This is a genomic window from Amycolatopsis sp. NPDC003676 (genome assembly GCF_053587275.1).
This window is the reverse complement of record NZ_JBSFNS010000009.1, coordinates 57672-112754: the sequence shown is the minus strand read 5'-3', so window position 1 is coordinate 112754 and position 55083 is coordinate 57672. Positions and strand designations below refer to the sequence as shown.

The 55083-nt window shown below is 68.9% G+C and carries 56 protein-coding genes and 2 pseudogenes (1 of these 58 cut by a window edge); 39 read left to right on the top strand and 19 right to left on the bottom strand.

Annotation, left to right across the window (positions count from 1 at the left end; all coding sequences use genetic code 11):
* Nucleotides 1-446, bottom strand: partial view of a papain-like cysteine protease family protein gene (locus tag ACWDNU_RS08230; RefSeq protein ID WP_449668278.1) — the 5' portion only. It extends 124 nt beyond the left edge of the window; only the first 446 of its 570 coding nucleotides appear in the window; its start codon is at nucleotides 444-446; the stop codon falls past the left edge of the window.
* A 397-nt stretch (nucleotides 447-843) separates the two neighbouring features.
* On the opposite strand from ACWDNU_RS08230, the gene rlmN reads away from it, so the two are divergent.
* The 4 genes from rlmN to ACWDNU_RS08210 all read left to right on the top strand — a co-directional run bounded on the left by rlmN (nucleotide 844) and on the right by ACWDNU_RS08210 (nucleotide 6026).
* Entirely contained in the window at nucleotides 844-1950 is a 1107-nt protein-coding gene (rlmN, locus tag ACWDNU_RS08225) for a 23S rRNA (adenine(2503)-C(2))-methyltransferase RlmN (RefSeq protein WP_370939420.1), read from the top strand.
* 34 nt (nucleotides 1951-1984) lie between these two features.
* On the top strand, nucleotides 1985-2257 hold the full coding sequence (locus ACWDNU_RS08220; protein ID WP_134733184.1) for a hypothetical protein: 273 nt from the start codon (nucleotides 1985-1987) through the stop codon (nucleotides 2255-2257).
* A 784-nt stretch (nucleotides 2258-3041) separates the two neighbouring features.
* Nucleotides 3042-4565, top strand: a complete 1524-nt coding sequence (locus tag ACWDNU_RS08215; protein WP_449668277.1) for a flavin monoamine oxidase family protein — start codon at nucleotides 3042-3044, stop codon at nucleotides 4563-4565.
* 117 nt (nucleotides 4566-4682) lie between these two features.
* Nucleotides 4683-6026, top strand: coding sequence for an MFS transporter (locus ACWDNU_RS08210; RefSeq protein WP_449668276.1), 1344 nt, complete (start codon nucleotides 4683-4685; stop codon nucleotides 6024-6026).
* 59 nt (nucleotides 6027-6085) lie between these two features.
* On the opposite strand, the gene ACWDNU_RS08205 is transcribed toward ACWDNU_RS08210, so the two are convergent.
* Nucleotides 6086-7273, bottom strand: a complete 1188-nt coding sequence (locus ACWDNU_RS08205; RefSeq protein WP_449668275.1) for a saccharopine dehydrogenase NADP-binding domain-containing protein — start codon at nucleotides 7271-7273, stop codon at nucleotides 6086-6088.
* Nucleotides 7274-7315: 42 nt separating this feature from the next.
* Nucleotides 7316-7708 carry an acyl-CoA thioesterase gene (locus ACWDNU_RS08200; protein ID WP_449668274.1) on the bottom strand — a complete coding sequence of 131 codons (393 nt, stop codon included), beginning with the start codon at nucleotides 7706-7708 and terminating at the stop codon, nucleotides 7316-7318.
* Between the two features lie 168 nt (nucleotides 7709-7876).
* Between ACWDNU_RS08200 and ACWDNU_RS08195 the strand changes: the two genes are divergently transcribed.
* The 4 genes from ACWDNU_RS08195 to ACWDNU_RS08180 are packed head-to-tail and all read left to right on the top strand — an operon-like array spanning nucleotide 7877 to nucleotide 12521.
* The gene (locus ACWDNU_RS08195) at nucleotides 7877-9379 is read left to right on the top strand and encodes an AMP-binding protein (protein WP_449668273.1); all 1503 of its coding nucleotides are present in this window, start codon (nucleotides 7877-7879) and stop codon (nucleotides 9377-9379) included.
* Nucleotides 9376-10932: an acyl-CoA carboxylase subunit beta gene (locus ACWDNU_RS08190; protein WP_449668272.1), complete on the top strand. Its 1557-nt coding sequence runs from the start codon at nucleotides 9376-9378 to the stop codon at nucleotides 10930-10932. Before ACWDNU_RS08195 ends, ACWDNU_RS08190 begins: the two co-directional genes overlap by 4 nt.
* A complete protein-coding gene (locus ACWDNU_RS08185; protein ID WP_182895677.1) occupies nucleotides 10929-11144 on the top strand; it encodes a biotin/lipoyl-binding carrier protein in 216 nt (71 codons plus the stop codon). The genes ACWDNU_RS08190 and ACWDNU_RS08185 overlap by 4 nt, the downstream gene beginning before the upstream one ends.
* Before the next feature lie 3 nt (nucleotides 11145-11147).
* Entirely contained in the window at nucleotides 11148-12521 is a 1374-nt protein-coding gene (locus ACWDNU_RS08180; RefSeq protein ID WP_449668271.1) for an acetyl-CoA carboxylase biotin carboxylase subunit, read from the top strand.
* A 186-nt stretch (nucleotides 12522-12707) separates the two neighbouring features.
* On the opposite strand, the gene ACWDNU_RS08175 is transcribed toward ACWDNU_RS08180, so the two are convergent.
* The gene (locus tag ACWDNU_RS08175; RefSeq protein WP_182895679.1) at nucleotides 12708-13337 is read right to left on the bottom strand and encodes a TetR/AcrR family transcriptional regulator; all 630 of its coding nucleotides are present in this window, start codon (nucleotides 13335-13337) and stop codon (nucleotides 12708-12710) included.
* A 56-nt stretch (nucleotides 13338-13393) separates the two neighbouring features.
* Here ACWDNU_RS08175 and ACWDNU_RS08170 point away from each other — a divergent pair, with 56 nt between their 5' ends.
* From ACWDNU_RS08170 to ACWDNU_RS08140, 7 genes are all read left to right on the top strand, one after another.
* Nucleotides 13394-15031, top strand: a complete 1638-nt coding sequence (locus tag ACWDNU_RS08170; protein ID WP_449668270.1) for a GMC family oxidoreductase — start codon at nucleotides 13394-13396, stop codon at nucleotides 15029-15031.
* The gene (locus tag ACWDNU_RS08165; RefSeq protein WP_182895681.1) at nucleotides 15028-15459 is read left to right on the top strand and encodes a hypothetical protein; all 432 of its coding nucleotides are present in this window, start codon (nucleotides 15028-15030) and stop codon (nucleotides 15457-15459) included. Before ACWDNU_RS08170 ends, ACWDNU_RS08165 begins: the two co-directional genes overlap by 4 nt.
* Before the next feature lies 1 nt (nucleotide 15460).
* On the top strand, nucleotides 15461-16951 hold the full coding sequence (locus tag ACWDNU_RS08160) for an aldehyde dehydrogenase family protein (protein ID WP_449668269.1): 1491 nt from the start codon (nucleotides 15461-15463) through the stop codon (nucleotides 16949-16951).
* A gap of 137 nt (nucleotides 16952-17088) precedes the next feature.
* Entirely contained in the window at nucleotides 17089-18627 is a 1539-nt protein-coding gene (locus ACWDNU_RS08155) for a flavin-containing monooxygenase (RefSeq protein ID WP_449668268.1), read from the top strand.
* A complete protein-coding gene (locus tag ACWDNU_RS08150) occupies nucleotides 18624-19664 on the top strand; it encodes an alpha/beta hydrolase (protein WP_449668267.1) in 1041 nt (346 codons plus the stop codon). The genes ACWDNU_RS08155 and ACWDNU_RS08150 overlap by 4 nt, the downstream gene beginning before the upstream one ends.
* Nucleotides 19665-19746: 82 nt before the next feature.
* Nucleotides 19747-21285: a long-chain-fatty-acid--CoA ligase gene (locus ACWDNU_RS08145; RefSeq protein WP_449668266.1), complete on the top strand. Its 1539-nt coding sequence runs from the start codon at nucleotides 19747-19749 to the stop codon at nucleotides 21283-21285.
* Nucleotides 21282-22145, top strand: coding sequence for an NAD(P)-dependent oxidoreductase (locus tag ACWDNU_RS08140; protein ID WP_449668265.1), 864 nt, complete (start codon nucleotides 21282-21284; stop codon nucleotides 22143-22145). The genes ACWDNU_RS08145 and ACWDNU_RS08140 overlap by 4 nt, the downstream gene beginning before the upstream one ends.
* Here ACWDNU_RS08140 and ACWDNU_RS08135 read toward each other — a convergent pair.
* A complete protein-coding gene (locus ACWDNU_RS08135; protein WP_449668264.1) occupies nucleotides 22142-23374 on the bottom strand; it encodes a PucR family transcriptional regulator in 1233 nt (410 codons plus the stop codon). The two genes, ACWDNU_RS08140 and ACWDNU_RS08135, sit on opposite strands and share 4 nt — an antisense overlap.
* 172 nt (nucleotides 23375-23546) lie before the next feature.
* On the opposite strand from ACWDNU_RS08135, the gene ACWDNU_RS08130 reads away from it, so the two are divergent.
* A complete protein-coding gene (locus ACWDNU_RS08130; protein WP_336160106.1) occupies nucleotides 23547-23960 on the top strand; it encodes a nuclear transport factor 2 family protein in 414 nt (137 codons plus the stop codon).
* Nucleotides 23961-24201: 241 nt separating this feature from the next.
* Nucleotides 24202-24351: pseudogene (locus tag ACWDNU_RS08125) on the top strand (hypothetical protein); the annotation flags it as partial.
* Between the two features lie 381 nt (nucleotides 24352-24732).
* On the opposite strand, the gene ACWDNU_RS08120 reads toward ACWDNU_RS08125, so the two are convergent.
* Complete coding sequence (locus ACWDNU_RS08120) at nucleotides 24733-25335, bottom strand: TetR/AcrR family transcriptional regulator (protein WP_449668263.1); 603 nt, start codon at nucleotides 25333-25335, stop codon at nucleotides 24733-24735.
* A gap of 78 nt (nucleotides 25336-25413) precedes the next feature.
* Here ACWDNU_RS08120 and ACWDNU_RS08115 point away from each other — a divergent pair, with 78 nt between their 5' ends.
* From ACWDNU_RS08115 to ACWDNU_RS08105, 3 genes and pseudogenes are all read left to right on the top strand, one after another.
* Nucleotides 25414-26046: an NAD(P)-dependent oxidoreductase gene (locus ACWDNU_RS08115; protein WP_449668262.1), complete on the top strand. Its 633-nt coding sequence runs from the start codon at nucleotides 25414-25416 to the stop codon at nucleotides 26044-26046.
* A 26-nt stretch (nucleotides 26047-26072) separates the two neighbouring features.
* Entirely contained in the window at nucleotides 26073-26912 is an 840-nt protein-coding gene (locus ACWDNU_RS08110) for an SGNH/GDSL hydrolase family protein (RefSeq protein ID WP_449668261.1), read from the top strand.
* 169 nt (nucleotides 26913-27081) lie between these two features.
* Nucleotides 27082-27254: pseudogene (locus ACWDNU_RS08105) on the top strand (TetR/AcrR family transcriptional regulator); the annotation flags it as partial.
* 46 nt (nucleotides 27255-27300) lie between these two features.
* On the opposite strand, the gene murJ reads toward ACWDNU_RS08105, so the two are convergent.
* A complete protein-coding gene (gene murJ, locus ACWDNU_RS08100) occupies nucleotides 27301-29136 on the bottom strand; it encodes a murein biosynthesis integral membrane protein MurJ (RefSeq protein WP_449668311.1) in 1836 nt (611 codons plus the stop codon).
* Between the two features lie 500 nt (nucleotides 29137-29636).
* Between murJ and ACWDNU_RS08095 the strand changes: the two genes are divergently transcribed.
* Entirely contained in the window at nucleotides 29637-29783 is a 147-nt protein-coding gene (locus ACWDNU_RS08095) for a hypothetical protein (RefSeq protein WP_449668260.1), read from the top strand.
* Between the two features lie 8 nt (nucleotides 29784-29791).
* Nucleotides 29792-30163: a ribbon-helix-helix protein, CopG family gene (locus ACWDNU_RS08090; protein WP_449668259.1), complete on the top strand. Its 372-nt coding sequence runs from the start codon at nucleotides 29792-29794 to the stop codon at nucleotides 30161-30163.
* Nucleotides 30164-30251: 88 nt separating this feature from the next.
* On the opposite strand, the gene ACWDNU_RS08085 is transcribed toward ACWDNU_RS08090, so the two are convergent.
* Complete coding sequence (locus ACWDNU_RS08085; RefSeq protein WP_449668258.1) at nucleotides 30252-30857, bottom strand: TIGR03086 family metal-binding protein; 606 nt, start codon at nucleotides 30855-30857, stop codon at nucleotides 30252-30254.
* A gap of 55 nt (nucleotides 30858-30912) precedes the next feature.
* Nucleotides 30913-31794, bottom strand: a complete 882-nt coding sequence (locus ACWDNU_RS08080) for an alpha/beta fold hydrolase (RefSeq protein ID WP_449668257.1) — start codon at nucleotides 31792-31794, stop codon at nucleotides 30913-30915.
* Nucleotides 31795-31899: 105 nt separating this feature from the next.
* On the opposite strand from ACWDNU_RS08080, the gene ACWDNU_RS08075 reads away from it, so the two are divergent.
* On the top strand, nucleotides 31900-32451 hold the full coding sequence (locus ACWDNU_RS08075; RefSeq protein WP_449668256.1) for a TetR/AcrR family transcriptional regulator: 552 nt from the start codon (nucleotides 31900-31902) through the stop codon (nucleotides 32449-32451).
* 14 nt (nucleotides 32452-32465) lie between these two features.
* Here ACWDNU_RS08075 and ACWDNU_RS08070 read toward each other — a convergent pair whose 3' ends face one another.
* Nucleotides 32466-32777 carry an ArsR/SmtB family transcription factor gene (locus ACWDNU_RS08070; protein WP_449668255.1) on the bottom strand — a complete coding sequence of 104 codons (312 nt, stop codon included), beginning with the start codon at nucleotides 32775-32777 and terminating at the stop codon, nucleotides 32466-32468.
* 120 nt (nucleotides 32778-32897) lie between these two features.
* Here ACWDNU_RS08070 and ACWDNU_RS08065 point away from each other — a divergent pair, with 120 nt between their 5' ends.
* Complete coding sequence (locus ACWDNU_RS08065; protein ID WP_449668254.1) at nucleotides 32898-34037, top strand: FAD-dependent monooxygenase; 1140 nt, start codon at nucleotides 32898-32900, stop codon at nucleotides 34035-34037.
* On the opposite strand, the gene ACWDNU_RS08060 is transcribed toward ACWDNU_RS08065, so the two are convergent.
* The gene (locus ACWDNU_RS08060; RefSeq protein ID WP_449668253.1) at nucleotides 34034-36205 is read right to left on the bottom strand and encodes a molybdopterin-containing oxidoreductase family protein; all 2172 of its coding nucleotides are present in this window, start codon (nucleotides 36203-36205) and stop codon (nucleotides 34034-34036) included. The two genes, ACWDNU_RS08065 and ACWDNU_RS08060, sit on opposite strands and share 4 nt — an antisense overlap.
* An 81-nt stretch (nucleotides 36206-36286) precedes the next feature.
* On the opposite strand from ACWDNU_RS08060, the gene ACWDNU_RS08055 reads away from it, so the two are divergent.
* The 3 genes from ACWDNU_RS08055 (at nucleotide 36287) to ACWDNU_RS08045 (ending at nucleotide 38639) form a co-directional block, all read left to right on the top strand.
* Nucleotides 36287-37816: an HD domain-containing phosphohydrolase gene (locus ACWDNU_RS08055; protein WP_449668252.1), complete on the top strand. Its 1530-nt coding sequence runs from the start codon at nucleotides 36287-36289 to the stop codon at nucleotides 37814-37816.
* A gap of 54 nt (nucleotides 37817-37870) precedes the next feature.
* Nucleotides 37871-38275, top strand: coding sequence for a nuclear transport factor 2 family protein (locus tag ACWDNU_RS08050; protein ID WP_449668251.1), 405 nt, complete (start codon nucleotides 37871-37873; stop codon nucleotides 38273-38275).
* 61 nt (nucleotides 38276-38336) lie between these two features.
* Complete coding sequence (locus ACWDNU_RS08045; RefSeq protein ID WP_449668250.1) at nucleotides 38337-38639, top strand: immunity 53 family protein; 303 nt, start codon at nucleotides 38337-38339, stop codon at nucleotides 38637-38639.
* A gap of 45 nt (nucleotides 38640-38684) precedes the next feature.
* Here ACWDNU_RS08045 and ACWDNU_RS08040 read toward each other — a convergent pair whose 3' ends face one another.
* Together ACWDNU_RS08040 and ACWDNU_RS08035 are read right to left on the bottom strand one after the other, a co-directional pair.
* Nucleotides 38685-39299 carry a glyoxalase gene (locus ACWDNU_RS08040; protein WP_449668249.1) on the bottom strand — a complete coding sequence of 205 codons (615 nt, stop codon included), beginning with the start codon at nucleotides 39297-39299 and terminating at the stop codon, nucleotides 38685-38687.
* Nucleotides 39300-39352: 53 nt separating this feature from the next.
* The gene (locus tag ACWDNU_RS08035; protein WP_449668248.1) at nucleotides 39353-39760 is read right to left on the bottom strand and encodes an MmcQ/YjbR family DNA-binding protein; all 408 of its coding nucleotides are present in this window, start codon (nucleotides 39758-39760) and stop codon (nucleotides 39353-39355) included.
* A 49-nt stretch (nucleotides 39761-39809) separates the two neighbouring features.
* Between ACWDNU_RS08035 and ACWDNU_RS08030 the strand changes: the two genes are divergently transcribed.
* From ACWDNU_RS08030 to ACWDNU_RS07990, 9 genes are all read left to right on the top strand, one after another.
* Entirely contained in the window at nucleotides 39810-41348 is a 1539-nt protein-coding gene (locus ACWDNU_RS08030; protein ID WP_449668247.1) for a PucR family transcriptional regulator, read from the top strand.
* A 118-nt stretch (nucleotides 41349-41466) separates the two neighbouring features.
* Complete coding sequence (locus ACWDNU_RS08025; protein ID WP_370939390.1) at nucleotides 41467-42729, top strand: NAD(P)/FAD-dependent oxidoreductase; 1263 nt, start codon at nucleotides 41467-41469, stop codon at nucleotides 42727-42729.
* Between the two features lie 7 nt (nucleotides 42730-42736).
* On the top strand, nucleotides 42737-42916 hold the full coding sequence (locus tag ACWDNU_RS08020; protein ID WP_370939389.1) for a hypothetical protein: 180 nt from the start codon (nucleotides 42737-42739) through the stop codon (nucleotides 42914-42916).
* Nucleotides 42917-43003: 87 nt separating this feature from the next.
* Nucleotides 43004-43462, top strand: coding sequence for a GreA/GreB family elongation factor (locus tag ACWDNU_RS08015; protein WP_449668246.1), 459 nt, complete (start codon nucleotides 43004-43006; stop codon nucleotides 43460-43462).
* A gap of 27 nt (nucleotides 43463-43489) precedes the next feature.
* Nucleotides 43490-43720, top strand: a complete 231-nt coding sequence (locus ACWDNU_RS08010; protein WP_116200055.1) for a hypothetical protein — start codon at nucleotides 43490-43492, stop codon at nucleotides 43718-43720.
* Between the two features lie 149 nt (nucleotides 43721-43869).
* Nucleotides 43870-44244 (top strand): hypothetical protein, encoded by a 375-nt coding sequence (locus tag ACWDNU_RS08005; protein WP_370939386.1) that lies wholly within the window; start codon nucleotides 43870-43872, stop codon nucleotides 44242-44244.
* A gap of 95 nt (nucleotides 44245-44339) precedes the next feature.
* The gene (locus ACWDNU_RS08000) at nucleotides 44340-45308 is read left to right on the top strand and encodes an NBR1-Ig-like domain-containing protein (RefSeq protein WP_449668245.1); all 969 of its coding nucleotides are present in this window, start codon (nucleotides 44340-44342) and stop codon (nucleotides 45306-45308) included.
* A 540-nt stretch (nucleotides 45309-45848) separates the two neighbouring features.
* A complete protein-coding gene (locus ACWDNU_RS07995) occupies nucleotides 45849-46670 on the top strand; it encodes a choice-of-anchor P family protein (RefSeq protein ID WP_449668244.1) in 822 nt (273 codons plus the stop codon).
* A complete protein-coding gene (locus ACWDNU_RS07990) occupies nucleotides 46667-47248 on the top strand; it encodes a class F sortase (protein ID WP_449668243.1) in 582 nt (193 codons plus the stop codon). The genes ACWDNU_RS07995 and ACWDNU_RS07990 overlap by 4 nt, the downstream gene beginning before the upstream one ends.
* Nucleotides 47249-47305: 57 nt before the next feature.
* On the opposite strand, the gene ACWDNU_RS07985 is transcribed toward ACWDNU_RS07990, so the two are convergent.
* Together ACWDNU_RS07985 and ACWDNU_RS07980 are read right to left on the bottom strand one after the other, a co-directional pair.
* Nucleotides 47306-47800 (bottom strand): MarR family transcriptional regulator, encoded by a 495-nt coding sequence (locus ACWDNU_RS07985; protein WP_449668242.1) that lies wholly within the window; start codon nucleotides 47798-47800, stop codon nucleotides 47306-47308.
* Between the two features lie 43 nt (nucleotides 47801-47843).
* Nucleotides 47844-48086 carry a hypothetical protein gene (locus ACWDNU_RS07980; RefSeq protein ID WP_449668241.1) on the bottom strand — a complete coding sequence of 81 codons (243 nt, stop codon included), beginning with the start codon at nucleotides 48084-48086 and terminating at the stop codon, nucleotides 47844-47846.
* Nucleotides 48087-48187: 101 nt separating this feature from the next.
* On the opposite strand from ACWDNU_RS07980, the gene ACWDNU_RS07975 reads away from it, so the two are divergent.
* Nucleotides 48188-49561: an FAD-binding oxidoreductase gene (locus ACWDNU_RS07975; protein ID WP_449668240.1), complete on the top strand. Its 1374-nt coding sequence runs from the start codon at nucleotides 48188-48190 to the stop codon at nucleotides 49559-49561.
* A 146-nt stretch (nucleotides 49562-49707) separates the two neighbouring features.
* On the top strand, nucleotides 49708-51474 hold the full coding sequence (locus ACWDNU_RS07970) for an MFS transporter (protein ID WP_449668239.1): 1767 nt from the start codon (nucleotides 49708-49710) through the stop codon (nucleotides 51472-51474).
* A gap of 3 nt (nucleotides 51475-51477) precedes the next feature.
* On the opposite strand, the gene ACWDNU_RS07965 is transcribed toward ACWDNU_RS07970, so the two are convergent.
* From ACWDNU_RS07965 to ACWDNU_RS07955, 3 genes are read right to left on the bottom strand one after another with little or no spacing between them, the layout of a single operon-like run.
* Nucleotides 51478-51669: a DUF1737 domain-containing protein gene (locus ACWDNU_RS07965; protein ID WP_449668238.1), complete on the bottom strand. Its 192-nt coding sequence runs from the start codon at nucleotides 51667-51669 to the stop codon at nucleotides 51478-51480.
* 13 nt (nucleotides 51670-51682) lie between these two features.
* A complete protein-coding gene (locus ACWDNU_RS07960) occupies nucleotides 51683-53062 on the bottom strand; it encodes a DHA2 family efflux MFS transporter permease subunit (protein WP_449668237.1) in 1380 nt (459 codons plus the stop codon).
* The gene (locus tag ACWDNU_RS07955) at nucleotides 53059-53652 is read right to left on the bottom strand and encodes an NADPH-dependent FMN reductase (protein ID WP_449668236.1); all 594 of its coding nucleotides are present in this window, start codon (nucleotides 53650-53652) and stop codon (nucleotides 53059-53061) included. Before ACWDNU_RS07955 ends, ACWDNU_RS07960 begins: the two co-directional genes overlap by 4 nt.
* Before the next feature lie 65 nt (nucleotides 53653-53717).
* Between ACWDNU_RS07955 and ACWDNU_RS07950 the strand changes: the two genes are divergently transcribed.
* Nucleotides 53718-54323, top strand: coding sequence for a TetR/AcrR family transcriptional regulator (locus ACWDNU_RS07950; RefSeq protein WP_449668235.1), 606 nt, complete (start codon nucleotides 53718-53720; stop codon nucleotides 54321-54323).
* A 306-nt stretch (nucleotides 54324-54629) separates the two neighbouring features.
* Here the strand turns inward: ACWDNU_RS07950 and ACWDNU_RS07945 are convergent, their stop codons facing one another.
* Nucleotides 54630-54971 carry a DUF2510 domain-containing protein gene (locus tag ACWDNU_RS07945; protein WP_370939373.1) on the bottom strand — a complete coding sequence of 114 codons (342 nt, stop codon included), beginning with the start codon at nucleotides 54969-54971 and terminating at the stop codon, nucleotides 54630-54632.
* Nucleotides 54972-55083: the final 112 nt, after the last annotated feature.

Genomic DNA, 55083 nt, shown 5'->3' with positions numbered 1-55083 from the left:
CTGCCGTTCGAGTCGTCATAGCCGTAGAGGACGTGCATGTGGCCGCCGCCCGACGTCCAGCCGATCCGGGTGCCGATCGGCTGCCCGGCGTCGATCTGGTTCTTGATGCCGGAGAAGGAAAGCCGGTAGCCGTTGGAATTGTAGGAGCCGACGCTGCGGAACCCGAGGTAGCGGAAAACTCGCTGCTGGTCGCTGAGGTAGCCCTGGTTGTTGGCGCAGTCGCTGCCGGACTCGTTGTGCGCGATCTGGCAGAACCGGGTCTGGGTCAGGGAATAGCCCCAGAACGAGGCGATCGTGTTGCCGCTGGCGTCCCAGCACCACTGGTCTTTCTGCTGGGCCTGCATCGAGATGTTCGTTTCGCCGGCGTCCGCCGCGGCGGGAACGGCGAGCGCGGCCGAGGCGACGGTCGCGGCCACGGCGATTCCGCGCAGAATCGAAGAGGGCACTTTCACGGGATCCTCCAAAGGGGAAGACCGGCCGGCCCGGGGAATTACCGGGCCGGTGGGGAAGGGTGAGACGCACAGAACGGTACGCGCGCAAGGAACGCGGCAACTACCGACTAACGGCGGTATTCCGCCGCCGAGTGGCCGCGGATATTTCTACGCCGGTCGATTCTGTTCGCGCCCCGCGAAAGGCGACTGCCTTCGATTATAGGGGAATTCATCTCGGAAAGCATTCGGCAATCCGACCTTCGTAGGGTGTTTTTCCGTTGATCCGGCGCCGTCGTTCGTCGGTCGGCATTCCGCTCGTACCGCGCCGGCGCCCGGTCGCTGCCCCGCTTCGCCCGCCGCGCGGCGAGGGGGAGGAGCGCGGGCTTCGCGCGTATGAGACACTTGATCGGTCATGACTGCCCTCCCTCTTGTTTTCGACGCGCCCAAGCGCGGCCTGCCGCCGCGCCATCTCGCCGACCTCACGGTGGCCGAGCGAGCCGAGGCCGTGGTCGAACTGGGGGAGAAGGCGTTCCGCGCCAAGCAGTTGTCGAACCACTACTTCTCGCGGCTCACCGTCGACCCGGCGGAGATGACCGACATCCCGGCCGCCTCGCGCGACAAGCTCGTGGCCGACCTGATGCCGCCGCTGCTCACCGAGGTGCGCGCACTGGCCGCGGACGGCGGCGCGACCCGCAAGACCCTGTGGCGCGCGCACGACGGGACGCTGCTGGAGAGCGTGCTCATGCGCTACCCGGACCGCGCGACGCTGTGCATCTCGAGCCAGGCCGGCTGCGGCATGGCGTGCCCGTTCTGCGCGACCGGCCAGGGCGGCCTGGACCGCAACCTCTCGACGGCGGAGATCGTGGACCAGGTCCGCGACGCCGCCGCGGTCATGCGAGACGGCTCGATGCCCGGCGGCCCGGGTCGGCTGTCGAACATCGTCTTCATGGGCATGGGCGAGCCGCTGGCGAACTACAAGCGCGTGGTGGCCGCGGTGCGTCGGATCACGGATCCTGCTCCGGGCGGGCTGGGTATTGGTCAGCGTTCGGTGACGGTGTCGACGGTGGGTTTGGCTCCGGCGATTCGGAAGTTGGCGGACGAGCGGATGCAGGTTCGGTTGGCGGTGTCGTTGCATACGCCGGACGATGAGCTGCGGGACACGTTGGTGCCGGTGAACAATCGCTGGTCGGTGGACGAGGTTTTGTCGGCTGCGCGGTATTACGCGGATACGTCGGGCCGGCGGGTGTCGATCGAGTATGCGTTGATCCGGGACATCAACGACCAGCCGTGGCGGGCGGAGTTGCTGGCGAAGCGGTTGCGGAAGCATTTGGGTCAGTTGGTGCATGTGAACGTGATTCCGTTGAATCCGACGCCGGGTTCGAAGTGGGATGCGTCGCCGAAGCCGGTGGAGCGTGAGTTCGTGCGGCTGGTGAATGCCGGTGGTGTCGCGTGCACGGTGCGGGATACGCGCGGTCAGGACATCGCTGCGGCGTGTGGCCAGTTGGCTGCTGAAGGCTGAGTTTGTTCGTTTCGATGATGGAGTGTTTGTCGTGATGTATGCGCCCAGCCTGTTGGAGCCGGCTGCGGAGGAGTTGCGGCTCGCTGATGTGGTGGGTCGTGGCGCGACCGAGGTGGCTCGTGAGGCGCGGACGTTGTTGGGTGAGCGGTTCAGTTCGGTGACGTTCATGTATGTGTTGATGCGGGCGTTCGAGGTGGACTACACGGCGGCGCGGGATGCGTCGCGCTGGCACGAGTTTCACGGTGGTCCGCGGGCGTTGTCGGATGCTGATCTGGAGAAGCTGCTGGCCCCCTGGCTCGCCCGCTGACTGTTTCGCGTGCGTGCGGCTGATTGACGAAGGCTGGACGTACGAGACGCGTGACTGCGCCGCTCCGGCTGTCCCGCAGCCCGCGGGTGTCTTCGTCGCGTACGCCCGCAATCTCAGCTACCGGGGTGCCGCAATGTGTTGCTGACTGGCCAGCAGTTGTCGGCACGAGAAGTGCTTTTCACCGCGTCCGGCGAAATGCCGCCGGTGCAGACCTCGCAGACGACCTGAGTATGCGGTTCCACGACACGTTCATCGGAGTCGATTGTTTGGGCTCGAACCCAGAGCCGCGGATTAAAAGTTGAGTTTCGGCAAATTCGGAATTGTTTCTAGCTGTATCAATTGTGCAGGTCGCGCGCGGTTTTGGGGATGCGCGAATGATCATTGATGACGTTCTGTGCCGGGTTCTGCGTAGCTGGGGCAGCCGGAGATGTTGCGGAATGTCGCTGGCAGCCCCTTGTGCCGGGGTTCAACGCTGGTCGGCGGTGTCGGTGCGGTGGCGGACCGCCTGTCCGAGCCGCTGTTTGTTCCGAGGGCTGACCGTGTGGCCGGTGCTCAGGCGACGCCGCGGTTTCGGCCGCTCTGGCTCCTTCTGATCCCGGCCGCAGTGACGATCAGAGCGCGCCGAATCGATCACGCGGACGGTCGGTGCCCGTTCTGCCCGGCGTTGTCTGGTTGCCCGGCGGCCCTGGTGAACAGTGCACCACCGCCGAGCCGCAGCCGGTGGGTGTTGCCGTAGTGCCGGGGTGACCCCGGTCACGACAGTGAACGGCGACAGAAGGTCTGGGTGCAGAGCGAGGAATTCATGGAACGCGAGAACGCTACGGTCGACGTCATCGTGGTCGGGGCCGGTCTGTCCGGGCTCGTTGCGGCGCGTCGTCTCAGCCAGGCGGGCGTCACGTCCCTTCGAGTGCTCGAAGCTCGTGACCGGGTCGGCGGGCGCACCAAGGTCCACCAGCTCGGGAACGGGCGGTTCGCCGAGGAAGGCGGACAGCTGGTCGGGCCTGAGTACACGAGGCTCATCGCGCTGGGAGAAGAACTCGGCGTGCCGACTTGGCCGCACAACGAGCGCGGCAAAGCGGTGTTCGAGCGCCGCGGCCGCGTGCTCAAGTTCGACGGATCGATGCCGTGGATCGCCGACCCGCTTGGATCGGCGGACTTCGCGCAGTCCCTGGTCCGGCTGGGCCGGCTGTGCAAACGCGCTCCCCGCGCCGACGCGCTGGCGACGCCAGAGGCAGCGAAGCTGGACGCGCTCACCTTCGAGTCCTGGGTCCGGCGCAGCACCAAGACGGCGACAGCGCGCACGCTCTGGGCGATCATCGGCGCGTTGACGCTGGGATCGCGTCCGGGCGACCTGTCCTTGCTGTTCGTCGTCCGTCACTTGAACCTGATCGGCGGGGTGGAGACGCTTCTCGCGTCGCTGTCCGGCGGCGCCGAGCGTTCGTTCGCCGGCGGGTCGGCCGAGCTGAGCCACCGGATGGCCGCGGACCTCGGCGACCGGGTCGCCTTGGGTTCCCCGATCCTCGCGATCCGCCAGCACGCCGACGGGGTCGAGGTCGACACGCCGGCCGGCACCCATCACGCACGCCGCGTCGTCCTCGCGATGAGCCCTCCGGACCGGGCCGGCATCCAGATCGATCCGCAGTTGCCGCTTCCCCAGCGGACCATCGGCGAGCGGATGTCGATGGCGCACGCCTACAAGGTCCATGTGACCTATCCGGAACCGTTCTGGCGTCGTCAGGGACTGAGCGGCGCGAGCATGAGCGACGCCGGACCGTTGATGCTGACCTGGGACGACACTCCGCCGGAGGAACGGCAGGGCGCACTCGTCGGCTTCGCGCGCGCCGATGGCGCGATCAGCGCGGATCTGCCCGATCCTATGCCCGGCGACCCCGAGCAGCGTCGCGAGGCAGTCCTCGCCGGCCTGGCCCGTGCTTTCGGCGACCAGGCGCTGCGCCCCGACGAGTACCACGAGACGAACTGGACCGAGGAGCGCTGGACGTCCGGCTGCATCCCGATCTGGTCGCCTGGGCTGCTCACCACCTGCGGGCCGGGCTACGCCGCACCGGCCGGGCGGTTGCACTTCGCCGGTTCGGAGGCGTCTCCGGCGTGGCCCGGCTCGATGGAGGGCGCGGTCGTCGCCGGGGAAAGGGCGGCGGCTGACATCGCTGCCCTGATCGACGCGGAGGGAGCCGATCGGCAGGCCTCCGGGAAGCAGCCAAGCGGTGCGCAGCCTCGCCAACCACGCGAGAACGCGGCCCGCTCGCACCGCCGAGCGCAGGAAGTGCGTGCGGCTCGGTCCGACAACTGACTACGGGAGAAACGGATGACAGACCTCAACGATGCGGTCGGAACGCCGGCGAGAATCGGCACCGGAAGGGAGCCGGCCCGCTGGTTGCTCATTGCCGTGGCGGGATTCCTCGGGACCGTGACGAATGCGATCGCGTTCATGCTGCCGCCCTTGCTGCCGGACATGCAGGCGCAGTATCACCTCAGCGTCGCGTCCGGGGCCTGGGTTTTCACCGCGATGACGCTGGCCTCCGGCGCGGGTTTCGTGCTGATCCCGCGCCTGTCGGATTTGCGCGGGGACCGCACGACGGCGCTGGCTTCGGGTGTCGTGATGACTGTCGGCGCGCTGGTCGCCGCGATCGGCCATGCCTACCCGGCGTTGGTCGCCGGGGCAGCGCTGATGGGCTTGGGCAGCGGTTCGATGCTGCTCCCGCTTGTTTTCCTGCGGCGGCTGCTGCCGGGGAGCGCGATCGGCGTCGCGGTGCGCGTGTCCATCATCGCGAGCGGAATCGGCGTGGTCCTGGGTTTGACCGGCGGCGGAGTGCTGGTCAAGTACTTCTCCGTCGACACGTTCTTCTACGCGATGGCGGCGGTGCTGGCGCTGACGACTGGTGCGCTCGTGGCTGTCCTCCCGGCGGAACGGGCGACGTCCCGCGGCCGCATGGGGGTGCTCGGAACTGCGTGGATGATCGGGTGGCTCGGCCTGGTTCTCCTCGCCCTTTCGCAGGGCACGGTCTGGACCGGGAGCCTGCCCTACATTCTGCTGGCGGCGGGCGTCGTCGCCGGTGTGGTCTGGGCAGTGGCGGAACGCCGGTCCGCGACGTCGGTCTTCGACGTCAGCCTGCTGAAGAAGCCTTACGTTTCCGCCTCGTGCCTGGCGGTCGGGCTTTTCGGCGCGACGGACGGCGCGTTGCTGCTGCTGGTGACCTACTACACGCAAACCCCGGCCGCGGCGGGATACGGGCTCGGATACGACGCGTTGAAATCGAGCCTGTTGATGTTGCCGTTCGCGTTGTCGATGTTCGCCAGCGGGGCCGCTGCCGAGAAGTTCGTCGCGAAGGGACGGCCCGGAGTGGTTCTCGTGTTCGGCGGTCTCGTGTCGGCGGCGGGTTTCCTGTGGCTCGCTGTGGCGCACGGCCAGCCGTGGCACTACCTCGTCGGTTCCGCGATCATCGGGCTCGGCAGCCGGGCCGGATACAGCGGCGGTTTCGCGGTCCCGCAGTACGCCGTCCCGGAGGACAAGGCGGGAATGGCCTCGGGCATGGGCGGCACCGCGATGGCCATCGGGTTCGCATTCGGCTCGGCGGTGATCTCCGCCGTGCTCGGTTCCGGCACCGACGCCGCGACCGGTTTGCCGAAGGAATCCCTCTACACCACCGGCTATGTGGCAGCCGTCGGGATGTCGCTGGTGGTTCTTCTTGCCACGGGCGTGTCGCGGCTGCGCCATCCGCGCGGGATCGAGATGCGCCCCGCGGCGGCCTGAACGCCGTGACAGTGTTCGAAGGAGGTGCACCTCGGCCCGGCCGAGGTGCACCTCCTTGCTTACCTGGCGGCGATTTCCTCGACGACGACCTCGACGACGTCGGCAGGGCGTTCGTCTCCGGGTGCCTGGCGCGCGTGCTGAGCCAGGTCTGCGAAGAACGTGCGGGCGTCGAGGACCTCCGGCCCGTGGACGCCCGGTCGGCCGCACTGGCCTCGCGCCGTCATGAGCGTCGCCACGGCCAGCGGGATGCCGGTCATCGTGCCCATGCTGTCGTCGGGGACGACGAGGGGGCGGGCGCCGACGCGGATTCGCTTGCCGTCCTTCGTTCCCTCCGCGACGGCGAAGAGCACCGGCAGCGACGGCGCGGGACCCGCGGCGGAGCCCATCGTGCCCGGTTCGAGAACCAGGGCTCGGCTCGCTGCCGCCACGTCGAGTTCGCCGGAGCGGACCCGGTTCGCCGTGCGGATCACCGCCTCCATCAACCGCGGCCTGGACGTCATGAGATTCAGGGATTCCCTTACACCGCTTCGGGAGCGGGGGAGGGTCAGTGGTTCGGGATGGCCGCACACCCAGACCGTCGCTTCGCCCCGTCCCGGATAGCTGAGCGTGCGCTCCTCGAGCGGCTGGGTGTCGGCGAGACCGCCGTCGCGCCACGCTTTGATCGTCGCGGTGCAGTTGTGCAACCAGTGTTCGACCGCCGCGGACGACCGCACGCTGTCGTCGACCTCGGCGCGCTGGAAACCCGATGCACGCCAAGAGGTGTAGACGGTTTCCACCGCGTCGCACTCGTTCATCGCCAGCACGCCGAGCAGGTTGCTGATGCCGGGACTCGCGCCGACCCCGATCACCGCGGTGATGCCGGCTTTCCGCGCGGCGGCATCGAGACCGAGCATCTCGAGCGTCGGCTCGAAGTCGTCGCAGATGTCGAGGTAGTGCGTTCCGGCGGCGATCGCGGCGCGCAGGACGAGCGGGCCGAACCGGTAGAACGGCCCCGTCGTGTTGAGCACGATGTCGATGCCGGACAGCGCGCCGGCGAGCGCGGCCGCGTCGGAGATGTCCAGCGCGAGCGGCTTCGCCCGCGGGCCGAGCACATCCGCGAGTGCGGTGGCAGCCGCCTCGTTCCGGTCGGCGACAAGTACTTCGGCGATCTCCTCGGCACCGGCCAGGACACGACAGGCGTGCGCGCCCATCTCGCCCGCGCCGCCCGTGACGAGGACACGTTTTCCAGTGCGGCGTTCAGCAGTCATAGTGATGTTCAACCTCCTGTTTGGACAGCGGGAATCCGGTGCTCACGCGGTGATGTCCGCGCTGAGGGCGTCGCGTTCGCCCGCGGTGAGCGGCCTCGGGCGGCGCGTCTCGAGGTCCCAGGCCACGAGCGTCGCATCGGAGCGGTTGCACACGGCGCCTTCGGCATCGCACAGCAGTTCCGCGAGATCGAAGCTCGAGCGGCCCACCCGTACCGGCCGGAGCGCGACCTTGAGCGGGCCGTCCGCCTCGAGGACCTCCTTGAGGTACTGCATCCGTTGCGCGGCAACCACATAGGCCGGTGCGCGGGTCCGCCACCGGTCGCGCAGGTAGTCCACCCGCGCCTGCTCGAACGCCTTCGGGTAGACGGCCGCGGTCAGGTGTCCGAGGTAGTCGAAGTCGGACGACCACGGGTGCACTGTCGTCGTCCAGGTCATGGCGGGCTCCCAGTCATCGCGACCTCCACGGGGGTTGACAGCGGATGGACGAGAACTGTTCTATATCAAACGTCTGAAATAAGAAACCCCGAGGACCGAAGGGATCTCTTCGTGAACGACGTCAGCAGGTCCAGGTCCCGCCCGCGGTCGGCCGGTCGCGTGAGCCCCGTGGACGACCTGCTGCGCGCGGTCGCCCGGGACGCGGGCCGCCCGCTGCTCCGCACGCGCGGCCAGGTTCTCTCCACCGGGGAGCTGGCGGAGCGGGCGCGTCGCGTGGCGGCGGCGCTGCGCGGCCGCGGGGTGTCCGCAGGGGACCGCGTCGCGCTGGTGAGCGGAAATTCGATCGACCGGGTCGTGTGGATGTTCGGCATCTGGTGGCTCGGCGCGGTCGAGGTGTCGGTCAACGTCGAACTCCGCGGCCCGATGCTGGCGCACGTCCTGGCCGACTCGGATCCGTGCCTGATCGCCTGCCAGGACGAATGCCTGGGGCCGGTGCGCGAGGCGGCGTCCGGCGATGTCCTGCCGATGAGCGAGCTGACCGCGGATCCGGTCGACGACACGGCGCGGGACGGACTCGATGCGGCGCAGCGGGGATTCGGTCCCGGCGACCTCGCGACCATCCTCTACACGTCAGGAACGACGGGGCCGGCCAAAGGCGTGATGCTCCCGCGTGCGTACTTCTCGAATCTCGCCGAGATCTGGGCCGACCGGCTCCGTCTCGACGCCGACGACGTCGGGTACTTCCCGTTGCCGTTCTTCCACGTCGACGGGCACGTCAAGCTCGCCGCGTGTGTGCAGTCGGGCGGCTCGATGGCCTTCCGCGAACGGTTTTCCGCCAGTGAGTACTTCGCCGATGTCCGCGAGTTCGGGGCGACGTGGGCCGCGGGGGTGGGGGCGATGCTGTCGATTCTGGCGCAGGGCGAGCTGCCCGAACCGGGGTCGCACCGGCTGAGCAGGATGATCGGGGCGCCGATTCCGCGGATCGCTTACGAGACGTTCGAGGACCGGCTCGGCATCCCCGTCCTGACCCTGTTCGGCCAGACCGAATGCGACGGCATCGCGATGGACAGCGTCGAGCAGCGCAGCCGCGGCGCGGCGGGACATCCGCACGACGCGATCGAGGTGCGGGTGGTGGACGAGAACGACCGCCCGCTGCCCGCGGGCGAAACAGGCGAGATCGTCTACCGCCCGCGTCGTCCGCACCTCACGGCCCTCGGCTACTGGCGCCGACCCGAGGCGACCGTCGAGGCATGGCGCAATTTGTGGTTCCACACCGGTGATTCCGGCCATCTCGACGCCGACGGCTTCCTTCACTTCGACGGCCGGCGGACGGACAGCTTCCGCCGGCGCGGCGAGAACATCTCGGTCTGGGAGCTGGAGCACAGCCTGAACACGGCTGACGGAGTCCGGGAGTGCGTCGCCATCGCGGTGCGCGACGAGCACGGCGGCGAGGACGAGATCAAAGTCTTCGTGGTCCCGGACGGCGACGACCTGGTGCCCGACGAGTTCGTGGCGCACTGCCGCAAGGTGCTTCCCCGGTTCGCGATGCCGAGATACCTGACGGTCACCGACGGCTCCGAGTTCGTGCGCAGCGCCGGGACCGGCGTGGTCCAGAAACATCTGCTCTCCCGCGACATCACGTCGCCCGACGTCATGGAGGTGCCGCGATGAGCACACCCGGCGGATTCAGCTGGGCGGACGCCCTGGACGCATTCGAGGTCCGCCGCGCGCAGGCTCGCAAGCTCGGCGGCGAACGGCGGGTCGCCCGGCAGAAGGACCAGGGCCGGTACACGATCCGCGAACGCATCGCCGCGATTTCCGACAGCTTCAGCGAGATCGGCGAATTCGCGGTCTTCGAGGAGCGCGACGCACTCGGCAACCGGCTCGGCACGCTGCCGTCGAGCTACGTGTGCGGACTGGCCAAAGTGGACGGTCGCCCGGTCGCGCTCGGCGGGGAGGACTTCACCGTGCGCGCGGGCGCCCCGCAGAGTTACCTCGACCGGATGAAGGGCGGGATGGGCGGCTTCGTCGAGGATCTCGCCCACGAGTACAAGATCCCGCTCCTGATGTTCGTGGAGGGCATCGGCGGGGACGTCGCGGCCCAGGAGGACAAAGGGCACACCTATCTCACCAGTTCCGTGAGCTGGACGCGTTCCTTCGAGCTTCTCGACGAGGTCCCGGTCCTCACGATGGTGAGCGGCGCCGCGGTCGGCGGCAGCGCGGCGCGGGCGGTGGCCAGCCACTTTTCGGTGATGACCAAGGATTCCGTGCTCTTCGCCGGCGGCCCGCCGCTCGTGCGGCGCGCGCTGGGCATCGACATCGGCAAGCACGAGCTGGGCGGCGGTCCCGTCGCGACCGCGAGCGGCGCGGTCGACAACCTGGCGCGGGACGAGGACGACGCGATCGCCCAGCTGCGGGCGGTGCTGAGCTATCTGCCGCAGAATGTCTGGCAGCTCCCGGAACGCACGTCCTGCGACGATCCGGTCGACCGCCGCGCACCGGAACTGCTCGAGATCATCCCGGAGAACCGGCGGCAGGCTTATCGCGCGGCCAAGGTGATCAAGGCCGTCGCCGACCGGGAGTCGTTCTTCGAGATCGGTTCCCGGTGGGGCAAGAGCCTGGTCACCGGTCTCGCCCGGATCGACGGGATGCCGATCGGCGTCCTCGCGAGCAATCCGCAGCATCTCGGCGGAGCGATGGACGCCGCCGCGGCGGAGAAACAGGTGCGGCTGATGAATCTCTGCACCACTTTTCACCTCCCGGTCCTCTACTTCGTCGACGTCCCCGGATTCATGGTCGGCCCGCAGGCGGAGCGGGCGAACGTCATGCGCTGGGGAGTGCGCGCGATCCAGTCGGTGGTCGAGGCGACGGTCCCCATCGTCACCGTGCAAGTGCGCAAGGCCTACGGCCTCGCCGTCTCCGCGACCTCGAACCCGGACCGGCTCGGGCTGCGCCTGGCGTGGCCGAGCGGCGAATGGGGCGACCTTCCGATCGAAGGCGGAGTGGAAGCCGCGTACCGGCGCGAAATCGAGGCGTCGGACGACCCCGTCGCGATGCGGGCACAGATCGAGGACCGCATGCGCTCGCTCGTCGATCCGTGGCGGACCGTCGAAGCGTTCGGCGTGGAGCACATGATCGATCCGCGCGAGACCCGCGAGGTCGTGGCCTCGTTCCTCGAAGCCAGCCAAGGTGCGCTCGCCGTGCAGACAAGGAAGAAACCATGAACGAAATCGTCGCCGACTGTGCGGCTGCAGTGTGGAAAATCGTTGTGACGACCGGAGACCAGGTCAGCGAGGGGGACGTGCTGCTCGTCCTCGAGTCGATGAAGATGGAGATCCCGGTCGAGGCCGAGGACGACGGCGTGGTGGCCAAGATCCACGTCGCCGAGGGAGCCGTCGTCTCCGACGGCGACGTGCTCGTGACCCTGGAGGACTGACTCGTGTTCGGCAAAGTCCTCGTCGCGAACAGGGGCGAGATCGCGGTACGCGTCATGAAAACGTTGCGGCGAATGGGAATCGCCAGCGTCGCCGTCCATTCCGACGTCGACGCGGGCAGCCTGCACGTCCGGACGGCCGACGAAAGCGTGCCGATCGGCGCGGCCCCGGTGGCCGAAAGCTATCTGAGGATCGATCGCATCGTCGAGGCCGCGCTGTCCACCGGGGCCCAGGCGATCCATCCGGGCTACGGCCTGCTGTCGGAGAATCCGGAGTTCGCCCGTGCGTGCGCGGCGGCCGGGCTGGTCTTCATCGGCCCGAGCCCGGATTCGATGGAGATGATGTCGTCGAAAATCCGGGCGCGGGAGACAGTTTCGGCAGCCGGCGTCCCGGTCGTTCCCGGGTGCACCGAACCGGTTCACCCCGGGCCGAAAGCGTTCGCGACGGCGGCGGCGATCGGTTACCCCGTCGCTGCCAAGGCGGCGAGTGGTGGTGGCGGGAAGGGGTTTCGGGTGGCCGGCGGTCCCGACGAACTCGCCGCCGCGGTCGAAGGCGCAGCGGGGGAGGGCGAGCGCTTCTTCGGCGACGCCACGGTCTACCTGGAGCGCTATCTCGAAGACCCGCGCCATGTCGAGGTGCAGATCATCGGCGACACGCACGGCAACATGGTCCACCTGTTCGAACGGGACTGTTCGGTCCAGCGGCGGCACCAGAAACTCGTCGAGGAAGCACCCTGCCCGCTGCTGACCGACGCTCAGCGCACCCGGCTGGGCGAGATCGCGGTGCGAGCGGCGCGAGCCGCGGACTACTTCTCGCTCGGCACCGTCGAAGGACTGCTCGCCGGCGACGACTTCTACTTCCTCGAAATGAACACCCGCGTCCAGGTCGAGCACCCGGTCACCGAACTCGTCACAGGCCTCGATCTGGTCGAGGAGCAGATCCGCGTCGCCGCGGGCGAACCGCTCGGCTTCGCCCAGTCCGGCGTGCGGATCACCGGCCACGCGATCGAATGCCGGATCAACGCCGAATCGGCCGCCAAAGGGTTCCGGCCGGGCCCCGGCCGGATCGAGCGGTTCGCCGCACCGTCGGGAGACCGGGTGCGGGTCGACACCGGCGTGGCCGAGGGGGACGCCGTGCCGCCCTACTACGACCCGCTGATCGCCAAGGTGATCACCTGGGGCGAGGACCGCGCCACCGCCGCCGCGGCGATGCGCAAGGCCCTCGACGAGACCGTCGTCGAGGGCATTCCGACGCTGCTCCCGTTCCATCGCGCGTTGCTGGCGAGCGAGGAGTGGGAGCGGGCGGGCACGTGCCGCGATCTGGTCGCGGACCGGGCATGGCTGAAGTCCACCGACGGCTGGGCGGACCGGTGCGAATGAAGGGTGCAATGTGCACCCCCGTGCGTTCGCGGACACCCCAGATGTGTGTGGCGCGAGCCGACGGCCATGTCGAACCATGGGCACCGCGCCGGGTGAGCGGTCCGGCGGACGGAGTTCGGGAGTGCACCCATGACAGGCAACGGAGCCTTCGGCGCCGCCGGACCGCGGCGGCCGGGCGGTCCGGGTTCAGCGCCGCGCCGAGCCCGCGGCGCTCATCGCGAGCGCCGACTCGACCCAGTCCCGGACCGGGGGAGCGACGGTGCGATCGCCGCCGTTCCACAGGTTCGAGCCGAGCACCTCGTAACTGGCGTAGCCGTCGATGACCGCCACGAGGTGGTCGCCGATCTCCCGCGCCCGGGACGTCGGCAGACCACGCGAATCCAGCGCCGCGCGCACGTGGTCCTCGACCGTCGAACGCCACGAGGTGAGGTAGTTGAGCATGTCTTCGCCGAGCTTGTCCGGGGAGCTGGCCGCTTCGGCGTAGAAGAACAGCGTGATCCGGGCGAAAGCCACCGACGGCCCGTCGAGCGGCAGGTGCGCGGTGAGGATGCGGACCAGCCGCTCGGCCGGCTCCAGTCCGGTCTCCTCGGCGATGGCCGCCAGCCGCTGTCCGGAGAGCCAGAACGTGTGCCGGAAGGCCAGCCGCAGAAGGTCGTCCCGGCCGCCGACGTAGTGGTTCAGCACGCCGGTTGACCAGCCGCTGCGGTCCGCGACATCGCGCAGGGTGACGGCGCCGACGCCGTCCTCGGCGACGATCGCCAGCACGGCGTCGGCGATCTCGGCACGCCGCTGGCGGTGGTCGACGATCTTCGGCATGCCCGTATTTAAACACAACCGTCTGACTTAAATACCGAGCAAGAGGGAGCGCGCCCATGACCGTGCCTGGCCCGTCTTCGAGAGACGGCGACGTCGACGCGCTGATCATCGGCGCGGGGCCGTCCGGAGCCACCGCCGCGCGGCTGCTGGCCGAGAGCGGGTTCCGCGTGACTGTCCTGGAACAGGGCGACTGGCCTGCCGCCGCCGACTATCCCAGCGACAAGCCCGAACGCGATCTGCTGGTCGCCGGTCCGTGGAATCCGAACCCCAACCACCGCGGCCGGCCGAGCGACTATCCGGTCAACGACTCCGATTCGGACGTGCATCCGCTCATGTTCAACGGGGTCGGCGGCAGCAGCATCCTGTTCTGGGCGGAGTGGCCGCGGATGATCCCGTCCGACTTCCGGGTGCGCACCCTCGACGGCGTCGCCGACGACTGGCCGCTCACGTACGAGGAACTGGAGCCGTATTACGACGCTGTCGACGAGATGATCGGCGTCTCCGGGCTGGGCGGCAACATCGCCTATCCGCCCGGCTACGTGCCTCCCCAGCCGCCGCTGCCCATCGGCCGCATCGGCCGGATCGCGGCCGAGGGCATGAACAAGCTGGGCATCGGCTGGTGGCCGGGAACGTCGGCGATCCTGTCGAAGGGCGTCGGTTCCCGCGGGCCGTGCGCCCGCTGGGGGACCTGCGGCAGCGGCTGTCCCGAGGGGGCGAAGGCGTCCTTCGACGTCGCGATGTGGCCCGGCGCGCTGGCGGCAGGAGTCAACCTGGTGACCGGGGCGCGGGTCCGCGAGATCACCGTCTCCGGTCAGGGCCTCGCGACCGGTGCGACGTGGATCGACCGCGCGGGAATCGAACAGCACACGGCCGCGCCGGTGGTGATCTTGTGCGCCAACGGGATCGGCACTCCTCGGCTGCTGCAGTTGTCCGCGTCGTCGCGGTTCCCGGACGGGCTCGCGAATTCCTCCGGCTACGTCGGGCGCAACCTGATGATGCACCCGGTGGCGACCGTGCTGGGCGAGTACGAGAAGGACGTCGAGCCCTGGCTCGGTCCGGAGAGCCATCCGATCTGGTCGATGCACTTCGCGGAGACCGATGCCAGCCGGGGCTTCCGCCGCGGGGCCAAGTGGACGGCTGTCGTGCTCCAAGGCCCGGTGGGGCTGCTCCAGCGGTTCGCGGAGCTGCCGCTCGCCGAGCGCAGCGGCACGGCCGGGCATGAACTCGTCGAGCGGCTCTACGGCCGGGCGTTCGAGATTTCGGCGTCCATTGAGGATCTGCCCGCCTTCGACAACCGGGTCGTCCTCGACGCGGATCTCGTCGACAGCGACGGCATTCCGGCGCCGAAGATCCGCTACACGATGTCAGACGAGAGCAAACGCGCGCTCGACTGGCATCTGGACCGGATCACCGAGGTCCACGAAGCGGCCGGGGCCGTCTCCGCCAAACGCGTGGACTTCGGGGGCGAGACCGGCTGGCACCTGCTCGGCACCGCCCGGTGCGGCACCGATCCGGCGACCTCGGTGGTCGACGGATACGGGCGGTCGCACGACGTCCCCAACCTTTACGTCTTCGACGGCAGCGTTTTCGTCACGTCGTCCTCGGTCAATCCGACGCCGACGATCACCGCCTTCGCGCTGCGCGCTGCCGAGCACCTCGTCGAAACCGCCGCCGGCCAAAGGATTCCGCTGTGATCGATTTCCCCGACGACCAAGCCCGCGCCGGCGCTGCGCGCCTCGCCGACCTGTGGTTTCCCGGCACCGGACGGTCGCCCCGGCTGACCGCCCTGCCCGGCTACGCCGCTCTCGTACACCGCGCGCTCCAGGCCAATCCCGACCTCGCAGCAGCCTTCATCCAAGCCGCCGAGCTGGCCGCCGCGGCCGGCGAACTCTCGGCCGAGGCAGTCGCGGACTGGCCGGCCGAACTCGCCGAAGCGGCCTTCTACTTCCTGGCCAGCACCTACTACATGGCACCCGAGGCACGCCGCGCGGTCGGCTATCCCGGCCAGGTCCGCAGGCCCTCGGCCGAGGCCACGCCCGACCAGTTGCTCGACGACGACCTGCTCGCCCCCGTGCTGGCGCTCGGCCCGACCTACCTCCCCACCCCGACCGAAGGATCCTGAGATGACCCCCGAGAAGATCCTGGCTGACGCGCAGCGGCGCATCGACGATCTGGCTCCGGCCCTGTACATCGGCGGCGGCTTCGTCCCGAGCGCGAGCGCCGAGACGATCGAGGTGACCAATCCCGGCACCGGCGCGCGGCTGGGGGTCGCCGCGAACGGCACCGCGGCCGACGTCGACGCCGCGGTGTCGGCAGCGCGCACCGCACTGCCTGCGTGGGCGCGGACGACGCCCGGAGCCCGCGCCGAGGCGCTGTTCCGCTTCGCGGACGTCGTCGACGAACACGCCGAACTGCTTGCCGCGCTCGAAGCGCTCAACGTCGGCAAGTCCTATGCGTACGCCACCTACGAGATTCCCCTGATCTCCGACTGTTTCCGCTTCATGGCCGGAGCCGCGCGAACCGCTCAGGCCCCGGCACCCGGCCAGTACGTCGCGGGCCAACTGTCCTATATCCGGCGCGAACCCGTCGGCGTGATCGGCGCGATCACGCCGTGGAACTTCCCCTTGCTCATGGCGGCCTGGAAGATAGCGCCGGCGCTGGCAGCGGGGAACACGATGGTGCTCAAGCCGTCCGTGCTCACCCCGCTCAGCACCCTCGTCCTGGCCGGCCTCGCCACCGGGGTCCTGCCGGACGGCGTGCTCAATGTCGTGACCGGCACCGGCGCGACAGTCGGCCGTGCGATGAGCCACCACGACGGCATCGACATGATGGCGCTGACCGGCGGCGTCGGTTCGGGCCGGCAGGTCGCGGCGGGCGCCGCGACCACGGTCAAGCGGGTCCATCTCGAACTCGGCGGCAAAGCGCCCGTGGTGGTGTTCCCGGACGCCGACCTCGACCTCCTCGTGCAGACGCTGATCGCCGTCGGCTACGGCAACGCCGGCCAGGACTGCGGCGCCGCGACGAGGGTGATCTGCCACGAGGACGTTCGGGACCGGCTCCTGGAAGCGCTCACCGCGGCCGCCCGGCAGCTGCGCAGCGGGAACGCCGCGGCAGGCGAGGAGTTCGAACTCGGACCGTTGATCAGCGGGGCCCATCGCTCCCGCGTCGCGGCGATGGTGGACCAGGCGCGTCAGGACGGCGCCAGGGTCGTCCTCGGCGGCGAAATGCCCGCAGGCCCCGGCTTCTTCTACCCGGCGACGATCCTCGCCGACGTCGCTCCCGGAACGGAGATGGCGCGCGAGGAGGTGTTCGGCCCGGTGATCTCGGTGGAGACGTTCGCCGCCGAGGCGGAGGCGCTGAGCAAGGCGAACGACGTCGAATACGGTCTCGCGGCATCGGTGTGGACTCGCGACCAGGCCCGCGCGCTCCGGTTCACCGAGGAACTGGCGTTCGGCTCGGTCTGGGTCAACTCGCACCTCAGCTTCGCCAGCGAAATGCCGTGGAACGGCTTCGGGAAATCGGGCTACGGCCGCGACAACTCCGCCTACGCCCTCGACGACTACACGCGCACCAAGCACGTGATGCTCCCGATCGGAACGCCGGACGGCTCCTGAACACCGGGCCCGGTGCACTCTGCACCAGACCCGTCCCCACGACGCCACTGATGTGCGTGGCATCGGCCATATCCCTTGGCGCAGCATGACTTCCTGGCCGGACGACCGGCCTGAGCAGATCGAGACGAGGAGTCACCATGGCCGGCAACGACGCCCGCCCCGAGGCCGCCGACATCGTCATCATCGGAGCAGGAGTCTCCGGCGTGGGATCGGCGTGCTACCTCAGGGACGCCTTTCCCGGCAAGAAAATCGTCGTGCTCGAAGGGCGCGGCCGGATCGGCGGCACGTGGGACCTTTTCCGGTATCCCGGCGTCCGCTCCGACTCCGAACTCCACACCTACGGCTACCAGTTCAAACCGTGGAGCCACGAGCACGCGATCGCGGACGGGCACCTGATCCGCGAGTACCTCGAAGAAACCGCCGCCGAGCACGGTGTCGACGACCTGATCCGCTACCACCACCAGGTCGTGTCGGCCGACTGGTCCAGCGCCGAGGGCGCCTGGACGTTGCAGGTCCGGGTCGCGGTCCCCGGCCAGAAGCCGAAAACTGTGCCCCTGAAGACCAAATGGGTCTACGGCGCCACCGGCTACTACCGGTACGACGAGGGTTTCACGCCCAGCTTCGAAGGTCGCGAAGACTTCGAAGGCGACATCCTGCACCCGCAGTTCTGGCCCGAAGACTACGACTACGCGGGCAAGAAGGTCGTCGTGATCGGCAGCGGCGCGACCGCCGTCACCATGGTTCCCGCGATGACGACCGGCCCCCGCGCGGCCGAACACGTCACGATGCTGCAGCGCACCCCCACTTACATCATGACGCTGCCGCGCATCGACAAGATCTCCCAGGCTCTGTACCGAATTCTCGGGCTGCGGCGCGGATACGCGGCCACCCGGTTCAAGAATGTGTGGCGGGACTTCTTCTTCGTCGGGTACCTGCTCAAATTCCCGAACTCCGGGCGGAAACTGATGCGGAACCTGACCAAGAAGGCATTGCCTAAGGGCTACGCCGTCGACACGCACTTCAACCCGCCGTACAAACCCTGGGAACAGCGCCTGTGCATGACTCCCGACGGAGACTTCTTCAAGGCGATCTCCGCGGGCAAAGCGTCTGTCGTGACGGACACGATCGAACGCTTCACCAAATCCGGCGTCCTGCTCGCCTCGGGAGAGGAGATCCCCGCGGACGTGATCGTCACTGCCACCGGGCTCAACATGTGCATGTTCGGCGGGATCCCGCAGACGGTCGACGGGCGGAAACTGGACGTCGGTTCCTGCGTGACCTATCGCGGGATGCTGTTGTCCGGCCTGCCGAACTGGTCTTTCGCCTTCGGGTACACGAAATACTCGTCGTGGACGCTCAAGGTCGGCCTGACCGTGCAGTACGTCATCCGGCTGATCCGGCACCTGGACGCGCACGGCTACACCAAAGCCATGCCGGTGGCCGAACCCGGAATGGCCACCGAACCGCTGCTCGACCTGAACGCGGGCTACGTGACCCGCAACGCGGACAGCATGCCCAAGCAGGGCACCAGGCTGCCGTGGCGGATGCTCACGTCGTACCAGGCCGACAAACGACTGCTCAACGGCCCGCTCTACGACGAGCACCTGCAGTTCAGCGCCGCCGGCGATCAGCAGGCGGCCCGTGCCGCCTCCTCGAGCAAGGAGCAGGTGCGATGAACACCGCGACCACCACCCGGATCTCGGCCGGGGACTGGGTACAGCGACAGCTCGGGATCGGTATGGGCAAACTCCCCCCGTCGCTGGTGAAGCGACTGGTCAAGGTGCCCGTGAACGCGGACGGCGAGCAGATGGCCCCCGAGATCGCGATGCTCATGTCCGTCGTGGCGAAAGCCCCCGATTTCAGCGACCTCAGCCCCGTCGAGGCGCGCGCCGCCGAACTGAAGGACGCGGCGATCTACGGCGAGCGCCCGCTCCCGATGAACGTCGTGGAGGAACTGCGGCTGCGCGGCGGGCTCGCAGCGACCCGGTACCGTGCACGCGCCGCCTCCGCCGGGCTCATCGTGTTCTTCCACGGCGGCGGGTTCGTGCTGGGCAGCCGGGCGGTTTACGACGGCCCGGTGCGCTTGATCGCCCATTACACGGGTATGGACATCCTGTCCGTCGAATACCGCCTCGCGCCGGAAAACCCTTATCCCGCACCGCACAACGACGCGATGGCAGCCTGGGAGTTCGCCGTCGCGCACGCCGCCGAGTGGGGCGTCCCGGACGGTCGCATCGTCGTCGCGGGCGACAGCGCGGGAGGGAACCTCGCGGCGGTTCTTGCTCAGAAGCTGCGCGATTCCCGGGTGAAGCCGGCACTGCAGGTGCTGATGTATCCCGTTACCGACCTGGCCGGCTCCCGGCCCTCGAACCGCGAGTTCGCCGACTCGCCCGCGCTGACCGCCAAGCAGATCGCGTGGTTCACCGATCACTACCTGCCGCCGTCGGTCGAACGCGCCGACCCTCGTGTGTCGCCGCTGTTCGCCGAAGACTTGACCGGACTGCCGCCCGCTCTGGTGACTGTCGCCGGTTTCGATCCGCTGCGCGACGACGGCCTCGCGTTCGCCGCCAAGCTGACCGAAAGCGGCGTCCCGACGCAGCTGGTCAGGGAACCGGGCCTGGTGCACGGCTACCTCTCCTACACCGCGCTCAGCGCGACCAGCCGGGACGCGGTCAGGCGCGTCGCGTCCGCCATCACGTCGGCCCTGGCCTGAACGCACCCGATGAACCCCGGGCCGGGCGCCGGGACCGCACCCGCCGCCCGGCCCGGACACCACGCCGCCGACTGGAGCCGCCATGCTGAACCTTTCCGTCCTCCTGGAGGACTCCGCCCGCAACCATCCCGACAGAACCGCGCTGGTGCTGGACGAGAAGCGCATGACCTACCGCGAGGTCGACGCCGCGGCGAGCCAAGTGGCGAACCTCTTGGCCGAGCGCGGCATCGCATCGGGGGACAAAGTCGCTCTCAGCTGCCCGAACCGGCCGGAGTTCGCGATCGTCTACTACGGAATCCTCAAGGCGGGCGCGATCGTCGTGCCGCTGAACGTCCTGCTCAAGCGGCGCGAGATCGCCTACCACCTCGCGGACGCCGGCGCCGTCGCGTACTTCTGCTTCGAGGGCAGCGCGGAACTCCCCATCGGTCAAGAGGGGCGTCAAGCATTCGACGACGTCGCCGCCGTCGAGCATTTCTTCCTGATCGCCGCCGCCCCGGAGACGAGCACGGCCGCGGAAACGTTGCACGAGGCTCTCGCCGGACAACCGGAAACGTTCGAATCCGCCGGCACCGAAGCGACCGACACCGCCGTCATCCTCTACACCTCCGGCACGACGGGCCAGCCGAAAGGCGCCGAGCTGTCGCACGGAAACACGATGCTCAACGTGCTCACCCTGAACCGGATCCTCCGGAACCGGCCGGCCGGCGACAGCCATGTGGTGTGCTTGCCGCTTTTCCACACCTTCGGCGCCACCGCCCAACTGCACGCCGGCTTCTCGACCGCGGCGACGCTCCACCTGGTGCCCCGTTTCGACGCAGGCCGCGTCGTCCGCCTGATGTCCGAAGAGGACATCACCTTCTTCGCCGGCGTCCCCACGATGTGGTGGGGGCTGCTGCGGGAGCTGGGCCCTGACGTCGACGTCGCCCGCATCGTCAAGAACCTGCGCATCGGAATGTGCGGCGGCGCACCCCTGCCGGTCGAGCTGATCAAGGAGATCGACACCCGGCTCGGCGTGCGGGTCATCGAGGCCTACGGGCTGTCCGAGACCTCGCCGCTCGCGACGATCGGCGATCCCGGCGCCCCGCCCCGCCCCGGCTCCATCGGCAAGCCGGTCTGGGGCGTTCAGCTGAAACTGATCAAGTCCGACTGGACCGAGGTGACCGGTCCGGGCGAGGTCGGCGAGATCGCGGTCCGCGGGCACAACGTGATGAAGGGCTATCACGGCAGGCCCGAAGCGACCGCCGACGCCATCCGTGACGGCTGGTTCCGCACCGGCGATCTGGCCCGCCGCGACGACGACGGCTGGTACTACATCGTCGACCGAGCCAAAGACATGATCATCCGGGGCGGGTACAACGTGTACCCGCGGGAGATCGAGGAAGTGCTGCTGACCCATCCGGCGGTGTCCCTCGTGGCTGTCGTGGGCGTCCCGCACGACAGCCACGGCGAAGAGGTCAAGGCGTTCGTGATCCCGCGCGACGGCGCCGAGGTGACGCCGCGCGAGCTAGTGGAATGGAGCAAAGAACAGATGGCCGGCTACAAATACCCGCGGCTCGTCGAGATCGTCGACTCCCTGCCGACGACCGCCACGGGCAAGATCCTCAAACGGCGGCTGCGATGACTCGCCCGCCCCGGCACGATGTGGCCGTGCTCGGCTGCGGATTGATGGGATCGGCACTGGCGCGGAGGTTCGCGTCCGGCGGCCTCGCGGTGACGGCCTGGAACCGCACGGCGCGCCGGGCCGAGGCGCTCGCCGCCGACGGCGTCCGGCCGGCCGCGTCCGTCGAAGACGCGGTGGGGAGCACCGGACTGGCTGTCGTCTGCATGTCGGATGTCGACGCGTCCCGGGCCGTGCTCGCATCGGCTTCCAGCCTCGCCGGGCGCACAGTGGTCAATCTCAGCGACGGAACCAACGACGACGTCGAAGCGCTGGCGAGCTGGGCAGGAGAGCAAGGGGCTTCATTCCTGGACGGGTCGACCTTGTGTTATCCCGACCAGATCGGCGAACCGGGCGCGATGGTGGCATTCTCCGGCCCCTCCCCGGTGTGGGCGCGGCACGAGCCTGTCCTGATGCTGCTCGGCGGGCGTTCGCGGCACGTGTCGGACGAGATCGCCGGCGCGAAGGAACTGTACCTGGGTTGCGGCGCCTTCTTCGTGACCGCGATGAGCGGGTTCGTCGAATCGGCGGCGTGCCTGCTGCGGCGGGGTCGAACGCTCGAGGAAGTCCGGTACGCCACGCTGCACGGCATCGAGGTGCTGCGCCATGCCGCCGAGGAGGCGGCCGCCGCGATCGAGTCCGGGCGGCACGACACGGACCAGGCGACGATCCATGTCTTCGCCGAGGGCGCCCGGAGGGCACTGGGAGAGCTGGAGAGCGCGGGCGTCGACTTGTCGGTGACGACCGCGGTGTCGAAGAAGCTCGACGCCGCGGAGCGCGCCGGGATGGGGCACCTCGGGTTCTCCGCGCAGGCGTTGCTTTAAGCCCGCTGCTCGCCGCTCTGCAGCTCCACCAGGGCCAGTGCGGTGTCGACAGCGGCCGGGTTCCGCGCGAGCGGGCGCGGGAGCAGTTCGTCCACCCGGACCAGACGGCGGTCGATCGTGTTGCGGTGCGCGAACAACCGGTCGGCCGCCTTCGAGATGTTGAACTGTTCGGCGATGAAGACCCTGACCGTGTCGCGCAGCACCCGGTCGGCGGTTGCCAGTTCGCCGAGAGTGTCCGCGACGAACTGACGCGCCTCGGCGAGATCGTTGGTCAGCAAGGAGACGAGCTGCACGTCCTCGAAATGGACGGCACGGCATCCGGACCGAAGGCGCGTCAGCAGCGACTGCGCCGCGTCGGCGTCGAGGTGGCTGCGCCGGAAGCCGTGCACGTCCGGCGCCGGCCGTCCCAGGGCGATCCGCACGTGGGGGACATCCGCCACGATCTGGTCGAGGTCTGTTCGGGAGGGCGCGGAACTCCCCGGAATCCACATCCACAGCGTCGTCGTCCCCGCGACGAGCGTCAGGCGGCGCGCGGCGCCCGCGGCGCGCATGACCCGCTCCGCCGCGTCCTCGAGGAAGGCGAGCTGATCGGGGGAGTCGCCCCAGAGGATCGCCGCCACATGATGTCCGGTGAGCGCGTAGCCGAGCTGGGCTTCCGCCCGGGGCCGGGCGATCGGGGCGCCGCGGAGCAGCAGTTGCACAGTCGCCAATCGCTCGCTTTCCGGCCCCTCGGCAAGCTCCGCCCGCGCCTCGTCGATGTACGCCGCGACCGCGGCCATCGAGTCGTCCACGTACGTCACCAGGGAATCGCCGGATATCTCGACCAGCTCGCGAAGCTCGTCCTTGTCGTCGGTCGTGTCGAAGCAGAACCGCAGCCATGCGGACCAGTTGACTCGCTGCGACGCCCGCCATGCCTCGACGTCGTTCGTGTCCATTCCGCGGAGCGCGAGGTCGCGTGCGTAGTGCCGGGTGTCGGGGATCATCGCCGTCTCGACCCGGCAGCCGGGATCGTCAATGTTCGCGATCAGCCAATGGGCCAAAGTGGACGCACAGTAAACACGGTCCATTTCGGACAGAATCGGGTCTTGTGCGAGGGCGCGCTCGCGCAGGCTCCGCTGGCCCGCGGCCCACATCTCGTGCGCGATCTCGGCCTGGTGCACCTGCATCTTGGCCGCGGCGGCGCGAAAAAGCTCGCGCGTCCGCTGGCTCCGTTCGTCCTCCGCGTCCACGGTTGCCTCCAAACCCGAGCCGGACGAACAGCCTAGGCGCAGAGGCGGCGGCCGTCACGAGTGCAGAGTGCACCGAACCGTCGGCCAGCGCGGTGTTCCTTGGTGTAGGTCGCTGCCCTTGGCGCGAGCAAGGTGGTGTGGCCAGCCAGTCGCTTCCCGAGGAGGAGAACCCGTGTCCAGTGCCAAGCTCGCCCGCTACGTCCAGAGGATGAACGAGATCTGCGCCGCTGTCGCTGCCCACGACCTCGACAAGGTGCTCGAGTACTTCGACGACGAGTGCGTCGTCGTCAACGGCGCGGGCGGGACAGTCGGCGACAAATCGGCCTTGGCCCCGGGATTCGAGGAAATGTTCGCGACCTTCCCTGACTGGACCCCGCGAGTGGCGGCGTCTTTCCTGGAGGGCGACACGATCGGCGTTCTTTTCGAAGTGACGGGAACGGCCGGTGGCACCGGCCCGAAGGTGACCTGGATCGGCACCGGCTACTCAACCTTCGACCCGGAAACCCTGAAGATCGTCCGCGACGTCTACTTCATGGACGAGGCGGCACTGGAGCAGAAGATCAACGACGCCGCGCTGACCGGCTGACCGCGGGCAGGCCCAGCAACCCCGCCAGCTCTATCGCACACCGCGACGACCACTGCGGACAAGCGGCTGAGATACCTGACGAGCCGCCGCGGCACGGCAGTTCGCTGGCCCTGCGCAGCCGCAACGAGTGATCGTCGACCGCGAACGCGATTTCGAAGCTGAGGCCCCATGGATTCCTGACCCGCAGCCTCACCGCCGGGCGGGAGGGTCGGAGGGGCACGGGCAGCCAGTTCGCCTGTGCGTGACGTTCATGTACGTGCTGATGCGCGCGTTCGAGGTGGACTACACGGCGGCGCGGGATGCTTCGCGGTGGCACGAGTTCCATGGCGGTCCGCGGGCGTTGTCGGACGCTGATCTGGAGAAGCTGCTCGCTCCGTGGCTCGCCCGCTGAATACTTCGCGTGCGTGCGGCTGATTGACGAAGTCTGGACGTACGAGACGCGTGACCGCGCCGCACCGGCTGTCCCACAGCACGAGAACGGCTTTCACCGCGCCTGGCGAAATGCCGCCGGTGCAATCGCCGGCGGGCGACCTGAGTATGCGGTTCCACGGCACGTTCATCGGAGTCGATCGCTTAAGGCCCGAACCCAGAACCTGCGGATCAAAAAGATGTCGCTTGGTGCTTGAATGTGCAGGTGGCAGCCGTTCCCCGCGGGTGTGCGAATGTCAGCTGATTCATGCGGTGTCGGGCACTGCGTCGGCACGCGAGCCCATTCTGGGCACATCGGCAGCGCAAGGATCCGCGCCAATGGGCCGGCGGATGTGTCGGCCGTTCATGGCTGTCGCGGGGTGAGACCGGTGAGCAGCGTGCCGATCAGGGAGTCGGCGAACTCTCGGGTGCTCGGCCTTTTCTCGGCCGGGTCCGTGAAATGGCCGAGGAACGCGCGTTCGAGGCACGCCCCCAGCAGCAGCCCGGCCGCGGTCCCGGGATTGATGTCGTTGTTGATGCGGCCGAGTTCCTGCTCGGTTCCGAGGTAGGCGGCGACCGCGCGGCCGACGGCCTGTGGCCCCGCTCCGCGGCTGCGCAGTGCGGCGCGGTGGGCGTCGAGCAGTGCCGGTTCGGAGAACAGCGAGGCGGCCATCGGGAAGCCTTGTTCGTAGAAGTCGGCGGCGGCCAGCACTACCTCGCGCAGCACGTCTTCGACCGGTTCCTTGCCTGCCCGGTCCGGCAGTCCGGCGAGCACCGGGGCGAGGTTGGTGGGGCCGCGTTCGCCGAGGACCGCGACGAAGAGGTCCGTCTTGTCGCGAAAGTGCTTGTACAGCGCCGCTTCCGAGAAGCCGGCGGCCTTGGCGATCTCCTTGGTCGTCGCGCGGGCCAGCCCTCGGGTCCGGATGACCTCGGCGGCGGCGACGACGATCCGGTCTCGCGTGTCCACGACCACTCCTCTTGACGTTGGTGAGTGCTTACTAACTATAGTGGTTAGTGAGCACTCACCAACCAGAGGGAGCCGACCATGAAGCTTGTGATCTTCGGCGCGACCGGGGGCACCGGAACCCGCGTCGTCCAGCAGGCCTGCGCCGCTGGGCACGACGTCACCGCCGTCGTGCGGAACCCGGCCGCGCTGGAAGCCCGGCCGAACTTGACCGTGCTGCGGGCGGACCTGATGGACGCGGCCGCGATCGGCCCGGCTGTCGCGGGGCGCGATGCCGTCATCTCGGCGGTCGGGTCGCGCGAGGGCCGGACGCCGACGACGGTGTGCGCGGACAGCGCCTCGGCGATCATCGCCGCGATGCGCGAGCACGGCACGCGGCGCCTGGTCGTGGTCAGCAACAGCGGCATGCACGTCGACGAGGCGGACGGGCCGGTGACCCGGCTCGTGGTCAAGCCGATCCTCGGCAGGATGCTCCGGCACTCCTTCGCCGACATGCGCCGGATGGAAGACCTGGTGCGCGACAGCGGGCTCGACTGGACGATCCTCCGGCCGCCGATGCTCACCGACGGACCGCGCACCGACCGCTACCGCACTGCGACCAACCGGAACGTGCGAGGCGGAAACCGGGTGTCGCGCGCCGATCTCGCGGATCTGATGCTGCGCTGCCTTGCCGACGAGCTCGCCGTCCGGGCGAGCATCGCCATCGCCAACTGACCGACCGCAGACAGGATCACACCCACATGCGCACGAAGATCTTCACCAAGAAGCGCGTCACCGTCGCGGCGTGCCTGCTGCTGGCCGCCGCACTGGGCGCGGTCGGCACCGCGGGATACCTCGCGTTCCTGCGCTCACCGGCCAACACGCCAGCAGAGGCCTGCGCCGACCGGACCGCGTCCCGCACCCGGCCCGTCGTGGTCAGCGCCGGTGCCAGCATGACCCAGGGCACCCTCGGCGCCGACTGGGTCGGCGCGTTGCGCGGCAGACCGGACCTGGCGGGATACGAGTTCGTCAACGCCGGGGTCAACGGCGACACCAGCTCCGGCCTGCGCGCCCGCGTCGACACCGACATCGTGGCGTGCCGGCCCGCGGCGGTGACGATCCTGGTCGGAGCCAACGACGTTCGCAGCGGCACCCCGCTGGACCAGTACCGCGACGACCTCACCGCGATCGTCCACCGGCTCCAGGCCCAGACGACCGCCCGGATCTCCCTGATGTCGTTGCCGCCGCTCGGAGAGGACCTGACCACCGAGATCAACCGCACGCTGGCCCGGTACAACGCCGCGATCAAACAGATCGCCATGCAGACCGGAGCGGACTACGTGCCGGCGTACGAACGAATGGCCGACATCCTCGCCCGATACGGCGACCGCCAACCTTACGGCTTCACCTTTCCCCTGGCACTCTCCGCGGCGACTCGGCACTACGTGTTCGGGCAGAGCTGGGACGACATCGCCAGCAACGGCGGCCGGGAACTGCTCATCGACCACATCCACCTCAGCGATCGCGGAGCCGCGCAGATCACCGAACTTGTGGCGAACTGGCTGACCCCAACCCCGACCGCCTCGCCCGCAGCCCGGTGACTGCGGCAGCCGACCCCCTCGCACGAACGTCGCCTGAGAACACCGAACTGACCCATAACGCCAACCGGAAAGGACGCAAACCCGCCGCAGCGAAGCACTCGCTCAACCGTCCTCTTTCTCCAGCGCCACAATGGTTTTCCTGCTCGGTGCGCAGGGAGAGCCCACCGCGAGCCAGGAACGGATGTGGCTGGCTCGCGGTCGCGCTGGAGGGAATCGGGCGTGACCCCCGCGGTCGAGCGGATCATCGAGGAGACCGACCTCGAATCGGCCGACCGGGTGCAAGAGGCCATCGGGCTGTCCCGGGAAAGCGAGCACAGCGAGGAACCGAACCAGATCATCCGGATCGACAGGCCCCGGTAAGCGACCGTCCCAGGCTCGGGTTTATCGGTCACTCGGCATGTCGCTGACTGCCTTTCACCAAGCGAGTAAACCTCTTCGTCGCGGGCGCGAGTTCCTCGACCTTCAGCGCCGCGAGCACGCCGAACGACACCGCGAGCCCGACGAGGCCCTGCAGGATCAGCTTGACCCACACGGTCGCCCGGCCCCCGGTGTCCGGCACGAGCCAGCCGGCGGCGACGGCCGCGGCGACGCCGAGTCCGCTCGCGACGACCGTGAACAGGATGACCCCGAGCACCCGCTTGCTGCGCAGGTTGCCGAGGCTCGCCCACAACCAGACCTGGCCCATGATCGCGCCGACCACGAACGTCAGGGAGTTCACCAGCATGGAGCCCAGCACGATGTCGCGCGCGTCCAGCAGCACCGGGCACAGATACAGCAGCGGGATCTTCACCACGGTCATCACGACCATGATCAGCGTCGGGGTGCGCGCGTCCTTCATCGCGTAGAAGACCCGCAGCTGCAACATGACCAGCGCGTACGGCAGCAGCCCGAACGACGAGATCGCCAGTGCCTCGCCGAGCCGGCCCGCCTCGGCCGCGGAGTTCGCGCCGCCGCTGAACAAGGCGACCCCGATCGACCCGCCCACCACCGTCAGCACCGCGGCGATCGGCACCAGCATCACGGTGGAGATGCGCGACCCGTAGGAAAGATCGGCCACGACCTTGCGCACATCGCCGTCCGCGGCGTTGCGGGACAGCCGCGGCATGATCGCGGTCAGCAGGGACACCCCGATCACGCCGTAGGGCAGCTGGAACAGCAGCCAGGCGTTGGAATAGATGGTCACCCCGCCCGCGTCGCCGCTGGTCAGCACCCGGGTGTTGACGGTGAGGCCGACCTGGCTGACCGCGACGTAGCCGAGGATCCACAGAGCGAGGCCGCCGAACTCCTTCATGCGCTTGTCGATGCCCCAGCGCCACTTGAAGCGGAACCCCGTCCGCAGCAACGGCGGGACCAGCAGCGCCGCCTGCACGGCGATGCCCAGCGTGACGCCGATGCCGAGCACGAGCAGCTTCGGGTCGCTCATGCGCACGGGATCGGTCGAGATCTTGCCCGGCATCAGCATGAACAAACCCAGGGTCGCGATGACGACGACGTTGTTCATCACCGGAGCCCACGCCGTCGGGCCGAAGATGTGCTTGGCGTTGAGGATCGCCGACAGCAGCGCGAACACGCCGTAGAAGAAGATCTCGGGCAGCAGCAACCGGGCGAACGCGTTGGTCAGCGCGGAGTTGGCGTGTCCGCCCTGCTCCGTGTACAGCGAGGTCAGCGCTGGTGCCGCGGTCACCGCGAGGACGGTGCCCGCGGCCAGGACCGTCAGGCCGACCGTGAGCATTCGCTGCGTATAGGCCGCGCCGCCGTCGGGATCGTCCTGCGACCGCACCATCAACGGCACCACGACGCTGCTGAGCACGCCGCCGAGCAGCAGTTCGAAAACGACGTTCGGCAGCGTGTTGGCGATGTTGAACGAGTCGTTCTCGACGCCGGTGCCGACCGCCCACACGAGCATGAGCTTCCACAGGAAACCGGTGATTCGGCTGACCAGCGAGGCGACGGCCATCTTCCCGCTGGACTTCGCGATCGACGGCGGTGCCGCCTTCGGCTCGACGCGCGGCACGCGCACGGTGGCCTCGCCGGCCGGTGCACTGCTGGCCGGCGCGCCGCTGGGCAGCCGCGGCAGCATCCGGGGGACGAGCGAGTCGTACGGGCGCAGCACGTCCGGGTCGGCGACCGGCCATCTCGAACTCGCCGGGACCCCGCCGACGCGCGGAATGAAGATCGTCGCGTCGGGATCGTTCGGAGCCAGCGGCGGCGCGCCGAAGGGCATGCTGTCCTGCTGGCGCTCCTGCTGCCACGGCCGGACCAGCGGCCGCCGCTGCCAGGGAGGCGGCTGGGGCTGGGGCTGCTGGCCGCGCGGTGGCAGCCGCCTGCGATAACCGTTCGCCCCCGGCGGGATGCGGAGGGTCTGGTGGTCAGGGCTCTGCTCAGGCGGCGGGCGCCGCTTGACGCGTTCGGCGGGACGCTCTGGCGGCCACTCCGGGTCGCTGTCCAACGTGTGCCCCATCGTCAACGGTCGATTCGAACCCCAAGGGTAGTCAGTCCGCGCGCCGCGGTGGCTGATCCGGGGAGAGATTTACTTCTCGGTAAGCACCATGAGAGCGGCCCCTGCTGGCGAGGGGCTCGAGACGGACCGGTAGCACGAATGCCATGGCGAAGCTGATCGAAGAGCGCGTGGAGGACGAAGGATCTCCAGGCGGAGCGGGAACCGAACTCCGTGCTTGACCAGTGGGCACGGAGACCGCGTTGGTGCAGGTATGTTGCATCTGCGTGATCGGCTACTCGCCCGCGGCGGGATTCGTGATCACGGTGATCATCGACCGCGTGGATCATTCGGGCATCAATGCCTGGAAGACCAACGGTGCCGACCTGCGTGCGTACCGAGCGGCACTGGGAGGAGAGGACGATGCGTCATGACTGAGCCCATGAGCCGCGAGCAGGTGCTGGCCGGGATTCGGGGAGAGATCGCCGAGCAGGAAGCCTCGGCGCGGCGGGAAGCCGATCCGGTCAGGCGCGAGCGCATGCTGCGGCACGCACGCTCCCGCCAGAACCACGCAGAGGAAGAAGCGGACGCGGTCGCTGCTGATATCGCCGAGAACGAGCAGTCCGCGCTGTCCCTGCGGGTACCGTCATCGCTCGCGGCCGCGTTGAAGGCGCGCGCCGCGGCGGAGCAGATTCCCACCTCCGCCCTGGTGCGGCGGATCCTCGCCCAAGCGGTGCAGCGCTCGGATGCGCCGGTGCTCACCGTCGAACAAGTCGAGCAGATCGCCCGACGGGTCTACCGCGAATCCGTCTGAGTTCGGCGAACAGCCCGAACTCCGCTGGCTGAGGGGTTGGGCGCGGCGAGCGAGCCTTGGCCGATCGCCCGCTGATCTCGGCTGCGGATTAATGCGGCTGCCAGCCGGTGTTGCGGCCCATCAGGTGCAGCAACCAGTCCTGCCGCGACGCCGATTCGCCGAGCGTCTCCGGAGCGGCGAAGAACCGGTGCGTCGTGTCGGCGGCGACGGGGGATTCCGCCAGTCCGGCGTAGATCGTTTCGAGGTTGTCGCTGATCCATGTGACCAGGCCCGGGTCGAGGCGGTCGTCGACCTCAAGGGCGCGCGCGAGATCCCACGCATGAATGGCGGAATCCGTGGCGCGCACGGCCAGCGCTTGGCGGCCGGTCACTTGGCCCAGCGGATAGTCGAGCACCCGGTCCAACGCGCCGGGACGGCTGAAGGCGTCGGCGACCAGCCGCATCGACGCGGTGTACGCGCCGAGTGGGTCGTCGCCTAGGGCGTCGGCGTCGCGCATGTGCAGGAAATTCTCGCGGGTCCCGCCAGCGAGCAGGTCGACGTAGTTGAGATTTCCTCGGACCATGTGGTTGACGAGCTGACGGATGTTCCATTCCGAGCAGGGCGTCGGGGCCGTCCACTGTTCGGGCCGGACGGACCGCAGGCGCTGGTCGAATTCGGTGCTGGCAGCCAGAAATCGGCCGAGGACATTGGTCATGCCTGCCAGTCTTTCGCCACGAGGACGCGTCAGCTGGCGAAAATCCGACGTCGCGCTACTGCCCGATGAACGCGGTCAGCGCCGCCACGACCGCGGCGGGTTGTTCGTCCGGAATGAAGTGTCCGGAATCCGGGATGACGACACCCGTCACGTTGTCTGCCCAGGGGCTGATGGAAGCGGCCATGTCGGGGATCGAGCCGTGGGAGCTGGAGATTCCCAGGACCGGGACGGTCAGGTGCTGCCGTTCGAGAGCGGCGTGGTTCTTGCGCGCCGATTCCGCGGCATCGCGGTAGTAGGCGAGCGACGCCCGGAGTCCTCCTTCGGCGGCGAGAGCGGCGGCGTAGTGGTCGATTTCGGTGCTGTCGAAGGGGCTCAGCGCTTTGGCCTTCAAGAACCAGTCGACGTATTCGCGCTCGCGACCGGTGAGGAGGGTTTCGGGGAGATCGGGCACCAGGTGGAACGCGAAGTGCCAGGTTTTCCAGGCGCGGTCGGGGTCGGTGGGGATGGAGTCCGGGAGGGTGATTCCGGGGATGCCGGCGTCCAGCAGCGCGAGGCCGTGCAGGCGGTCTTCGTGCTTCAGGGCCAGCGAGAAAGCCACCCAAGCCCCGACGTCGTGCGCGGCCAGCCAGTATTTCGGCACCTCGAGCGCGGTCAGCGCGGCTTGGATCCGCGAGGCGACGGTGTGCGTGTCGTAGCTGTCGTGGGGGCGGTCGGAGTGGCCTTGCCCTGGCAGATCGATCGCGATGACGCGGAAGCGTTCGGCGAGGCCCGGCATCGCTTTGCGCCAAGCCCACCAGGTCTGCGGGAATCCGGCGAGCAGGACGAGAGGGGGGCCAGCCTGCGGACCGCCTTCCACGGCGTGGAGGCCCTCGACCCAGCGGTGGGTGAAGCCCGGCAGGTCATACAGCGGCAATTCGGGGAGCGCGGCGGCAGTCATGGCCCCAGCGTAGCTCATCTTGAACCGGACAGTTCAAGATGAGCTACGCTGGGTGCGACGGCGAGAGAACGGGGTGCGTGGATGGCCGGGAAGAAGCAGTTCGACGTGGACGTCGCGCTCGACGCGGCGATGGTCCAGTTCTGGCGGGCCGGGTACGCGGACACTTCTCTCGACGACCTCTCCCAGGCGACCGGTCTGAACCGCAGTTCCATCTACTCCTCGCTCGGGGACAAGGACTCGCTCTACCTGCGCTGCTTGGATCGCTACGCCGCGCGTTACGGAGACCGGTACGACCAGGCCTTGTCGAAGGCGGCCGAGGATCCGCTGCTGGCGGTTCGGGAGTTCTTTGACGTCACTCTGCAACGCATTGCCGACCCCGAGGTGCCGGATGGATGTCTGGTTGCCCAGACCGCGATGGCGATACCGGTGCTGAGCCCGGAAATCGTCGCGCGCGCGACCAAAGCTCTGGGCTTTCAGCAGGCGCGGCTGCGAAAAGCCTTGCGTGCCGCGAAGTTGGCCGACGCCGATGACTTCGCCGTTCACTTCGCGGCGGTCAACCAGTCGTTGGCCGTGATGAGCCGGGCCGGGGCGAGCCAGAAGCAGCTCCGCGCGATAGTCGACATCAGTTTGGGCGCGCTCGCGCGGGCGCGGAACTAGGGCAGGCGCTGGAGTCAGGTGGCGCGGCGCTCCGCGGTCAGCAGGTCGAGCAGGCCGGGGAGCCGCCGGTTGATTTCCGCCCGGCGCAACCGGATTCCCTTCCGGTTCCCGTAATTGATCTCGTGGATGAGCCCGGCCTCGCGCAAAACCCGGAAGTGGTGCGTCTGCGTCTGCTTGGACACCGGGAGGTCGAACGAGTTGCAGGTGCGCTCGCTGTCGCTCCCGTCCGCCGCCAGTTCCGCGATCACGGTGCGGCGGTGCTCGTCGGCGAGCGCGCGGAACACCGTGCCCAGATCGGCGGCATCGTCTTCGGACGGAACTGACATCGTCTCACCTCTTTCAGGTACGTCTTGCATCGTACCTTACGGCCGTGCTTGACTGCAGGTACGACGAGAGACGTACCTGAAACCGCGCTCGTCGCTTCCCTCCAACGAAAAGGTTGTGGCATGACGCCTTCCCGCGTCCTGATCCACGGTGCCGGTATCGCCGGTCCCGCACTCGCCTACTGGCTGGCCCGGCACGGGTATCGGCCGACGGTCGTCGAGCAGGCCAAAGAACTGCGATCCGGCGGCAGCGCCGTCGTCGTCAAGGAACCGGCGCTCGCGGTCGCCAAGAGCATGGGCATCTTCCCGCAGTTGCGCGAGATCGCCACCCGCGCGAGCGTCCTGTCGCTCCTCGATCCGGACGGGCGACAGCTCCTGCGGGTCCCGACGACGTCCCCGCAGTCGGTCGAAGTGACCCGCTCCGACCTGTCCGCGGTGCTCCACCGGGCAGCGCGCGACGACGCGGAGTTCCTCTTCGACGAAACGGTCACCTGCCTCCGGCAGGACCCATCAGGAGTCGACGCCACCTTCCGCCGGTCACCACCGCGTAGGTTCGACCTGGTCGTCGGTGCGGACGGCATCCATTCTCCGGTGCGCCGCATGGTCTTCGGGCCGGCGGAGCAGTTCACGACCAGCATGGGCATGTACAGCGCGACGGTGCCGCTGGAGCCCGATGCGCTTGATGACCCGGAGGCGGCGGTGATGCTGACCGCGCCCGGCCGAATGCTCACCATCCACCCGTCCCGGGGGAATCCGCTCGCGATGTTCACTTTCCGCAGCGGGCGCGTGCGTGGCTACGACCGCCACGACACCGCGCTCCACAAGCGCCTGGTTGCCGAGGCGTACGCGGGAATCGGCTGGCGAAGCCCCGAGTTGGTTGAGGCGTACCAGAATCACCCTGCGCCCTTCTTCGATCCGCTCGCCAACGTGCGGATGGACAAGTGGTCGCGCGGCCGCGTGGCATTGCTCGGCGACGCGGCATCCGCGGTCGCCCTGCACGGCGATGGGTCGAGCATGGCGATGGCTGGCGCGCACACGCTGGCCGAAGCGCTCGCGGCGCATCCCGGTGATCATGCGCGAGCCTTTCAGGCCTACGAGGCGAAGCACCGGCGGCACGTCGAGCCGAGGCACCGGCGCGTCGGCCTTGTCGCCACGCTGCTCGTTCCGCGAACTCGGTACGGACTGGCGCTGCGCAATACCGTCGGCCGTGCCGTCGGCATCGCTGCCCGAAATCCCTTGCCCGCCAAGCAGAACAGTCGCTAACCGCCTTTGGCGATCTCGCAGAGGGAAGCACGCAACGGCGAGCTGCCGCTGATCGGGTCGCTCGGGCCTTGGCTCAGCACGAGATTGAGGTTCGCGCTGCCGTCGCCGAAGGGCGGATAGCCGGACTGGCCGAGTGAATCGGCGGGCTGCCACCAGCCGTGCTGTCCGCATACGACGTCCGGGCGCAGGTTGACGTTGAATTTCGCCTTCGCGCGGATGCTCCCCAACGGCGTCTCCAACCGCACCCAATCCCCGGCGTCGATCCCGCGTGCCGCAGCGGTTTCCGGGTGCAGTTCGACCGTGGGTTCGGGGGCGGATGTGCGCAGGCTGGCGATTTCCCGATGCTGGGTTTCGCAGAAGAACAGCGATTTCGCGCAGGTGAGGATCAACGGGTAGCGCGCCGCCAGATCCGGTCGGGAGAGCGGGCTGATCGACGGTTCGGTGAAGGTGGGAAGCGGCGGATATCCATGGTGCAGCAACGGTTCCGAGTGCAGTTCGACCAGGCCGGACGGTGTGCGGAAGCCGCGTTGTTCGTACTTGCGATGGACTGTTTCCAGCGGCAGCCGGATTCCTTCCGGGGCGGCGCGCAGCTGGTCGAGTGTGATGCCGCTGGGCGCGAGCTGATGTTGCCAGGCCGCTTCGATGTCTCCGTTGAAGAACTGCGGACCGAGCCCGAGGGCGATGGCGAGGTCGAAGATGATCCGCAAGTCCGACCGGGCTTCGCCGCGGGCGGTGACCAACGGCTGTCGCAATTGGACAGTCGACTGCGCGGCCTGGCTTGTCTCGAAACCGATCCGCAGCGCCTCGGCTTCCCACGCGCTCGCCGCGGGCAGCACGAGGTCGGCCTGCTCGGCGGTCGGGTTCAGGAACAAATCCGTGTGGACAAAGAAGTCCAGCGCACGGAGAGCGTCTCGGCCTCGTGCGCTGTCGCCGTGTGCCATGACCAGGTTGCCGCCGAAATTGACCAATGCCCGGGCTCGGTACGGGACGCCGTCCAGCGCGGCTCGGTAGAAATCCTCACCGGTGACGAACTCGAACCGTGCCGGGCCTAGCGGACGGTCCTGCACCCCGATGGTCTTGGCGCGCTGCTCGGGCGGCAGCAGTTCCCGGCCGTCGACCGGGTTGGTCGGGACGGGGGTGAACAGCACGTTCCCGCCGGGCGCGTCGATGCATCCGGTGAGCGCGTAGAGCTGGCCGATGGCGCGGACGGTCTGGGTCGCGTTGCTGTGCTGCTCCAGCCCGCTCCAGGTGTAGAACGCGACCGGGCGTTGTTCCCAGAGCAGCCGGGCCGTGGCGATGATCTGGTCGGCGGGAACACCGGTGATCTCCTCGGCGATCCCGGGCGGGTACTTCGCGCACTCCTCGACGATCAGATCCCAGACCCGGCGGCCCGAGTCGACCGGCTTCGAAGCGTTGGTCCACCGTTCGACGAATTCCTTGTCGTACCAACCGTTGTCGATCATCACGTGCGTGAGCGACAACGCCAGCGCGGCGTCCGTGCCGGGGCGCACGCGCAGCCACTGGTCGGCCTTGCTGGCCAGCCCGGCGCGCCGGGGATCGACCACGACGAGCTTGGCCCCGCGCCGGAGCGCGGCGGTGGTCGCGGTGGCGTGCGCGAGCCGCGAGACCGACGGGTTGTAGCCCCAGTAGAGGACGCACTGCGCGTTCTCGAGATCGGGCAGGTACGCGCCGGGGACCGGCTCGCCCCAGGTGTAAAGCGTGCCGAGGTGGCGGCCCCAGCCGCAGAGTTCCATGTAGACGGCGAAGTTGGGGCTGCCGAAGCCGCGCCGGAGCCGGGTCAGCCACTCGATGGTGTCCGACATCGCCGACGTCGAGGGCGAGGCGCTGCCGAACACCACCGCTTCCGGACCCGACTCCTCGGCGATCGCGGTCAGCCGGGACGCGATCGTCGCCAGCGCCTCGTCCCAGCTCACGCGCTCCCAGCCCGGGTCGGCCGCGCCCTTCGGAGCGGTCCGGCGAAGGGGGTGCAGCAGCCGGTCCGGATGCGCGACGAGCTCCGGCGCGGCCTTGCCTTTGACGCAGATCGCGGCGCCGGTCGGATGGCCGGGCAGCGGGCGGAGCGCGAGCAGCCGCCCGTCCTCGACCGTCGCGGTGGCTCCGCACCTCGACACGCACAGCGGGCAGAACGTCGGTACTTCGGTCGCCATCGCGTACCTCCGGGCTCTGCCTGGAAGTCGGGACTGCTCCGTCCGGCGTAACAGCCGAGGTTTCAGCGGCGACTTTCCGGGGTGAACGCGCCGGTGCGGTTGTCCGAATTGGTCGCCACCTTGTCGCTGGTGGCCGATCTCGGCATGGGCCGCCCGATGGAGCGCGTGCTGCGGCAGACCGTCATCGCCCTGCGACTGGCCGACGCGGCGGGCGCCGACGACAGCGTGCGCGCGGCGGCTTACTACACGTCGTTGCTGACCTGGGTGGGGTGCGCCGCCGACACCAGCGAGCTGGCCGCGTTGTTCGGCGACGAGACGGAGCTGTACGCCGACAGCCACGACGGCGACCTCGCCGGGGTCGCGATGGCGATGTTCGTCCTGCGCCATCTCGGCCGCGGCGGTCCGCGACTCCGCCGCGCCGCGCTCGTCGGCCGGTTTCTCGCCACCGCGGGCCGGTCGGTGCAGGAGGTCATGCAGGCGCATTGCCAAAGCGCGAGCGAGCTGGCCGGACGGCTCGACCTCGGCGAGGACGTGTGCCGTCCGCTGCTGCAGTCCTTCGAACGCTGGGACGGGCGCGGCGTCCCCGGCGACGCTGGCGGCGCGGACCTCGACCCGGCGATCCGGCTGGTCCAGCTCGCCGACAACGTCGAAGCTTTCCACGACACCGCGGGCGTCGACGGCGCGGTCACCGTCGCCCGGGAACGCCGGGGCACGCAGTTCGACCCGGCTCTGGTCGACTGCTTCCTGAACCACCGCGCGGACATCTTGGCCGGGCTGGACCGGATCCAGGCGTGGGACGAGGTGATCGCCCTCGACCCCCGGCTCGGCGTCCAGCTGTCCGACGACGAACTCGACCGAGCCCTGCAAGCGTTCGCCGACTTCGCCGATCTCAAATCCCCGCCGCGACTAGGACATTCCCGCGGAGTCGCCGCGCTCGCCGCCGACGCCGCGACCCGGCTCGGCCTGCCCGCCGCGGAGGTCCGATTGGTCCGCCGCGCAGGCTGGGTGCACGACATCGGGATGATCGGCGTCCCGAGCGCGATCTGGAACGCGACCCGGCCGTGGTCGCTCGCGCAGGCCGAACGGGCGCGCACGCATCCGTACCTGACCGAACGGATGCTCGCCGGAATGCCCGGCCTCGCCGCGGTCGCCCGCTGCGCGTCCCAGCACCACGAACGACTCGACGGTTCCGGTTACCCGCACGGACTTTCCGGCGACGCCCTGCCGATGACGTCGCGAGTCCTCTCCGCGGCCGACGTCTACCACGCACTCGGCGAACCGCGCCCGCACCGCCCTCCGCTGGCTCCCTCCGTGGCCGCGCGAACGCTCACTGCCGAAGCCCACGCCGGGCGCCTCGACCCCGACGCGGTGAGCGCGGTCCTGACCGCTGCGGGGCAACATGTCCGCCGCACTTCTGCTGGCTTGACCGCCCGGGAGACCGAGGTCTTGCTCCACCTGGCCCGCGGACTGTCGAACCCGGAGATCGCCGCCGCGCTAACGCTGTCCCGCAAGACGGTCTCGACGCATCTGGAGCACATTTACGCGAAACTCGGTGTGACGACTCGGACGCAGGCCGCGCTGGTCGCGATGCGCCGCGGTCTGACGGGGTGAAAGATCGGGCAGTTACCCGATCCGGGTCGGTGCTTTCGGACGTAAACCTGAGGCATGACAACACAACTCCAGGCCTCCCGCATCTCCCGGGCGGGCGCCTTCATCGAAGCATTGAGCAGACAGGACTTCGCGCGGATGTCGTCCGCAATGGATAGTGAGGTGCGGTTGACGGCCTTGCTGCCGCCGGGATTGCGCGAGTTCCACGGTCCGGCCGAGGTCACCGCCGCGTTCACCCATTGGTTCGGCGAGGTCTCCGATTTCGAGCTCGCCGAGGGAGAGGTGGACCGGGTCGGCCCGCGGCTGCACCTGCGCTGGCGAGCGCGCGTGCGTGCGGAGCGGCTGGGGGAGGGGTGGTTCGCGGTGGAACAGCAGGCGTATGTGGACGATGACGCGGACGGGCGGTTTTCGCGGATGGTGTTGCTGTGTTCGGGTTATTGCCCGGAGGACGGCGCTCGATAACTCGGTAGACTCGGCATTGTCGTCAGGTCGGCGAAGAAGTGAGTGACCCGAGGGGTTTCCGGTGGCTTTGGGAAAGAGCTTCCAGTTTCTGCTGGACTGGTATGCCGAGCAGTGCGACGAGGAATGGGAGCACGAGTTCGGCGTCGAGCTGTCCACCTTGGACAACCCGGGCTGGTCCATCGAAATCGATCTGGTGGACACCGATCTCGCCGGGCGGCTCATGGACCGATTCGATTTCGAGGGCGACGCGGGCCGCTGGGCACAATGCCGGTCGGACGGCAGAAAATTCCACGGAGCTTGCGACCCGTCCTCTCTCGAGCTGGTCCTCATCCAGTTCGAAAACTTCGCCGACCAGCCAGGCTGACGGGCCGGATCCGTCGAGCGGGTCTCGACGGATCCACCCGGCCCGTCAGCCGGCCAGAACCGAAGTCTCCCAAGCAAACCCGTCCGGGTCCGTGATCTTCCCGGCGCTCCCGCCGATCGTCAGCAGATGCGAACCCGAACCCTCCTCCGGCACCCCGGCGTCCTTCGCCAAAGCCTTCCGGCCGTAAAGCGCCAGCTTGATCGGGCTGGTCTCGAATTCCACATACTTGCGCCCATAACTCTTGCCCACCGCGAGCCCGTGCGAGACGTAGAACTGCTTGGTAGCCGCCACATCCGACGCGCCCAGCAGCAGCACCATCTGGTCGTATTCCCGAACCGCCGCGCCGGAATCCTTCTTCGTGGAAGTCGCGACCTTCCAAATCGCACCGTCCGGAGCCTGCACAACTCCGCCGAAACCCCACAGCGACTTAGCAGCGGGCTTCAGCGAAGTGGCACCCGCGGCGAGTGCGGCGTCCAGGTAAGCAACGGCGTTGGCGGGCTGGGAAACGGTGAGCGACAAGGTAAATCCGCGGAAACCAGTGCTCGGCGCGGCGGCGTGGCGGAAGCGGAGACGGTCGCCCAGATCGAACGCGGCGGTGTAGAAGCGCTCGGCGGCGGCGACATCGGGAACGTCCAGGGTGACAAAGTCGAATGAGGTCATGCCGTAAACGCTAAGTCCGGCACCAGCCCCGACGCTTCTTGATTCCTGATCGCTTACCGAGCCGCACGTCCGGCCAGCCACGCTTCGCGGCGGCGCGGTGACGCTCGGGACAACCAAGCGTCCTCGACGACCTCGGCCAGCTCCTGCCGCGTCAACGAGCCGAGGTGAGCGGCGCGGACGAGCACCGACAGGTGGCCGTCGAAGTGCGGAGTGGTGAAAAACGGGCTGTCCGGGTCCTGGACCAGCGCTTGCTTGTCCGATTCGGACGGTACCCAGAACACGATCACATCCGGATACCGCTGCCCGGTGTCCGGGTCGAAGGCGTCCGGCCGCGGCGTCCGGAAGAACACGAACGACTTGCCGCCGACCTGGTAGACGGGGTTCTCCCGCGAGCCGCGCACCACCGTGACGTGGGGCATCCCCAGCGCCAGCTCGTGCACGTCCTCGACCCGCGCCCGCATGACCTGCACGATACGACTCCCAGCGCACCGGGTCAGGTATGAACAGGGGATGGTCACGCTGGATCGGCTCGTCAACGTCCTCGGTGGGTACGGCGCGCGGTTGTGCTGCTGCCCCGTCGCGCGCGCGACGGCGTTGCGGGACGTGGTGATGGACGACCCCGCCGATCCGCGCGGGTTGCGCGGCGACGTTTACCTCGCGGTGGGCGTCGAATCGGTGCTCGAAGCCGTTGAACGGGCTGCTCAAGCACGGGCGTCGGTCGTGTTGGTGCGCGGAGCCACGCCGCCGGGGCCGGACGAGGTCTCGAAAGCCGAGGCTGGCCAGGTCGCGGTGCTGCTCGTGGACCCGGAAGTGTCGTGGGGACAGCTCGCGGGCGTCGTCTACGGCCTGGTCCTGGAAGGCCGCGAGACGGAATCCGGCCGCGGCCCGACCGACCTGTTCGCGCTGGCCGACAGCCTCGCGGACGCACTTGGCAGCGCGGTCACCATCGAGGACCAGTTGTCGCGCGTGCTCGCGTACTCCAGCCGCCAGCAGGGGGCGGACCGAGTGCGGCTGGAGACGATCCTCGGGCGGCGAGTGCCGGACCAGGTGCGCGAGTTGTTCGAACGCCGTGGCGTGTTCGCGCATCTCGCCCAGTCGGACGAGCCGTTGTTCGTCGAGGCCGATCCGGAGCACGGGCTGACCGGGCGGATGGTCGTCGCGGTCCGGGCTGGGCGCGAGACGCTCGGGTCGATCTGGGTGGAGTGCGAGGAGCCGCTGTCCGACGTCCGGCGCACTGTCCTGCACGACAGTTCCCGCACGGTCGGGCTGCATCTGCTGCGGTCGCGGGCGAGTGCTGACCTCGAACGGCAGGTCGAGTCGGACCTGGTGATCCGGCTGCTGGAAGGCACCCCGGACGCGGCGGCTGTGCTGAGCAGGCTCGGTTTGCCGCCCGGCCGGTTCCGCGTGGTCGCGCTCCAGGCGCACATCGCCGACGAACGCCACGCCGCGCTGCTGCTCGCCTTCGAGCGCGCGACCACCGGTTTCGGCTGGTCGCGGCCAGGTCGGAGCACGTTGTTCAGCAACACCGTCTACACCGTTCTACCTGGCGAAGACGTCGAGACCGCCCGCGCGTGGATCGACGGGATCCGCGATGCGCTACCCGCGCAGGTCACGGTCGCGGCGGGGATCGGCGCGCCCGCGTCCACGGCGGATCTTCCGGCCAGCAGGCGGGAATCCGACGAATGTCTCGCCCTGCACGACGTCCGCCCGGAACCCGGCGCGGCCGTCTCGTACGACGAGTCCTGGGACGACATCCTGATCCTCCGCCTGCGCGCCGCCGCGGCAGCGGGCCGAGCCCCGGCGCGCGGTCCCATCGCGGATCTGGCCAGGCACGACGCGGCCAACTCGACCAGTTACGTCGCGACCCTGCGCGCCTGGCTCGAGACCCAAGGCGACCTCACCGAGGCCGCCGAACGGCTCGGCGTGCATCCCAACACCATCCGCTACCGGCTGCGGAAGATGGCCGACGTGACGCCGCTGCGGCTCGACCTGCCCGCGAAACGCCTGGCGATGATCATCGAACTCGCCGTCGCCGATCCGCAGGATTGACCGATCCGGACAAACGGGCTTGCTCCGTTTGGCCGAACTCGACAAAGACCGTCCGCCGAATCCGGGTCATCCTGGCCGCACCAGCACAAACAGCGGCACGGCTTGGCGGAGGCACACCATGGGCGATCTCGACCGGAAGGACGGCGGACCGCGTTCGGCGATCGTGGTCGGCGCGGGCATCGTCGGACTGTCGACCGCCTGGTTCCTGCAGGAACGCGGCGTGCGGGTGACCGTCGTCGACCGCGAGGGCATCGCGGCGGGCTCGTCGTGGGGCAACGCGGGCTGGCTCTCGCCGGGGTTGTCGATCCCGCTCAACGAACCCGCCGTCCTCCGCTACGGCCTGCGCACCCTGCTCGACCGGCAGGCGCCGCTGCACGTCCCGGCCACTCCGGACCCGCGCCTGTGGCAGTTCCTCGCCCGCTTCGCGGCGAACTGCACCCACCGGTCCTGGAACCGGGCAGTGCGCGCGAACCTGCCGTTCAACGAGGAATGCCTTGAAGCGTTTGACATCCTGACCGCCAGCGGCATCGACGCACCGACCGTCGACGCGCCCATCACCGCCCTGTTCGAGAACTCGGCGAAGGCCCAAACGCTGGTCAAGGAACTGGACCGGCTCGGCGACGCCGGGCAGAAGGTGTCCTGGACCCAGCTCGCCGGACCGGAGCTGCGCGAGCACTTCCCGCAGGTCACCGACCGGATCGGGGCCGGCATCCGGATCGACGGCCAACGGTATGTCGACCCCGGCCGGTTCGTCGAATCGCTCGCCCGCGCGGTGGTCAGCCGCGGCGGCACGATCCGACACCGGTTCGAGGTCGCCGCGATCCGCAGGCACGAGTACGCCTACACGCTGCTGTCGGCGAACGGCCAGACGGTCAACGCCAACGCCGTCGTGCTCGCCACCGGCGCGTGGCTGGGCGAACTGGCGCACAAATGGGGCGTGCGCGTCCCGGTGCGAGCCGGGCGCGGGTACTCCTTCACCGTGCCGACCGACGATCCGGTGCCGAGCCCGATGTACCTGCCGGACATCCGGGTCGCGTGCACGCCGTACCAGGGCGGGCTGCGGGTGGCCGGGACGATGGAGTTCCGCAAGCCGGACGACCCGCTGTACCCGGCGCGCGTCGACGCGATCATCGCCTCGGCCCGGCCGCTGCTCAAGGGCCTGCGCTGGGACCAGCGCACCGACGTCTGGGTCGGCTCGCGCCCGGTCAGCGCCGACGGGCGGCCGGTGATCGGCCAGACCGGCGCGCCGGGCATGTACGTCGCGGGCGGGCACGGCATGTGGGGCCTCTCGCACGGCGCGATCACCGGGAAGCTGCTCGCCGAGCAGATCGCCACCGGCAGGTGCCCGGATGCGCTGCGGCCGTTCGACCCGCTGCGGTGAGATCCCAGTGTCCGCCGAACCCGCCGGTCCGCCGCCGCTGACCGGCGACGAGCACGCCGAGCTGCTGTTCCTCCGCGCGGAGAATGCCTTGCTGCGCACCGAAAGAGACATCCTGGTGAAAGCCGCCGGCTGGTTCGCCGCCGACGCCGGCGTGCTCGACCGCCGCACCGAGCCCGAGCCCCGCTGACCGCCGCGGGACTCCTCGAAAGTCCGTGGGGGCTGGGCGCCTCCTGCTAGCCCGGCCCTCACGGACGCCATCCGAAAGGCACCTCTCATGTCGACGACCTCTTCGCGTCCCTGGCTGACCGCCGACGCGCACGCCCGCCTCGGCGCGGAACTCGCTGACCTGCAACGCGAACCCGAACTCGGCGAAGCGGCGGGCGAACACGACCGGCTCGACCGCAGGCAGCACCGGCAAGCGCGGATCCGGCAGCTGCAAGACCTGCTGCAGAACGCTGTCGTCGGCGAAGACCCGCCGGACGACGGAATCGCCGAGCCCGGCATGGTCCTGACCGTCCGCTACGACGACGGCGGCGTCGAGACGTTCCTGCTGGCCGCCCGCGACGAGGTCGGCACCGACCTCGAGGTCTACTCGCCGGACTCGCCGCTCGGGCGCGCGCTGGACGGCGCCAAGCCGGGGGAGCAGCGGGAGTACGAGGTGCCCAGCGGCGCGGTCGTGCGGGTCACCCTGGTCGAGGCTTATCCGTACGGGCGCTATCAGAGCCATGGCTGAAGCCCGTTTCGTGGCTACCCTGAAAGGGTGACCGACGAAGAGCTCATCATCGAGTTCGCCCTCGCCCGGCTCGACAACCCGAGCCTCGACCTCGAGGAGGTCGCCGCGCTCCTCGTCCGCCGGGTCGGACCGGACCGGATGCTCGACCTCGCCGCGCGCAACCTCGAGACGCGCGGCGAACTGCGCGGCGCGATGTTCGAGTCGGCCGTCGAACACGTCTTACGCGTTGTCCTGACACTGCGCGGCCCGGCTGACTGAGCCGTGGACAATTCGCTGACCTGCGTGGACAACACCCCGCATTGACCGTGGACAGCGGCGAGTTGAGGACAAAACGGGCGGCGCGCTGGGATGAGTGCACCGGGATTTCCCGGCTGCAACTCCATTCCGTTTCGTCCGAGGGGACACCCATGAAGATCGGCAAGACGCTGATGGCCGCCTCCGCGCTGGGGATCGCATTCGCCGGGATCGCCGCGCCCGCCGCGTCGGCGGACACCGCGGCGGCTCCGGTGAGCGCGCAGAGCAAGCACACCGCGAGCATCAAGTGCACGAAGCCGTCCGGGAAGAAGGCCAACTACTCGTGGGGCGACGGCGCCACGAACGTCACCGTGTACTTCAACAACCACTGTTCGCACAAGGTGTCCGCGGGCATCGTGCTGAAGGACACGAACGGCGCGATGAGCGTCCAGTGCATGACCACCAACGGCGGCACCAAGGGCAAGAAGAAGTTCCACATCGGCATCGACCACTCGGTCGTGCGCATCCAGAAGGGCTGCAAGCTCTGAGCCCCGCTCGCTGATCCGCCGGGCGGGCCTGGGGCTGCGCCGCCCCGGGCCGCCTGGCAACCTCCAATGGGTCGATGTCGATCATTGGAGGTGTCATGAGCGAGCCCGCGGCCGGGCAGCCCCAGGCCCGCCGAGGTCGCAAGCACATCGTGCCCGACGCGGAGGCGGGTCCGGTCTCCCGTTTCGCCTGCGAGCTGCTGGACTTGAAGCGGGAAGCAGGCGACCCGTCCTACGACCGGATGCGCACGGAACTCGGCGCGGCGGCGTCGAAATCGGCCCTGTCGGCCGCCACGCGCGGACGCAGCGCGCCGTCCTGGCCGACGACCTGGGAGTTCGTCCGGAGCCTCGCGGTGACCGGACTCGGCCGCGACGAGGAGACGGTACGGCGCGAGTGGCTGGCGCGATGGGAAGAGGCGGTCGAGGGACAGCCGTCGGACTCGGCAGGCGAGACCGGTTCCCCGGACCAGGCATTCGAGACGCACTCCGAGCCGTCCAGCGCAGAGGACTGGAGCGCAGCCGACGCCCCTTCTCCCGCCGAGCCCTTCGCCACTCCGTCCCGGGAACCTGCCAAGACCCGCCGCTGGGGCTCGATCGTCGTCGCGGCAACCGTCCTGGTCGTCCTCGGACTCGTGGCCGCGGTCGTAGTCCTGGCCACGCCGTCCTCCCGCGACAAGGAAGCCGCCGCCCCGCACTACCCGCTGCCCGGCGACTCGTCCGGCTTCGGCGGCGACGGCCTCTCCGGCGACGTCACCTTCCCCGACGGCGCGAAAACCCGCTACGGCCAGACGTTCACGAAAATCTGGCGGCTGAAGAACACCGGCTCGGTGCCGTGGCGCAGCCGCTTCCTGCAGGTCGCGGGCGGCACCACGGTGCTGTGCCCGTCCCCGCCGCGCGTGCCGGTCCCGGACGCCGAGCCGGGACAGCTGGTCGAGGTGAGCGTCCCGGTGACGCCGACCGGCACCGGCGTCTGCCACGTCCTGTGGAAGATGGTCGACGAACGCGGCGCGCTGGTGTTTCCGGACCGGACCGGGATTTTCTATCAGGTCACCGTCACCGTCGAGTAATCGGAGAACGCGCCGCGAGTCCTTTTCGGACTGTCCACAATCGCGCATTGCCGCTGGTCACCGCCCTGGACAAGAAAATCGTACCCTTTTCCCCGTTCGCTCGTTCCGTTCCGGCTGATTCCATTGTGGACATTTTCCGCCGATGCCCGCGCAGGGTGCGGGACGAATTGGCGAACCGGGAATGGCCGCCGGGGAACGGTAGCGGTCACATGACGATGAGTATCCGAATCGAACCCTTCGCAGGATCACTCCTCCGGGTCGGGTGAGGGGCAATCCGCCAGGCGGGCCTCGGTTCCGGTAGCTCAGCGTGAGAAAACGGTGTCGACGAGGTCGCGTTACATCACTCTTTAGTGGTGAAATTGCGATAATTGTGGTCACTGGAACCGGCGGGCGGGGGCGCTGCGCGACGGATCTTGCTTTGCGTTTCCAGGGCGTCTTGATAATGTCGCGCTCTGCCAGGGACCGACAGTTGTGCTCGGTCACGCGTGGATTCGGGGATCCGTGCGGCGGCTTCATTCTTGATGTTCGGAAGGACAATTCATGCGTTCTGCCCTGCTGCGCGGACGGACCGTCGCGGTCGCCGTTCCCGCGCTGGCTCTGCTCGCCGCCGCCGTCGCCCCGCCGGCGCTCGCCGCCGGGTCGCCCGCCGGCTCGGCTTACGGCGCGTCCGCCTCGGTCTCGCTGCTGCCCGGCGTGCTCGGCGACAAGGGGATCACGGTCGACACCGGCAAGATCGCCCCGTCCTCGACCGAGGGCCCGGAGTCCGCGCAGGTGGTGAACGTGCCGCTGAAGGGCCTGGTCACGGCCAAGGTCATCAGCAGCTCGGCGAAGCAGGACAGCAGCAACGGTCCGGTCGACTCGAAGGCCTCCATCGTCGACGCCGCGCTCCCGGTGCTCGCCCCTCTCGCCGGTTCCACGCCCACGGCCCGCGTGATCAGCTCCGAGTGCAAGTCCGCTCCGGACGGCATCACCGCCTCGTCCGAGCTGGCCGGCCTCGACCTCGGCAAGATCGGCAAGATCCCGGTGTCGACCAAGCCGAACCAGAAGCTCGGCATCGACGGCGTGCTGCAGGTGATCGTCAACGAGCAGATCAAGCACTCCGACGGCAGCCTCACCGTCAACGCGCTGCGCATCAAGCTCCTCGGCGGCGACGTCACCGGCGCGCTCGGCAAGGGCGACATCGTCCTCGCGTCGGCCACCTGCGCCAAGGTCGCGGGCAACCCGACCACCCCGCCGTCGTCCACCAAGCCCTCCGAGCCGAGCAAGCCGGCCACCCCGCCCGCCGAAGGCCCCGGCCAGGTGACCGTCGTGCCGGTCGGCGCGCCGGAGACCGGCGACGGCTCGCTGGCGACCGCCCGGTGACCCGTTCCCGGTTCGGGCTTTTCGCGCTCCTGCTGGCTTTCGTCGCGAACTTCGCCCTGCTGGGCTGCGGTTCGGCGGATACTCCGCCCGCCGCGGCCCCGGCGAGTTCCGCGGCGGCCGCGCAGCAGGTCGCGGACCCGGTTTCGCTCGACGTCCCCAGCATCTCCGCGCATTCGTCGCTGGTGCCGCTCGGCCTCAACGACGACAAGACCGTCCAGGTGCCGCCGGTCGACCAGCCGCTGCAAGCCGGCTGGTACCACTTCGGCCCCAAGCCGGGCCAGGTCGGACCGGCGGTCGTCCTCGGCCACATCGACGGCAACCACCAGAAGGGCATTTTCTGGCGGCTGCACGAGATGAAGAAGGGCGACAAGGTCATCATCGGGCGCAAGGACGGCTCGACGGCCTCGTTCACGGTGACCAAGGTGGACCAGATCGCGAAGAAGACGTTCCCCACCGAAGCGGTGTACGGCAACACCACGGACTCGCAGATCCGCCTGATCACCTGCGGCGGCGCGTTCGACGCCGAGAAGAAGAGCTATCTCGACAACATCATCGTGTACGGCACGCTCGACAGCTGAGCGACTGATACCGGGGCCTCGTCGTTTCGCGCTCGGGCGAAGCGGCGGGGCCCTTTGTCATTCCCCGGAGAGCTCGTCGGTCGCCGCCCGGCCCGCTTCGGCGGTGCGGCGCAGGAATCCGGCGATGAGCATCAGCTCGTCCTCGGTGTATCCGGCGCAGAGGTCGTCCATGGCCGAGCTCATCCCGCTGTACACGCGAAACAGCTCCTGCGTCCGCCCCGGCACCGCCCGCACGGTGACCGCACGCCGGTCGGCCGCGTCCGGATCCCGTTCGCGCGCTATCCATCCGCCGCGCTGCAGCCGGTCGAGGATGCCGGTCACGGTCGCCGGGTGCAGGCCCGCACGGCGAGCGAGCGCGCTGGGGCTCAGCGGTCCGGCGGACGAGATCAGTTCGAGGCAGTCGAGGTCGACGTCCTTGAGCTTCAGCCGTCCGCCGACCTGGTGGTTCAGCAGCGACAGTTGATTGCGCAGTTCCCGCAGCGACTCCTTGAGCGCCGCCGTCGTGCGCCGCCTGCGTCGTGCGGTGTCCGTTCCGGATGCTCCGGAAGCCATCTGCTCCGCCCTCCCGTTCCCCTGCTGGTCAGGGTAGCCGGGGTCAGGCGGCGGCGAGCAGCGCTTCCCCGGCCGGCGTCAGGACGGCGGGCACCGGCTGCCCGAACGGCCCCGGTTCCTTCGCGCACAGCAGACCGGCGTGCGCGAGCGCGTGCGCGGTGAACTGGTCGCTGCACGGCAGGCCGTCCACGAACAGATCCGGTTCGCAGCTGCAGGTCAGCCGTCCGCGCCCGGCGGCGACGGCACGCAGCATCGAGATCCCGCGGCGGGTGACGGTGGTGCCCATGGCTGCCTCCTCGAAGCGCTCTCACCGATACGTCGAACGGGCAGCCCGGATTTCGACCTAACCTGGCGGGGAAAGCGGACCGGAAGAACGCGGGAGCCCCCATGCTGATCGACGACCTGCACACCGTCCTGCCGGACGACCGGATCGTGCGGGACCCCGACGTGCTGCGCAGCTTCGCGCACGACGAGGCGGAGTGGGCGCCGTACGGCGAACCGGCGGTCCTGGTCCGGCCGCGCACCGCGGACGAGGTGCAGGCGACCGTGCGGCAGTGCATCAAACACGGCACGCCGGTGGTGCCGCGCGGCGCGGGGACCGGGCTGTCCGGCGGGGCGAACGCGCTGGCCGGATGCGTCGTCCTGGCGACCGACCGGATGACCGCGATCAAGGAGATCGACCCGGTGGAACGGCTCGCCGTGGTCGAACCCGGCGTGGTCAACGACGATCTCCGCGCGGCCTGCGCCGAACAAGGGCTTTGGTATCCGCCGGACCCGGCCAGCTCGCCGTGGTCGACCATCGGCGGCAACGTCGCGACCAACGCGGGCGGCGTGTGCTGCGTGAAATACGGCGTGACTCGCGATTACGTGCTCGGCCTGCAGGTCGTCACCGGCACCGGCGAACTCGTCCGGCTCGGCCGCCGCACCGCGAAGGGCGTGGCCGGGTACGACCTCGCCGGGCTGATGGTCGGGTCGGAGGGAACGCTCGGCGTCATCACCGAAATCACCGTGCGGCTGCGGGCGAAACGCGCGCCAGAGGCGACCGTCGCCGGGTACTTCGACTCGACCGTCGCGGCGGGGGAGGCGGCAGCGGCGATCCGCGCGGCCGGGATCGTGCCCTCGGCGCTGGAACTGGTGGACCGGCATTGCCTGGCCGCGGTGGACGCCTGGAAGAACATGGGCCTGTCCGCGGACGCGAATGTGGTGCTGCTCGGCCGCAGTGACGTGCCGGGCGGGCACGAGGCCGCCGTGATGGTGGAGTGCTTCGAAAAGGCGGGCGCGACCTGGGCCGCGCAGTCGACCGACGAGGCCGAGGCAGACGCGCTGTTCGCCGCCCGGCGGCTGGCGTACCCGGCGCTCGAACGGCTCGGCCCGGTGCTCACCGAGGACGTCTGCGTGCCGACGCATTTGGTGCCGGAAATGCTCGCCAGGATTGATCTGGCCGCACAACGGCACGACACGCGAATCGCCAATATTGCTCATATCGGCGACGGAAATCTGCATCCGCTGCTGATCACGCCGACCGGGGACGACGACGCGCAACGCCGCGCGCAGGCCGCGTTCGACGACATCGTCGCCGACGCGCTCGAACTCGGCGGCACGGTGACCGGCGAGCACGGCGTCGGCCTGCTGAAGCAGCCAGGGCTGGAGAAAGAGCTGGGACCGGCTGTTCTCGACCTGCACCACGCGGTGAAGAACGCCCTCGACCCGCACGGGATCCTCAATCCCGGAAAGGTCGTCGGAGGTCCCGCACAGCGGTAACTCGACCGAGTGAAAGTAAACAGTCCACAAAGGATAGTCATCCGTTTGTGACCCTTGTCTCCCAGTCGTTTTCTTTTGTTGGTTGCCTACCGCAAGCAACTTGCTTAGCCTAGCTAAGGGAACGGCTCGGAGAGGGGTTTTCGACAGTGGCGGAGCGCAGGACGTATTCGATCGCGGAACTCGGTCCGCGGTACAAGTGGATCGCGCTGTCCAACACGACGCTCGGGATGCTGATCGCGACGATCAACTCGTCGATCGTGCTGATCGCGCTGCCCGACATCTTCAAGGGCATCGGCATCAACCCGCTGGAGCCGTCGAACACGAGCTACCTGCTGTGGATGATCATGGGATTCCTCGTGGTCACCGCGGTGCTGGTGGTGGCGTTCGGCAGGCTCGGCGACATGTACGGCAGGGCCAGGATGTACAACCTCGGCTTCGCCGTGTTCACCGTTTCCTCGATCATGCTGGCCATCACCTGGTTCCAGGGCGACGCGGCCGCGCTGTGGCTGATCGGCTGGCGGATCGTGCAGGGCGTCGGCGGCGCGTTCCTGATGGCGAACTCGTCGGCCATCCTCACCGACGCCTTCCCGGCCAACCAGCGCGGGCTCGCGCTCGGCATGAACGGCGTCGCGGCCATCGCGGGCTCGTTCCTCGGCCTCGTGGTCGGCGGCGTGCTCGCGCCGGTGAACTGGAACCTGATCTTCCTGGTGTCGGTGCCGTTCGGCGTCATCGGCACCGTGTGGGCGTACCTCAAACTGCACGACACCGGCGTCCGCCAGCACGCGAAAATGGACTGGTGGGGCAACATCACCTTCGCCGTCGGCCTGATCGCGGTGCTGGTGGGCATCACCTACGGAATCCAGCCGTACGGGACTTCGCAGACCGGCTGGGGAAGCCCGATGGTGCTGTCGTGCCTGATCGGCGGCGTCGCGGTGCTGATCGCCTTCATGGTGATCGAGACGAAGGTGGCCAACCCGCTGTTCCGGCTGTCGCTGTTCCGGATCCGCTCGTTCAGCTGGGGCAACCTGGCGAACCTGACGGCGTCGCTCGGCCGCGGCGGGCTGCAGTTCGTACTGATCATCTGGCTGCAGGGAATCTGGTTGCCGCAGCACGGTTTCACCTTCGAGCAGACGCCGCTGTGGGCCGGGATCTACATGCTCCCGCTGACCATCGGCTTCCTGGTGGCCGCGCCGACGTCGGGCATCCTGTCCGACCGGATCGGCAGCCGCGCGCTCGCCTCCGGCGGCCTGGTCATCACCGCGCTCACGTTCTTGCTGCTGATGCTGCTGCCGGTGAACTTCGACTACTGGGCGTTCGCCGGGATCCTGCTGCTCAACGGCATCGGCATGGGCATGTTCTCCTCGCCCAACCGCGCCGAGGTGATGAACAGCCTCCCCGCCGACGCGCGAGGTTCCGGCGCGGGCATGATGACGACCTTCCAGAACGCGGCGATGGTGCTGTCGATCGGCTTCTTCTTCAGCCTGATCATCGCCGGTCTATCGGACCACCTGCCGATCGCGATGTCGCAGGGCCTGACCCAGCACGGTGTGCCGGAGGCGGCCGCACAGCAAGTCGCCCATCTGCCCGCGGTCGCGGTGCTGTTCGCGGCGTTCCTCGGCTACAACCCGATCCAGCAGCTGCTGGGCGGCCAATTGGGCAGTCTGCCCGCCGACCAGGCGAGCTTCCTGACCGGCCGCAGCTTCTTCCCGAACCTGATCTCGAGCCCGTTCCAGGACGGCCTCGCGGTGGCGTTCGGCTTCGCGATCGTGGTGTGCCTGATCGGTGCCGTGGCGTCGCTGCTGACGAAGGACACGAAGAAGGCGTCGGAGTCGGTGGGCGAGGAATTGGCCGCGGTGGCCGGGGAATCCGGTGGCGGGCCTAGCGAGCTGGTGTCTCCCCGGAGCGACCGCTAGCGGCTAGTGGCTTTCGGCTTCTGGCCAGAGCACGGCTTGGGCGACGATGACGTTCTCGCCGTTGAAGGTCAGCGCGGGCCCCTCGTGCAGGCGGTAGCCGAGCGCGAGGGCCTCGCTGACCCGGCGGCAGAAGGCGGCGTCATCGGGACCGGTGAGGACTCGGTAGGCGGGGAGACCGTCTGGGGGTTGGCTCATGGCGGTCATGATTTCAGGTTCGTCGTAGCGGCTTCGCGCGGGAAGCACGGGCCACCAGCAACGCCGTCACCAACGATCCCGCCGCCCCCACGCTGATCGCCCCGAACCCCAGGCGGAACGCGGTATCAGTGTCCGGCAACCGTCCGGCGATCAGCACCGCGAACACCGCACCGCCGAGCGATCCGCCGACCCGGAGCAGGATCGTCACCTGCGCAGCCGCGTCCGGAAGGCGTGACGGTTCGACAGTCTTGTACGCCGCGATCCCCATCGGCATGCTCACCAGCGCCACCGAAGCCCCGTACCCGGCAAGCAAAACCTGCACCACTACGCCAGGCGCGTCCACCGGCAGGAACGCGAACGGCACCGTGCTCACCACCGCCAGCACCGCACCCACCAGCGCGACCGGCGCGGCACCGTACCGATCCACCGTCCGTCCCGTCACCGGCGCGATCGCCGCCGTCGCACCGGCGAAGCCGAGCAAACTCAGGCCGGTGCCAACGAAATCCAGGTGCCGGCCCAGCTGGAAATACAGCGTGACCACGATCCCGCTGCCGAAGATCAGCGCCCCGTTGAAAGCGGCGGCCAGACTCGCCGCTCGGTAAAGCCGGTTGCGGTACAAGGAAAAGTCCAGCAGTGGATGCGGATGCCTCAGGCACCGCACCGCGAACGACGCCAGTAAAGCCAGACCAGGCACCAGAATCGGCAGCTCAAGCCGTCCGGTATCGCCCCACGTCGTCACGGTGTAGAGAACCAAGGGCAGCCCAGCGGCGATCAAAGCCAAGCCGACGAAATCGATTCCGCCAGTGGCCTCCCGAGAGCCGCGGGGCACGTAGCGGAGTCCGAGAACCAGGCCGACCGCCCCGATCGGCAGGTTGATCAGGAACAGCCACGGCCACGAAAGACCGTGCAGGATCAACCCGCCAGCGAGCGGGCCGAGCGCGGGCGCGACGCTCACCGCGATCCCGAGCGTCGCCATCACCCGCCCCAGCCGCGCCGCCCCGACCTGTTGGCCCAGAACGGTTTGCCCGGCCGGGATCAGCACGCCCCCGGCCAAGCCCTGCAGGAAACGGAAAGCGATGAGCGCCACGACATCCGGGGCTACCGCACACAACCCGGACGCCACCGTGAACGCGGCCAGCGCGAAAAGCCACACCCGGCCGGCGCCGAAGCGTCGTGCCAGCCAGCCAGTCAAGGGAAGCGACAGGGCCAGTGCGAGCAGGTAACCGCTCGCAACCCATTGCGTCACCGAGAGGTCCGCGCCTAAATCGCTGCTGATCGAGTCCAGGCCGATCGTCACCACGGAAGCGTCAAGACCGCTGGCGAACGCGCCGAACACGATGATCCAGCAGATCCGCCACGTCGCGCGGTCGATGGGGGCGGCGACGGTGGTCACGGCGAGACCCGCAGGGTGCGCAGCGCGGTCGACCAGTCGACAAGTTCCCCCAGCATCCGCGTCAGGATGCCTTCGTGGTGGTCGGCAGGGGCGAAGGTGCCGGGCTCGGCCATATCCGGGATGACGAAGTCGGTGAACAATCCCAATGCGACCTGCGAGCGCACGCAGGCGACCTTGACCTCGGCGAGCGTGAGCCGCAGATGCTCCACGGCGCGCGTGCCGCCGTTGGTTCCGTAGCTGACGAAACCGGCGGCTTTGTCGGCCCACTCGGAAAACAGGAAGTCGATGGCGTTCTTGAGCGCCGCGGGCATGGAGTGGTTGTACTCGGGCGTCACGAAAACGAAGCCGTCGAAACCGTCGATCAGCTCGGCCCAGCGCCGGGTGTGGTCGTTGCGATACCCGCCGATCGCAGCGGGCAGCGGTTCGTCCAGGAACGGCAGGCCCATGTCGGCGAGATCGAGCACGCACACCTCGGCCCGGTCACCGAGAAAGACGGCGGCGCGGGCACGGGTCCATTCAGCGACCTGCGTAGCGCGACGGCCGGGTCGGGTGCTTCCGGAGATGACGGCGATGCGAAGCGGAGAAGTCATGCCCCGAAGGTACAACGCTCGTTGTAGTTTTTGCAACGACCGTTGTACTTCGGCATACTGACCCCGTGCGGACGGACAAACAACGTGCCCTGCTCGACGGCGCCCTGCGGGTTTTCGCGCGCGACGGCTACTCGCGCGCCAGCATCGACGTGCTCGCGGCCGAAGCCGGCGTCTCGTCGCGGACGATCTACAACCACTACGGCGACAAGGCCGGACTGTTCCGCGCGGTAATCCTGGACAGCTCGGACCGCGTGGCCGAACGCCAGATCGCGGTCGCCGACAAGCTGCTGGGCCGGATCGCCGACCTCGAGTCCGACCTCGTCGAATTCGGCCTCCAGTGGGCGAAACGCGACCCGGAAACCGAACCGCACTGGGCACTGGTGCGCCAGATCCAAGCCGACTTCGACCACATCGCCCCGGAAACAGTCGCAGCCTGGAAAGAACGCGGCCCGACCCGCGTACGGCAAGCCTTGGCCGATCATCTGCGCAGGCTCGCCGCGGACGGCCACTTAGAGCTGGAAGACCCGTCGCTGGCCGCGGTACACCTCGTGCAACTCACCGCGGGCAGCGCCGCCGCGGCCGAACCAGGAGAGGACTGGGAAACGGTAATCCGGTCCGGGGTCGGGGTTTTCCTGCGCGCTTACGCGCCGGGGGTTACCGGTCGAAGCTGAGCGAGCACGGGTGCGTCCTGGTCGCCAGATCGATCACGAGGCAATGCAAGCGCGTGGTCTGGCCCCGAAAAGCCGCTCCATATAAGGATAGCGCTCGCTTAGCGGGCAGGGGATGCGAGTGGACAGCCGCGCTCGCTGAAGTCGTCAACGGACAAGGCCGGATGGCGAAAGTCCAGGTGCGGCGCAGGCGGCGAGGGCAACTGCGGAGGTCGCGATGCGGGATGAGGTCGTGGCGGTGCGCGATTCCCGAACAGCAACAACCCCCGGGCGACCCGAGAACGCCGGGGGTTTCTCGTGCCTGCGGGGCTACTGCGGAGATACGGGCGCGAAGCTCTCCGCCCACGCGGCACCGTCCCACCACTGAAGCTGGCCGGGCTGGTTCGGCGACGGGTACCAGCCCTGCGCGGGTGCGGCGGGGGCGGCCGTGGGTGCGGGTGCGGACAGTTGGGCGGGTGCCGGTGCGGGAGCGGCCGCAACGGCGGCAGCGACGGCCTCTGCCTGCTTCACGGCCGCTGCGGCAGTCGCCTGCTGAGCGCGGGTCTGTGCCTCCAACTGTTTCAGCTGAGCCTTGGCGACGCGCTGTTTCTTCGACGAACCGCGAACGATGCCACCGGTGCTGACCATGAGGGACTTGCGGATGATGCCCATGTGCGGGCCTTTCTGTTCAGTGTGGTTATTCGGAGGTCGCGTGACCGGGACCGACCGTTACGCGGCGGTTGCCCGATTCACCCGGCAGGCCACGGTGTTGGGGTTCTTCAAA

Coding starts and splice junctions, on each gene's coding strand:
- ACWDNU_RS08140 (WP_449668265.1), top strand. CDS start 21,282: ATGACTCGCCCGCCCCGGCACGATGTGGCCGTGCTCGGCTGCGGATTG.
- ACWDNU_RS07955 (WP_449668236.1), bottom strand. CDS start 53,652: ATGACTTCTCCGCTTCGCATCGCCGTCATCTCCGGAAGCACCCGACCC.
- ACWDNU_RS08190 (WP_449668272.1), top strand. CDS start 9,376: ATGAGCACACCCGGCGGATTCAGCTGGGCGGACGCCCTGGACGCATTC.
- ACWDNU_RS08170 (WP_449668270.1), top strand. CDS start 13,394: ATGACCGTGCCTGGCCCGTCTTCGAGAGACGGCGACGTCGACGCGCTG.
- ACWDNU_RS08015 (WP_449668246.1), top strand. CDS start 43,004: ATGTCGACGACCTCTTCGCGTCCCTGGCTGACCGCCGACGCGCACGCC.
- ACWDNU_RS08080 (WP_449668257.1), bottom strand. CDS start 31,794: ATGACTGCCGCCGCGCTCCCCGAATTGCCGCTGTATGACCTGCCGGGC.
- ACWDNU_RS07980 (WP_449668241.1), bottom strand. CDS start 48,086: ATGGGCACCACCGTCACCCGCCGCGGGATCTCGATGCTGCGTGCCGTC.
- ACWDNU_RS08150 (WP_449668267.1), top strand. CDS start 18,624: ATGAACACCGCGACCACCACCCGGATCTCGGCCGGGGACTGGGTACAG.
- ACWDNU_RS08220 (WP_134733184.1), top strand. CDS start 1,985: ATGTATGCGCCCAGCCTGTTGGAGCCGGCTGCGGAGGAGTTGCGGCTC.
- ACWDNU_RS08060 (WP_449668253.1), bottom strand. CDS start 36,205: ATGGCGACCGAAGTACCGACGTTCTGCCCGCTGTGCGTGTCGAGGTGC.
- ACWDNU_RS07975 (WP_449668240.1), top strand. CDS start 48,188: ATGCTGATCGACGACCTGCACACCGTCCTGCCGGACGACCGGATCGTG.
- ACWDNU_RS08070 (WP_449668255.1), bottom strand. CDS start 32,777: ATGTCAGTTCCGTCCGAAGACGATGCCGCCGATCTGGGCACGGTGTTC.
- ACWDNU_RS08035 (WP_449668248.1), bottom strand. CDS start 39,760: ATGCGGGCGCGGGTCGAGGACGTGCACGAGCTGGCGCTGGGGATGCCC.
- ACWDNU_RS08000 (WP_449668245.1), top strand. CDS start 44,340: ATGAGCGAGCCCGCGGCCGGGCAGCCCCAGGCCCGCCGAGGTCGCAAG.
- ACWDNU_RS07945 (WP_370939373.1), bottom strand. CDS start 54,971: ATGGGCATCATCCGCAAGTCCCTCATGGTCAGCACCGGTGGCATCGTT.
- ACWDNU_RS08115 (WP_449668262.1), top strand. CDS start 25,414: ATGAAGCTTGTGATCTTCGGCGCGACCGGGGGCACCGGAACCCGCGTC.
- ACWDNU_RS08040 (WP_449668249.1), bottom strand. CDS start 39,299: ATGACCTCATTCGACTTTGTCACCCTGGACGTTCCCGATGTCGCCGCC.
- ACWDNU_RS08090 (WP_449668259.1), top strand. CDS start 29,792: ATGAGCCGCGAGCAGGTGCTGGCCGGGATTCGGGGAGAGATCGCCGAG.
- ACWDNU_RS08025 (WP_370939390.1), top strand. CDS start 41,467: ATGGGCGATCTCGACCGGAAGGACGGCGGACCGCGTTCGGCGATCGTG.
- rlmN (WP_370939420.1), top strand. CDS start 844: ATGACTGCCCTCCCTCTTGTTTTCGACGCGCCCAAGCGCGGCCTGCCG.
- ACWDNU_RS08110 (WP_449668261.1), top strand. CDS start 26,073: ATGCGCACGAAGATCTTCACCAAGAAGCGCGTCACCGTCGCGGCGTGC.
- ACWDNU_RS08205 (WP_449668275.1), bottom strand. CDS start 7,273: ATGACTGCTGAACGCCGCACTGGAAAACGTGTCCTCGTCACGGGCGGC.
- ACWDNU_RS08155 (WP_449668268.1), top strand. CDS start 17,089: ATGGCCGGCAACGACGCCCGCCCCGAGGCCGCCGACATCGTCATCATC.
- murJ (WP_449668311.1), bottom strand. CDS start 29,136: ATGCCCTTCGGCGCGCCGCCGCTGGCTCCGAACGATCCCGACGCGACG.
- ACWDNU_RS07995 (WP_449668244.1), top strand. CDS start 45,849: ATGCGTTCTGCCCTGCTGCGCGGACGGACCGTCGCGGTCGCCGTTCCC.
- ACWDNU_RS08175 (WP_182895679.1), bottom strand. CDS start 13,337: ATGCCGAAGATCGTCGACCACCGCCAGCGGCGTGCCGAGATCGCCGAC.
- ACWDNU_RS08065 (WP_449668254.1), top strand. CDS start 32,898: ATGACGCCTTCCCGCGTCCTGATCCACGGTGCCGGTATCGCCGGTCCC.
- ACWDNU_RS08185 (WP_182895677.1), top strand. CDS start 10,929: ATGAACGAAATCGTCGCCGACTGTGCGGCTGCAGTGTGGAAAATCGTT.
- ACWDNU_RS08160 (WP_449668269.1), top strand. CDS start 15,461: ATGACCCCCGAGAAGATCCTGGCTGACGCGCAGCGGCGCATCGACGAT.
- ACWDNU_RS08200 (WP_449668274.1), bottom strand. CDS start 7,708: ATGACCTGGACGACGACAGTGCACCCGTGGTCGTCCGACTTCGACTAC.
- ACWDNU_RS08085 (WP_449668258.1), bottom strand. CDS start 30,857: ATGACCAATGTCCTCGGCCGATTTCTGGCTGCCAGCACCGAATTCGAC.
- ACWDNU_RS08050 (WP_449668251.1), top strand. CDS start 37,871: ATGACAACACAACTCCAGGCCTCCCGCATCTCCCGGGCGGGCGCCTTC.
- ACWDNU_RS07985 (WP_449668242.1), bottom strand. CDS start 47,800: ATGGCTTCCGGAGCATCCGGAACGGACACCGCACGACGCAGGCGGCGC.
- ACWDNU_RS08005 (WP_370939386.1), top strand. CDS start 43,870: ATGAAGATCGGCAAGACGCTGATGGCCGCCTCCGCGCTGGGGATCGCA.
- ACWDNU_RS08145 (WP_449668266.1), top strand. CDS start 19,747: ATGCTGAACCTTTCCGTCCTCCTGGAGGACTCCGCCCGCAACCATCCC.
- ACWDNU_RS08030 (WP_449668247.1), top strand. CDS start 39,810: ATGGTCACGCTGGATCGGCTCGTCAACGTCCTCGGTGGGTACGGCGCG.
- ACWDNU_RS07965 (WP_449668238.1), bottom strand. CDS start 51,669: ATGAGCCAACCCCCAGACGGTCTCCCCGCCTACCGAGTCCTCACCGGT.